Source organism: Shimia haliotis (assembly GCF_900114415.1).
Classification (GTDB): domain Bacteria; phylum Pseudomonadota; class Alphaproteobacteria; order Rhodobacterales; family Rhodobacteraceae; genus Shimia; species Shimia haliotis.
Window position 1 is genome coordinate 1 of record NZ_FOSZ01000006.1, and the last position, 57,255, is coordinate 57,255.

The 57,255-nt window shown below is 58.7% G+C and carries 56 protein-coding genes and 1 tRNA gene (1 of these 57 only partly in view); 36 read left to right on the top strand and 21 right to left on the bottom strand.

All coding sequences use genetic code 11. The features are described from left to right. From BM069_RS14050 to BM069_RS14075, 6 genes are all read right to left on the bottom strand, one after another. On the bottom strand, positions 1-1,223 hold a 1,223-nt coding region (locus BM069_RS14050), incomplete at its 3' end, for a VCBS domain-containing protein (RefSeq protein ID WP_212611546.1). Positions 1,224-1,234: 11 nt separating this feature from the next. Continuing rightward, complete coding sequence (locus BM069_RS14055) at positions 1,235-2,536, bottom strand: HlyD family type I secretion periplasmic adaptor subunit (RefSeq protein WP_170846751.1); 1,302 nt, start codon at positions 2,534-2,536, stop codon at positions 1,235-1,237. After that, positions 2,529-4,466 carry an ATP-binding cassette domain-containing protein gene (locus BM069_RS14060; protein ID WP_170846752.1) on the bottom strand — a complete coding sequence of 646 codons (1,938 nt, stop codon included), beginning with the start codon at positions 4,464-4,466 and terminating at the stop codon, positions 2,529-2,531. Before BM069_RS14060 ends, BM069_RS14055 begins: the two co-directional genes overlap by 8 nt. Next, positions 4,466-5,995, bottom strand: a complete 1,530-nt coding sequence (locus BM069_RS14065) for an ATP-binding cassette domain-containing protein (protein WP_093324642.1) — start codon at positions 5,993-5,995, stop codon at positions 4,466-4,468. The genes BM069_RS14060 and BM069_RS14065 overlap by 1 nt, the downstream gene beginning before the upstream one ends. Then, entirely contained in the window at positions 5,985-6,311 is a 327-nt protein-coding gene (locus tag BM069_RS14070; RefSeq protein WP_139216208.1) for a hypothetical protein, read from the bottom strand. Before BM069_RS14070 ends, BM069_RS14065 begins: the two co-directional genes overlap by 11 nt. A gap of 228 nt (positions 6,312-6,539) precedes the next feature. Then, on the bottom strand, positions 6,540-6,992 hold the full coding sequence (locus BM069_RS14075) for an Lrp/AsnC family transcriptional regulator (RefSeq protein WP_093324645.1): 453 nt from the start codon (positions 6,990-6,992) through the stop codon (positions 6,540-6,542). Positions 6,993-7,064: 72 nt separating this feature from the next. Between BM069_RS14075 and BM069_RS14080 the strand changes: the two genes are divergently transcribed. Then, a complete protein-coding gene (locus BM069_RS14080) occupies positions 7,065-7,664 on the top strand; it encodes a LysE family translocator (protein WP_093324646.1) in 600 nt (199 codons plus the stop codon). A 54-nt stretch (positions 7,665-7,718) separates the two neighbouring features. On the opposite strand, the gene BM069_RS14085 is transcribed toward BM069_RS14080, so the two are convergent. Continuing rightward, on the bottom strand, positions 7,719-8,348 hold the full coding sequence (locus tag BM069_RS14085; protein ID WP_093324648.1) for a GyrI-like domain-containing protein: 630 nt from the start codon (positions 8,346-8,348) through the stop codon (positions 7,719-7,721). A 282-nt stretch (positions 8,349-8,630) separates the two neighbouring features. Here BM069_RS14085 and BM069_RS14090 point away from each other — a divergent pair, with 282 nt between their 5' ends. From BM069_RS14090 to BM069_RS14100, 3 genes are all read left to right on the top strand, one after another. Continuing rightward, positions 8,631-9,593: an acetyl-CoA carboxylase carboxyltransferase subunit alpha gene (locus BM069_RS14090; RefSeq protein ID WP_093324650.1), complete on the top strand. Its 963-nt coding sequence runs from the start codon at positions 8,631-8,633 to the stop codon at positions 9,591-9,593. A gap of 194 nt (positions 9,594-9,787) precedes the next feature. Then, the gene (locus BM069_RS14095) at positions 9,788-10,279 is read left to right on the top strand and encodes a hypothetical protein (protein WP_139216209.1); all 492 of its coding nucleotides are present in this window, start codon (positions 9,788-9,790) and stop codon (positions 10,277-10,279) included. Positions 10,280-10,370: 91 nt separating this feature from the next. Next, positions 10,371-11,696, top strand: a complete 1,326-nt coding sequence (locus BM069_RS14100; RefSeq protein ID WP_093324653.1) for an MFS transporter — start codon at positions 10,371-10,373, stop codon at positions 11,694-11,696. Between the two features lie 119 nt (positions 11,697-11,815). On the opposite strand, the gene BM069_RS14105 is transcribed toward BM069_RS14100, so the two are convergent. Then, a complete protein-coding gene (locus BM069_RS14105) occupies positions 11,816-12,469 on the bottom strand; it encodes a GntR family transcriptional regulator (protein WP_093324655.1) in 654 nt (217 codons plus the stop codon). Between the two features lie 42 nt (positions 12,470-12,511). After that, entirely contained in the window at positions 12,512-13,201 is a 690-nt protein-coding gene (locus BM069_RS14110) for a M48 family metallopeptidase (RefSeq protein WP_093324656.1), read from the bottom strand. Positions 13,202-13,310: 109 nt separating this feature from the next. On the opposite strand from BM069_RS14110, the gene BM069_RS14115 reads away from it, so the two are divergent. Both BM069_RS14115 and BM069_RS14120 read left to right on the top strand, forming a co-directional pair. Next, positions 13,311-13,634 (top strand): TIGR02300 family protein, encoded by a 324-nt coding sequence (locus tag BM069_RS14115; protein ID WP_093324658.1) that lies wholly within the window; start codon positions 13,311-13,313, stop codon positions 13,632-13,634. 96 nt (positions 13,635-13,730) lie between these two features. Further along, positions 13,731-13,806, top strand: a tRNA-Ala gene (locus BM069_RS14120). 63 nt (positions 13,807-13,869) lie between these two features. Here the strand turns inward: BM069_RS14120 and BM069_RS14125 are convergent. Further along, positions 13,870-14,883 carry an AbrB family transcriptional regulator gene (locus tag BM069_RS14125; protein ID WP_093324957.1) on the bottom strand — a complete coding sequence of 338 codons (1,014 nt, stop codon included), beginning with the start codon at positions 14,881-14,883 and terminating at the stop codon, positions 13,870-13,872. A gap of 120 nt (positions 14,884-15,003) precedes the next feature. Here BM069_RS14125 and BM069_RS14130 point away from each other — a divergent pair, with 120 nt between their 5' ends. The 5 genes from BM069_RS14130 (at position 15,004) to BM069_RS14150 (ending at position 19,364) form a co-directional block, all read left to right on the top strand. Then, a complete protein-coding gene (locus BM069_RS14130; RefSeq protein WP_093324660.1) occupies positions 15,004-15,672 on the top strand; it encodes a GntR family transcriptional regulator in 669 nt (222 codons plus the stop codon). Positions 15,673-16,072: 400 nt separating this feature from the next. Next, positions 16,073-16,717: a phage tail protein gene (locus BM069_RS14135; RefSeq protein WP_093324662.1), complete on the top strand. Its 645-nt coding sequence runs from the start codon at positions 16,073-16,075 to the stop codon at positions 16,715-16,717. Positions 16,718-16,805: 88 nt separating this feature from the next. After that, complete coding sequence (locus tag BM069_RS14140; protein WP_093324663.1) at positions 16,806-17,444, top strand: phage tail protein; 639 nt, start codon at positions 16,806-16,808, stop codon at positions 17,442-17,444. 37 nt (positions 17,445-17,481) lie between these two features. Next, complete coding sequence (locus BM069_RS14145; protein WP_093324958.1) at positions 17,482-18,126, top strand: phage tail protein; 645 nt, start codon at positions 17,482-17,484, stop codon at positions 18,124-18,126. Between the two features lie 62 nt (positions 18,127-18,188). Next, positions 18,189-19,364: a DegT/DnrJ/EryC1/StrS family aminotransferase gene (locus BM069_RS14150; RefSeq protein WP_139216210.1), complete on the top strand. Its 1,176-nt coding sequence runs from the start codon at positions 18,189-18,191 to the stop codon at positions 19,362-19,364. Here the strand turns inward: BM069_RS14150 and BM069_RS14155 are convergent. Both BM069_RS14155 and BM069_RS14160 read right to left on the bottom strand, forming a co-directional pair. Further along, positions 19,324-19,995, bottom strand: coding sequence for an acetyltransferase (locus tag BM069_RS14155; protein WP_093324666.1), 672 nt, complete (start codon positions 19,993-19,995; stop codon positions 19,324-19,326). The genes BM069_RS14150 and BM069_RS14155 overlap by 41 nt on opposite strands. Then, positions 19,995-21,533, bottom strand: coding sequence for a B12-binding domain-containing radical SAM protein (locus BM069_RS14160; protein WP_093324960.1), 1,539 nt, complete (start codon positions 21,531-21,533; stop codon positions 19,995-19,997). Before BM069_RS14160 ends, BM069_RS14155 begins: the two co-directional genes overlap by 1 nt. Positions 21,534-21,822: 289 nt before the next feature. Here BM069_RS14160 and BM069_RS14165 point away from each other — a divergent pair, with 289 nt between their 5' ends. From BM069_RS14165 to BM069_RS14200, 8 genes are all read left to right on the top strand, one after another. After that, positions 21,823-22,743 carry a glycoside hydrolase family protein gene (locus BM069_RS14165; RefSeq protein WP_093324668.1) on the top strand — a complete coding sequence of 307 codons (921 nt, stop codon included), beginning with the start codon at positions 21,823-21,825 and terminating at the stop codon, positions 22,741-22,743. A 1-nt stretch (position 22,744) separates the two neighbouring features. Continuing rightward, positions 22,745-23,530: a glycosyltransferase family 2 protein gene (locus tag BM069_RS14170; RefSeq protein WP_093324669.1), complete on the top strand. Its 786-nt coding sequence runs from the start codon at positions 22,745-22,747 to the stop codon at positions 23,528-23,530. 209 nt (positions 23,531-23,739) lie between these two features. Then, complete coding sequence (locus BM069_RS14175; protein WP_170846753.1) at positions 23,740-24,642, top strand: hypothetical protein; 903 nt, start codon at positions 23,740-23,742, stop codon at positions 24,640-24,642. Beyond that, the gene (locus tag BM069_RS14180) at positions 24,639-25,016 is read left to right on the top strand and encodes a hypothetical protein (protein ID WP_093324672.1); all 378 of its coding nucleotides are present in this window, start codon (positions 24,639-24,641) and stop codon (positions 25,014-25,016) included. Before BM069_RS14175 ends, BM069_RS14180 begins: the two co-directional genes overlap by 4 nt. Further along, on the top strand, positions 25,013-25,456 hold the full coding sequence (locus tag BM069_RS14185; RefSeq protein WP_093324673.1) for a hypothetical protein: 444 nt from the start codon (positions 25,013-25,015) through the stop codon (positions 25,454-25,456). The genes BM069_RS14180 and BM069_RS14185 overlap by 4 nt, the downstream gene beginning before the upstream one ends. A 5-nt stretch (positions 25,457-25,461) precedes the next feature. Beyond that, the gene (locus tag BM069_RS14190; protein WP_139216212.1) at positions 25,462-28,866 is read left to right on the top strand and encodes a glycoside hydrolase family 99-like domain-containing protein; all 3,405 of its coding nucleotides are present in this window, start codon (positions 25,462-25,464) and stop codon (positions 28,864-28,866) included. Positions 28,867-28,874: 8 nt separating this feature from the next. Next, positions 28,875-29,867: a hypothetical protein gene (locus BM069_RS14195; protein ID WP_093324676.1), complete on the top strand. Its 993-nt coding sequence runs from the start codon at positions 28,875-28,877 to the stop codon at positions 29,865-29,867. 31 nt (positions 29,868-29,898) lie between these two features. Continuing rightward, a complete protein-coding gene (locus BM069_RS14200; RefSeq protein WP_093324678.1) occupies positions 29,899-30,168 on the top strand; it encodes a hypothetical protein in 270 nt (89 codons plus the stop codon). 235 nt (positions 30,169-30,403) lie between these two features. Here the strand turns inward: BM069_RS14200 and BM069_RS14205 are convergent, their stop codons facing one another. After that, complete coding sequence (locus BM069_RS14205) at positions 30,404-31,363, bottom strand: L-malyl-CoA/beta-methylmalyl-CoA lyase (protein WP_093324679.1); 960 nt, start codon at positions 31,361-31,363, stop codon at positions 30,404-30,406. A 296-nt stretch (positions 31,364-31,659) separates the two neighbouring features. Here BM069_RS14205 and dgcN point away from each other — a divergent pair, with 296 nt between their 5' ends. The 3 genes from dgcN to BM069_RS14220 all read left to right on the top strand — a co-directional run bounded on the left by dgcN (position 31,660) and on the right by BM069_RS14220 (position 34,683). After that, on the top strand, positions 31,660-32,661 hold the full coding sequence (gene dgcN / locus BM069_RS14210) for an N-acetyltransferase DgcN (RefSeq protein ID WP_093324681.1): 1,002 nt from the start codon (positions 31,660-31,662) through the stop codon (positions 32,659-32,661). A gap of 188 nt (positions 32,662-32,849) precedes the next feature. Then, on the top strand, positions 32,850-33,812 hold the full coding sequence (gene dgcA / locus BM069_RS14215) for an N-acetyl-D-Glu racemase DgcA (RefSeq protein ID WP_093324961.1): 963 nt from the start codon (positions 32,850-32,852) through the stop codon (positions 33,810-33,812). Positions 33,813-33,822: 10 nt separating this feature from the next. Beyond that, positions 33,823-34,683, top strand: a complete 861-nt coding sequence (locus BM069_RS14220; protein ID WP_093324682.1) for a D-amino-acid transaminase — start codon at positions 33,823-33,825, stop codon at positions 34,681-34,683. Positions 34,684-34,732: 49 nt separating this feature from the next. Here BM069_RS14220 and BM069_RS14225 read toward each other — a convergent pair whose 3' ends face one another. From BM069_RS14225 to leuS, 4 genes are all read right to left on the bottom strand, one after another. After that, entirely contained in the window at positions 34,733-35,326 is a 594-nt protein-coding gene (locus BM069_RS14225; protein ID WP_093324683.1) for a glutathione S-transferase family protein, read from the bottom strand. Between the two features lie 111 nt (positions 35,327-35,437). After that, positions 35,438-36,463 (bottom strand): DNA polymerase III subunit delta, encoded by a 1,026-nt coding sequence (gene holA / locus BM069_RS14230; RefSeq protein WP_093324685.1) that lies wholly within the window; start codon positions 36,461-36,463, stop codon positions 35,438-35,440. Further along, complete coding sequence (gene lptE / locus BM069_RS14235) at positions 36,460-36,957, bottom strand: LPS assembly lipoprotein LptE (protein WP_244503630.1); 498 nt, start codon at positions 36,955-36,957, stop codon at positions 36,460-36,462. The genes holA and lptE overlap by 4 nt, the downstream gene beginning before the upstream one ends. After that, the gene (gene leuS, locus BM069_RS14240) at positions 36,947-39,511 is read right to left on the bottom strand and encodes a leucine--tRNA ligase (RefSeq protein WP_093324964.1); all 2,565 of its coding nucleotides are present in this window, start codon (positions 39,509-39,511) and stop codon (positions 36,947-36,949) included. The genes lptE and leuS overlap by 11 nt, the downstream gene beginning before the upstream one ends. A 190-nt stretch (positions 39,512-39,701) precedes the next feature. Between leuS and BM069_RS14245 the strand changes: the two genes are divergently transcribed. Beyond that, on the top strand, positions 39,702-40,961 hold the full coding sequence (locus BM069_RS14245; RefSeq protein ID WP_093324686.1) for a glycosyltransferase family 4 protein: 1,260 nt from the start codon (positions 39,702-39,704) through the stop codon (positions 40,959-40,961). 60 nt (positions 40,962-41,021) lie between these two features. Here BM069_RS14245 and BM069_RS14250 read toward each other — a convergent pair whose 3' ends face one another. Then, positions 41,022-41,540: a DUF3576 domain-containing protein gene (locus BM069_RS14250; protein ID WP_093324688.1), complete on the bottom strand. Its 519-nt coding sequence runs from the start codon at positions 41,538-41,540 to the stop codon at positions 41,022-41,024. Positions 41,541-41,833: 293 nt separating this feature from the next. On the opposite strand from BM069_RS14250, the gene BM069_RS14255 reads away from it, so the two are divergent. The 5 genes from BM069_RS14255 to BM069_RS14275 all read left to right on the top strand — a co-directional run bounded on the left by BM069_RS14255 (position 41,834) and on the right by BM069_RS14275 (position 46,512). Next, the gene (locus tag BM069_RS14255) at positions 41,834-42,721 is read left to right on the top strand and encodes a porin (RefSeq protein ID WP_093324689.1); all 888 of its coding nucleotides are present in this window, start codon (positions 41,834-41,836) and stop codon (positions 42,719-42,721) included. A 372-nt stretch (positions 42,722-43,093) separates the two neighbouring features. Then, positions 43,094-43,972, top strand: coding sequence for a porin (locus BM069_RS14260; protein WP_093324691.1), 879 nt, complete (start codon positions 43,094-43,096; stop codon positions 43,970-43,972). A gap of 406 nt (positions 43,973-44,378) precedes the next feature. Beyond that, complete coding sequence (locus tag BM069_RS14265; protein WP_093324692.1) at positions 44,379-45,287, top strand: porin; 909 nt, start codon at positions 44,379-44,381, stop codon at positions 45,285-45,287. A 111-nt stretch (positions 45,288-45,398) separates the two neighbouring features. Further along, entirely contained in the window at positions 45,399-46,055 is a 657-nt protein-coding gene (locus BM069_RS14270; protein ID WP_093324694.1) for a YggS family pyridoxal phosphate-dependent enzyme, read from the top strand. Positions 46,056-46,119: 64 nt separating this feature from the next. After that, positions 46,120-46,512 carry a hypothetical protein gene (locus tag BM069_RS14275; protein ID WP_093324695.1) on the top strand — a complete coding sequence of 131 codons (393 nt, stop codon included), beginning with the start codon at positions 46,120-46,122 and terminating at the stop codon, positions 46,510-46,512. A gap of 3 nt (positions 46,513-46,515) precedes the next feature. Here BM069_RS14275 and BM069_RS14280 read toward each other — a convergent pair whose 3' ends face one another. Together BM069_RS14280 and ribA are read right to left on the bottom strand one after the other, a co-directional pair. Continuing rightward, on the bottom strand, positions 46,516-47,010 hold the full coding sequence (locus BM069_RS14280) for a L,D-transpeptidase family protein (RefSeq protein ID WP_093324697.1): 495 nt from the start codon (positions 47,008-47,010) through the stop codon (positions 46,516-46,518). Then, positions 47,007-48,098, bottom strand: a complete 1,092-nt coding sequence (ribA, locus tag BM069_RS14285) for a GTP cyclohydrolase II (protein ID WP_093324698.1) — start codon at positions 48,096-48,098, stop codon at positions 47,007-47,009. Before ribA ends, BM069_RS14280 begins: the two co-directional genes overlap by 4 nt. Before the next feature lie 172 nt (positions 48,099-48,270). Between ribA and BM069_RS14290 the strand changes: the two genes are divergently transcribed. The 5 genes from BM069_RS14290 (at position 48,271) to BM069_RS14310 (ending at position 51,992) form a co-directional block, all read left to right on the top strand. After that, positions 48,271-48,957, top strand: coding sequence for a response regulator transcription factor (locus tag BM069_RS14290; protein ID WP_093324699.1), 687 nt, complete (start codon positions 48,271-48,273; stop codon positions 48,955-48,957). A gap of 406 nt (positions 48,958-49,363) precedes the next feature. Beyond that, positions 49,364-50,152: an exodeoxyribonuclease III gene (locus tag BM069_RS14295; RefSeq protein WP_093324701.1), complete on the top strand. Its 789-nt coding sequence runs from the start codon at positions 49,364-49,366 to the stop codon at positions 50,150-50,152. A gap of 53 nt (positions 50,153-50,205) precedes the next feature. Then, on the top strand, positions 50,206-51,132 hold the full coding sequence (locus BM069_RS14300) for a thioredoxin family protein (RefSeq protein WP_093324702.1): 927 nt from the start codon (positions 50,206-50,208) through the stop codon (positions 51,130-51,132). Positions 51,133-51,159: 27 nt separating this feature from the next. Further along, positions 51,160-51,804, top strand: coding sequence for an LON peptidase substrate-binding domain-containing protein (locus tag BM069_RS14305; RefSeq protein WP_093324704.1), 645 nt, complete (start codon positions 51,160-51,162; stop codon positions 51,802-51,804). Next, positions 51,801-51,992, top strand: a complete 192-nt coding sequence (locus tag BM069_RS14310; protein WP_093324705.1) for a Trm112 family protein — start codon at positions 51,801-51,803, stop codon at positions 51,990-51,992. The genes BM069_RS14305 and BM069_RS14310 overlap by 4 nt, the downstream gene beginning before the upstream one ends. Positions 51,993-52,069: 77 nt before the next feature. On the opposite strand, the gene BM069_RS14315 is transcribed toward BM069_RS14310, so the two are convergent. Continuing rightward, positions 52,070-53,284 carry an FAD-dependent monooxygenase gene (locus BM069_RS14315; RefSeq protein ID WP_093324707.1) on the bottom strand — a complete coding sequence of 405 codons (1,215 nt, stop codon included), beginning with the start codon at positions 53,282-53,284 and terminating at the stop codon, positions 52,070-52,072. Between the two features lie 84 nt (positions 53,285-53,368). Here BM069_RS14315 and BM069_RS14320 point away from each other — a divergent pair, with 84 nt between their 5' ends. From BM069_RS14320 to BM069_RS14330, 3 genes are all read left to right on the top strand, one after another. Beyond that, on the top strand, positions 53,369-54,697 hold the full coding sequence (locus BM069_RS14320) for an amidase (RefSeq protein WP_093324708.1): 1,329 nt from the start codon (positions 53,369-53,371) through the stop codon (positions 54,695-54,697). Positions 54,698-54,880: 183 nt separating this feature from the next. Beyond that, on the top strand, positions 54,881-56,059 hold the full coding sequence (locus BM069_RS14325) for an aminotransferase class I/II-fold pyridoxal phosphate-dependent enzyme (RefSeq protein WP_093324966.1): 1,179 nt from the start codon (positions 54,881-54,883) through the stop codon (positions 56,057-56,059). Positions 56,060-56,078: 19 nt separating this feature from the next. Then, positions 56,079-57,255, top strand: the 5' portion of a protein-coding gene (locus BM069_RS14330) for a DNA translocase FtsK (RefSeq protein WP_093324710.1). It continues 1,769 nt past the right edge of the window; the window shows 1,177 of its 2,946 coding nt (coding positions 1-1,177); the start codon lies at positions 56,079-56,081; its stop codon lies off the right edge, out of view.

Sequence of the window (57,255 nt, forward strand, 5' to 3'; positions counted from 1 at the left end):
AAGCTGGCCTGGCCCGCATCTGGGTCTGTGACATCGAGCTTGCCGCCGGTCGAGGTCAGCTTGTCCTCGGTCACGGCGCCCTGAGCGGCTCCGGCAATGATCGCTCGATCATCCGTGCCCAGCACGTTCACGACCAGTTGGTGGCTCGTTCCATCCACGCTGTTGATCGTGAAGGTCTCGCGCTCGCTCTGCCCCGAGACCAGCGCCTGGACAGAGGGGGATCTATTGTCGAGTTCGTATGTCCAACGACCCGATTGATCGATCTGCAGACGACCGAAGCTTCCGGTCAAGGAAGTGGCCTGAAACTGCGCCTCGCCCGGATCCGGGTCGACGACCGTCAAAGCGCCTGACACCGTCAGGACATGGTCTTCGGATGTTGTCCCGGTATCCGTTCCCGAGATCCTGGCAGCGTCGGGTTGTGGCAACACATTGAAAGGCAACTGCACCTGTGCGGAGTGACCGTTTGGGTCAACGACCGTTGCCGTTAGGTGGCTGGATCCAAACCAGTCGGTCGGGGGGGTCATGATCAGGTTCTTCAGGTCGGTGCCGGGACTAAGGACCCACGTCCCTGCCGGACCTGCGTGCCCCTGGTTCATGATCGTTCCAGGGGGCAGGCCACCGATCGTCACGGTGGATCCACCCTGCGTGTTGTTGCCGTTCACCACCGAGATCAACACCGGCACAGGGTGGCCCTCCTTGCCACCGGGTATGAACCCAGCGATGGCAGGCCCGCTTGGTTGACCACCCGTCACGATGTGGCCCGGCGTCTGTCCCGTAGCGTGACCGCCACCGCCGGCTGACAGGTTCGGAATGATCGCGTGTCCGACATTCTGATCTGTGCCAATGCCAGGCAAGGCATGAGTGAAGTTGGGATGTCCTGCACCAGATGACTGGAGTCGAGTTGGGGGCAAAAGAGCCAGGCCGGACGAGGCCAACCAGTCGGAGCCGGACTCTGCGCCCGGACGACCCGGCTCGGAATGCAAATCGGAAAGGCCGGCGCCCATATGGCGTGCCAAGGCCGGCGCTGAGACCATCAACTGCCGGCTTCCGGAACCGCCGCCTTGCACGACGCTATCCGGCGCGGCATGTGCGTCTTCGCCTGGAACACTCGGAAGGTCGCTCGTGTCGGTCACAACCCAGGCAAAAACCTCTTCAGACAACTCGTCTCTGGGGTCCCCGGTCGAGTGGGAGGTTTGGCTTTTACTCGGGCTCTGATCGGACATCTCTTCTCTCCTCACCGTTCGGTCAACGCCAGGTCGAGATTGGTGTAAATGGGCTTCCATATATATTGAAACACCGTCTTGGCACCGGTTTTGATATCGGCCTCACCGGTCATTCCGGCGATCAATGTAAGTCCGTCCTCAGCATCACGGAAATGATCGCTGTCCAGTTGCACAAGGACTTCGTAGAACGCTGTTCCACGCTCATCGACTGCCGTTGTTGGCGAAACTTCCTCGACCGTGCCGGGCAAAGCGCCGAAGCGGCTATAATCGAAGCTGTCGATTTTCAAGCGCACAGGTTGTCCGACCGAGACGAAGCCGACATCACGCGGCGACAAGCGACCGCTGAAACGATAGCCCCCGTCTGCTGGAACGATGGTTACGACCATGCCGCCTGGATCGATGACATCGCCGATCGTGTCGTCTGGGATGGACTGGATAACGCCGGCAATGGGCGAGCGTATTTCAGTCTCCGCGACGTGGCTCTTTAAGCCAGCTGCTTCGGCCTGCAAGGCGCGCCTCTGGGAATCCGCCTCTGCAATCCGGCTTCGCGCCTTGGCAAACTCATCCAATTCGACCTGGGTTAGCGACGCCTGAAGCTCGGCCACCTCGGCCTCGGCGATGGTTCGACGGCCGGCGAGTTGGGCAAGGTCAAAACGATACTGCGCTTCCTGCTCTCGCAGTTCCGCGAGCTTCGCGCGTGCGCTCAGTCCGCGATCCAGCAGGTCCTGTTGAACGGCGCGCTCCTCCTCGGCAACGGCGATCTGTTGAATGAGTTGGGGGCGTTCCTCGTCGATGGCTGCAATCTCGGCCCGCTTCTCTTCGATCTGCGACCCGATCACGGAACGTTCGGCGCGAATGAAGGCACGCGTCGCCGCAAGCGCAGCCATCTCGCGTTCCACGAGATCATAGAAATCCTCGGCATGGGCCGAGAAATCCGGCTCCCGCCCATCTGCAAGCGCCAGGAGACGTTCGATCTCAAGGGACAGTCCCGTGATGCGCGCCTCGGCAGCCCGAAGCGCCGATTGCGCCTCCGTCTGATCCAAAAGCGCTACGATCTCGTCTGCTTCCACCATCTGACCACGCGTGACCCGCAGTTCGGCCAACTGACCACCATGCCGGCTTTCGACGCGCTTCACCTGGGCGATGGGTTCGATTTCCCCGCGCGCCTTGGAGATCTCGTCGACAGGTGTGTAGACCATCCAGATCACCAGCGCAGTCAGCCCAGCCAGAATGACGACGGCTGCCCGACGCATCCATACGAAGGTCGACGTATCGTCAAGGTCGAAAGATTGATCTCCGCGAGATTCACTCATCGCTCTTCTCCTTAGCCGAAGCTTCCACTTCTGGCGTTTCTGTCTGAACCGGCCCACAATAGACGACATTGCCTGCGTCGAGCACGATGGCGACATCGGCCAGCGCCGCGAGTTCCGTGTCATGGGTGGCGAGGAAAATCGTCGCCTTGCCACGCGTTTCGTTGATGAAATTCCCGATCTCGGTCACGGAGTCCTTACCAGTCGCAGCGAGCGGATCATCGAGAACGAAGAACCTGCTGTCATGCCCCGTAATCACGCTCCACGCGGCGCGTTCCACATGTGCTTCTGCGGAAAACCCGACACCGGGTTTGATACTGCTCAGCTCCAGCCAGACGCCTTTGTCGCCCCCCATGTAAGCGCATCGTGCGTCGATCTCGTCGGGATCGTACTGGGAAATCTGTCGACCATTCAGCGTCAAATGCCCAGATTGTGGCCGGAGATCCCCTGCGATGAGCTGGAGCAAGGTGGATTTGCCGGACCCGTTCGGCCCCATCACGACGACGATACTGCCGGGGGCCACATCGAATGAAACGCCGGTAACGGCAGGTGGCTGACCGGCTTCATAACGGTAGAACAGCCCTTGTGCGGCCACAGCGGGCGCCTCCGGTTCGAGCGCGATCTGAAGATGAGACTCCTTGCCCACCGTGGGTGCCCGGAGCTGGGCCTCAAGGGAGGTCCAGCCGCTGCGGATCGCCTTGAGGCGCGGTATGGCCAGGAACAGCGATTGCGCGGGGCCAGTGATGCGCCAGGTCAGCAACATGGTCCCGATCAGCGTACCGGCCGACAAATGACCATTCAGGGCCAGATCGATTCCGACTACCAATGTCACGAGCGCGGTGCCGGATCCGAGCGTAGTAGCGATTGCCGAATGGGAACCGGTCCTCGTCATGAAACGGTGCGTGTCCCGTGCGCCCGACCGCAGGATTGCATCGAATCTCTGAAGCCATTTCTCGCCCAGCCCGGCGCGTTGAATGGCGCCGTTGGCATCGACCAACTCCCCGATCATCTGCGTACGTCGTTGGGATTGGCGGACGGCAAACGGGTCCCTGCTGCCGGTTCCTGCGTTCATCAACAGGCCGAAGCCGAAAAACAGCACCAGGTAGATCGCGGGAATGATCGCCATGCCCCCGCCAACGATCACCAGGGCGGCAAAGGTCAGCAGGATAAAAGGCGCATCATAGATTGCGGCAATATTCGGGGAGGCGAACAGGTCGGCGGCGCGCTCGCCCTGCCGGATCCTTGCCACGATTGCACTGCCCGAGGTCCCTGCCGTGTTCGATATTGGCGAGCGGAGTGCCTTGCCGGCAAGCAATGTCGAGATCTTGCCCGAAAGCGAGGCGTACTCCGTGGCAGCAAGCCCAGACCGCACCCGCCGCATCGCCAGCATCGTGATCAGAACGATCACTGCACCTGACAACAGGGCCGGAAGTGAATGGGCAGCCCCCCCTCCCAGCACCCGGTCGTAGACGGCCATGGTGAAAAAGGGCACGGCAAGAGCGCAAAGGTTGATGACCAGGGATTGCCAGACCACATGGACGAAGGAGCCGCGCGCGCGAGATGAGATATTGGCAAATGTGACCTTGCTGGCGTCGGCTTCGGGAAGCATGCGAAGATAAAGGAGCGGACCTGCGGGGGGGCGGACCTGCCCCGTTTCGTCGTTCTCCGGGAACGAAACAAGATCACCATCCCGTCGCACGAGCGCGGTCCAGTTGGAGCCGTCTCTCGCGATCAGGGCGCCATCATGACCGTCGCTCCAGGATGCGGGAACGCCCTTGTGAATGGAAGCGTCCACCCCGATCAGGTTGCTGGCCCGTGCCATGTCAGAAAGCGATGACGAGAAACCACCGAATGCCGCTTCTATGGCCAGATCGGAATGGCGCCCGTCGAGATGCTTCAGGACGGATTGAAGGAAGCCGGTTGCATCAGACATCATTCGACCCCCTCGATCCAGTTTCTGGGGTTCTCGAGGCGCGTGACGTCCTTCAGGCCGTCGCGGAGATCCTCCGACGACGTCTGCAACAGGATCTTGACCGCGTCCGAGCGGGACAGGAGAAATTCCGACAGCTTCTTCACCGCATCGACATCGAGGGACGCTTCAGGCGCCTCTAGAATGACCAGCCCGGGGCTGCCCGCAAATGCCTGGACGATTGCGGCGCGCTTGGTGCCGCCATCCGGCAGTGGCCTGCCGGAAGACGCAAGTTCCGTGTCATACCCGTGGGGAAGCCGGCTAACGAGGCTGTCCAACCCGATGTCGCGCGACAGGTTCAGCGCTTCCGCCTCAAGATCCCTGTCAAGACGGGACAGGCTATCCATCAGGCGACCGGTTAACAGCCGCGGACGGGCTGCCACGATCCGGACGGTTTCCGGGTCTGTCAGGTTGCGCGGCATGTGATCGATGATGGCTTCCAGCTTTTCGGTCGCTGTCTGACGCGGCGAAGCGTCGAGCACCCAGACGCCACCGCCTGCCGTGTTCAGAATTTCTGCCGTGCCTTTTGATGGTTGACGTCCGATCTCTCCACTGGATTCAAGGATCGATTTCGATTTCTGTGCCGCGACAATCGCGGGCTGGGCGCGCAGGCCCGTCGCCGCTACGCCTACAAGCTGGGATGCCGCCCGGGAGCCCAGCAACGTGCAGGCCGCAAGGCCGCCGGTTGTCATTTGCCCGGCGAGCACCTCTGAGGCGCCCAACCAGACAACACCGACGGTCGATATCAGCGCTCCGCTCTGCAACAGGTCCAACTGAAAGCTGCTGATGTTCTGGGTCGTCCTGTTTGCTTTCGCCAGAACCGTGCGCGCATTAGCTAAACGGGAAAATGCTGAACCAAGGCTGGCTAGGGTCGTCGTGTTTGAGGACGTATTCGCAAGCGCCGTGACACCGGCCTCGAATTGCGCGCCCGCCAGCAGTTCCTGCTCCAGTGCCGATCTGTTCCGCGGCGCCACCACGAGGAACGCGATCACCGAAACCGCAGCGACCAGTAGGGGCGCGGCAACAACGAGTCCTCCGAGATACGCAATCAGAGCAAGGAAAACGATGGAGAAAGGCGCATCAAACCGCGCGAGCAGCGTTTGACCGACATTCACATCCCGCGCCTTGGCGGGCGCCGAGGCTAGGAGAAGAGCTTCCTCCCGGCTGTGATGACCCTGAATCAGTTGCCGGGCGGTTCGAGACCAGAGCCTGTGCTCTTCCAGCGCTGACCATCGCGCAAAGATGCCGGTCCGGACGTAACGGAGCGTTCCCGAAAGTAGCAAGGCCACGACAACCGCCGAGAAAATGACGGTCGCCGACCCGGCAGACTGGTTCGGAAGAATGCGGTCGTAGACCTGAAGGAGCGCCAGAGGAAGCGCCAATGCCAGCGCATTGATTCCCACGGAGATAAGGCCCACAAAAGCGCGCGAGCCTGGCTTCGCAGCCAGCGCGTGATCTGATCGCCCACTTTGTGGTGCCGCGTCAGTAACCATTCAATTCTTTCATCTGATCTGTACTAAAAAAGATGCTAGTTGGGAAAAGTGCTTCGAAACAAGAGAAAATCAATCCCAGAGCTCCGATTTCGAACTGAACACGGTCCGCCCCAGGGTCATCGTTTCTGAAGAAGGTTCTACCGCTCAACATCCAATGCGCCGTTCCAGAAAGGGCGAGCCCGTTGCTGACGATGTCCGGGCCGTCATGCTCCACCGGTCTGATATGGCCCGCTTCCCTTCCTGCCGGGGTCGCCACTGTCACTGCCTTTTGCCAAAAACGTCTGCGCAGCCATGGGTGAAAAAGTGTGTGGCTCACTCAGATCAGTGTTTGCTATTCTGCCTGCGCCGTTTTTGGCGTGCCTTGGCGCGTACTTGGGACCGGTTGCAAAATGCCGGGGCGCTGCCGGATTGAGGCCGTGAAGGATTTTGCGTTTACCTGCGCGCCTGCAAGGTCGGATCAGAGGCCAAGGCGGTGCTGGGCATCGGGTCGCGTTTTACAATCGCAAGCGCTGTGCCTTTTTTGGGGCTTGGTTTTGATGCCACCTTACCCCCGCTCATCCTTGGGCGAGCCCATCACCACATAGCTTGTGATGGAATGTACGTTCTCGACCGTGCCCAGAACATCCGTGTGAAATCGTTTGTAGGCGTCGATATCCGCCGCCTCGACCCGCAGCATGTATTCCACATTGCCCGTCGTGTTGTGGCATTCCGTCACTTCGGGGGCCGTTAGAACAGCCCTTTCGAACTCTTCGCGCGCGGCTTTGGTGTGGCGGCTCAGCCCCACCGTCAGATAAGCCACAAATCCCGTGCCCAGTGCTGCGCGGTTCAACACCGCGCGATAGCCGGAAATGACACCGGATTTCTCCAGAGTGGCCACCCGTCTCAAACAGGCCGACGGCGACAGCCCGACTTTTTCGGCCAGCGCGAGGTTGCTGATCCGCCCATCGCGAGAAAGCTCGCGCAATATATGTTCGTCAATTCGATCAAGGTCCGTCATTAGTTGCATTGCTTCGCATCAAACGCCGCAAAACGCAATTCCATAGCGTGCATTTTCACGCATCGTTGCGTCATGACTTACGATATTCTCCTTGCCCTCGCGCTCTTCGCTTTCGCCACGGTATTCTCTCCGGGGCCAAACAACTTGATGCTCATGACGTCAGGGGCCAACTTCGGCCTGCGCCGCACCGTGCCACACCTCTTGGGTGTGGCGACCGGCTTTCCTGCGATGATCGTGCTTGTGGGCCTTGGTGTGATGCAACTCTTTGACGCTTACCCCGTCAGCTATACCATCCTCAAAGTACTCTCAGTCACCTATATGCTATTTCTAGCGTGGAAAATCGCCCACGCGGCGCCTCCCAAAGATGCGGAAACAGACGCCCGCCCACTGACCTATTTGCAGGCCGCAGCCTTTCAGTGGGTCAACCCCAAAGCATGGTCCATGGCGCTTGGCGCGATCACGCTTTATGCCACCACCCGCGACCTGCTGGCGATAGTGGCGGTTGCCGCCACCTACATGGCGATCGGCTCTCTCTCCGCCACAAGCTGGACCGTTCTCGGCACCGGCATCCGCCGCCTGCTCGACAAACCGGGTCGCCTGACCGCGTTCAACTGGTCGATGGCTGCGCTGCTTTTGGCATCTCTCATTCCGGCTTTCCTCGCCTCCTTCTGAAACAGGGTGCGACGCAGGGAGCCGCCCTCAATAAATGCCTGAGACTTCGCATCCTCAGGCGGGCCTTACAGGCTGGCGCAAAATTGTGCGTAGCTTTTCCGGTGCCACCCGCCGCGGATCGCCCAGATAAATTTCGTGATGCTTGCCGTTGAACGTCAGACCGGCCTCCGGCATCACCCGATCATGCAGATCCGCCAGAACCGGTGCCTCGTCCGAATAAGGCCCCACATGCAGCGTCTGCAAACAGTCGCCCTCCTCTAGGGTCAGCAAACCAACCTCCGCCAGCGCCGCGATATCCACGCCCTTCTTGGCCAGCTTGACCGCCGCCGCAGCCCGCGCCGCGTCCAGATCATCCGCCGTCACACCATCCGGCATGCGGATCATCGCGCGCCACTGCCACTTGTCGCGCTCGGCGCGTACAAAACTGCCGGGATCATCCGCCCACCACAGGCTTTGCTGCGGCGGCACCACAAAATCCGCGCCCTGCGCCTTTTGGGCAAATTTGATGCCATAGGCCAACGGATACAGCGCCCCGAGCGCCCGTGCATAGACTGCCCCTCCCGGATCCCCTTGTCCTGTGATGGTCAGAAACTGCAATTTCGGGATCACGATCCGGTCCCATCGCCCCACCTTACCGGTGTAGTAAGGCTTGTCCGCTTTCTTGAAATCAAGCTTCTCGGTCATCACACGTTCTCCGCCCGCAAATCAGTCAGTGGCAAACAAATCTCGGTTGGCAAAACCTCGGGTTAAAAATCCCCCGCAGGGTTGTCGTGAACATAGCGTAGCACGCGCATCAACCGCTTCTCATTGGCCGCCATACCGGCTCCCTTCTTGTCGTGATATCACCTTGCCACAGACGCCCTGCACAAATCTTGCTCAATTGCGCGACCCGCCACAGCCGTTGCAATTCCGTCAGGTCAGCGTCATATAGCGAAGTCATAGGGCCAACCCGCCAAAGAGGATGCGATGACCAACTATCTCGACTTCGAAAAACCCCTCGCCGAAATCGAAGGCAAGGCAGAAGAGCTGCGCGCACTGGCGCGGACCAACGAAGAAATGGATGTTGCAGACGAGGCCGCCGCGCTCGACAAGAAAGCCGCCGACCTTTTGAAAGATCTCTACAAAGATCTGACCCCGTGGCGCAAATGCCAGGTCGCGCGCCACCCGGAACGCCCGCACACCAAAGATTACATCGAGGCGCTCTTTACCGAGTTCACGCCGCTCGCCGGTGATCGCAACTTTGCCGATGACCTTGCCGTGACCGGCGGCCTCGCGCGGTTCAACGATCAGCCGGTGATGGTGATCGGTCACGAAAAAGGCCACGACACCAAATCCCGCATCGCCCACAACTTCGGCATGGCCCGCCCCGAAGGCTACCGCAAGGCCGTGCGCCTGATGGAGATGGCCGACCGTTTCAATCTGCCCGTGATCGCGCTTGTCGACACCACCGGCGCTTATCCCGGCAAAGGGGCCGAAGAACGCGGCCAGTCCGAAGCGATTGCCCGCTCCACCGAGGCCTGCCTGAACATCGGCGTGCCGCTGGTGTCCGTGATCATCGGCGAAGGCGGCTCCGGCGGCGCTGTGGCCTTTGCCACCGCCAACCGCGTCGCGATGCTGGAACATTCGGTCTATTCCGTGATCTCGCCAGAAGGCTGCGCGTCGATCCTCTGGAAAGACGCCGAGAAAATGCGCGAAGCGGCCGAAGCCCTGCGCCTGACCGCGCAAGATCTGAAACAACTCGGTGTGGCGGATCGCATCATCGAAGAACCGCTGGGCGGCGCCCACCGCGACGCCAAGGCGACCATCGAGAGCGTGCAAAAAGCAATTGCTGCGATGCTTGAGGAGCTTGGCAAGAAAGATAGCAAAGCGCTGATCGCAGACCGCCGCAAGAAGTTCCTTGAGGTCGGGTCCAAGGGGCTGGCGGCGTAAACCGCCTCTCACCAGCAACACAAAACAGGCCGTCCCTCCGGGGCGGCTTTTTGTTTGTCAAACATACCGAGGCAAACAGCGGCCCTTTGACATGCCGCGACAAAACTCACTGCTGCAAACCAACTACCCTGCCATCCCATTTCGATGCTAAGCCTTCTGAAAAGATGTCGCGCACAGGCACGGAGCTCGCAAAGTTGATCAAAGGTGTTGACACTATAGATGAGAAAAGGATCGTCATCGCGCGACATCTCGGAAGTGCCCTCGGTCAAAGGCTACTTCGCATCGAGACTGCGTTTCTCAAGGATGAGGATGGCGGTTGGGGGGAATGGCCTGACCTGCCGATCAGGCTTTTCTTTGAGCCCGAAAGATGCGTGTCCGTCGCTTGGTCTTACTTTGACAAACTGTTCGTCACCGATGACCAAACGCTCCCCTTCGATCCGGAGGATTGCGAAGTCGAGTGGCGTGCAAACCGACTGACTTGCTTCGCGCCGTTGCTGGAACAACCGCTACGCAGCATTTGGTTGGGACAGGGCGACATGACGCTCGGCTCAGAACCGGTGGAGATTTGGACGCGACTGCTCCTCGAATTCGAAAAAGGTTGGATGGAGATCTACAATGGGCTGGATGAAAACGCCTACGCTTTCCACAAGAAGATGCCACAGGGCAAATTTGACAAGATAGGGTAAGCCTCCCCCTTCCTCGTGCCCCAAATACGCGCGCCGCAGGCAGCGCCCAAAGGCCGCTTGAACCCGCCACCCTGTCCGCTACTCTGCCCCCATGTTGACCATCCTAAAACACCCCACTTTTGCCCGCCTTTTCGGCGCACAGGTCGTGGCCCTCATCGGCACCGGTCTTCTAACCATCGCTCTGGGCCTACTGGCCTATGACCTTGCCGGACCAAAAGCCGGTGCTGTGTTGGGGATGGCCTATACCATCAAGATGGTCGCCTATGTCGGCCTGTCGCCGGTCATGGGCGCGCTGGTCGCTCGCATGCCGCGCCGCGCAGTGCTGATCACTGCCGACCTTATTCGGCTTGCGGTCGCGCTCTGCCTGCCGTTTGTGGAAACCGTCACACAGGTCTACGCGCTGATCTTCGTGCTTCAAGCCGCCTCCGCGACCTTCACCCCGACGTTTCAGGCCACAATCCCCGATGTTTTGCCGGACGAAGCCGACTACACCCGCGCCCTCTCGCTGTCCCGTCTTGCCTACGATCTGGAAAACCTGCTCTCGCCCGCGCTCGCCGGCCTCCTGCTTCTGTTTATGAGCTACAACAACCTGTTTCTGGGAACGGCTCTCGGGTTCTTGCTGTCAACGCTGTTGATTTGGCAAACCAGACTGCCCGCGCAATCTGACAGGACGCAACGCCCCTTTCTCCAGCGCGTCACGCGCGGCAGCTGGATTTACCTCGCCACCCCTCGCTTGCGCGGCCTGCTGGCCTACAACACCGCCGCAGCTGCCGCCGGAGCCTTTGTTCTCGTCAATACAGTGGTGGTGGTGCGTGACACCTACGGACAGGGCGACACGGGCCTTGCTCTGGCCATGGGCGCATTCGGCACCGGAAGCATGATGGCGGCGCTGTTGCTGCCGCGATTGCTTGATACCGTGCCCGACCGTCCGGTTATGAGCACAGCCGCCTTTGCGCTTTCGGCGCTCACTTTGATGCACGGCGCAATCTTCGCCTTCATTGGCCCACTTAGCTGGCCCGCCTTGTTGGTGGTCTGGCTCTTGGCGGGCGCTTTGTACTCCGCCGTCCTAACCCCCTCCGGACGCCTTCTGCGTCGCTCTGCACACGCAGAGGACCGCCCTGCCGTCTTCACAGCGCATTTCGCACTCAGCCACGGCAGCTGGCTCATCGCATACCCTCTCGCAGGCTGGAGCGGCGTCACCTTCGGCCTCTCGGGGTCTCTGCTAATCATGGGAGCGCTCGCCCTCGTGGCCACTCTGATCGGCCGCCTCCTCTGGCACGCGGCCCCTGCCGAAATCGAACACGAACACACCGACCTGCCTGAGGATCATCCGCATCTTCAGAAGTACGGCGGGCGGCGGCACAGCCATGCATTTGTGATCGACGACGAACACCACGTCTGGCCAACCAACGGTTAAGCCACCGCGCGTTGCGGTCACAAATTGACGAGCTCGAAACCGCACCGTCGCAATACCGACGGAATACAGACGCGGTGCAGACAGCCGCTCAAAATAAATTTCACAAAAGTGAATACGCCTCAGCGGGCCAGCAAACGCAGGCCCTGTGTCACGTCAGAGCGCACCGCAAGACGCAATCCAGGCTCGTCTCCGGCCTTCAATGCCGCGATGATTAACCTATGCTGTGTCGGCGGCTCAGTCCGTCGCAACCGCCCATAGAGCGATCGCATCGTCGGCCCCAGCTGCAGCCAGACCGTTTCCGTCATCGCCAGCATCGCCGGCGCCTGCGCCCGCAAATAAAGCGTGCGGTGAAATTCCAGATTGGCGCGGATATAGGCCACAGCATCCCGACGCGCGACCGCTTCGCTGACCGTGTTGTTGATGCTGACCAGCCGCTCGATCAACGCCATATGCGCCCGTGGCAAAGCCCGACTCGCCAACTCTACCTCTATCAGTGCCCGCAGCGCCGCCAGCTCCTCCAGACGTTCACTCGACAGTTCCGGTGTCGACACGCGTCCGGAGTTCGACAGGAACAGCGCCCCCTCTGCCACCAACCGTCGCACGGCCTCCCGCGCGGGCGTCATCGACACCTCATAGGTTTTGCCAATCCCGCGCAGGGTCAGTGCGGCACCGGGTGCAAGTTCGCCATACATGATTCGAGCCCGCAGAGCGCGGTACACACGGTCATGTGCTGAGGTGGACAGGTCTTGTTGCGGCTTGCTGGTCGGGATCATGCCGCAACTGTGATCACAAATTCTGAGAAGGTCAATGCGCCCTCAGGCAAAGCGGTAGCGATGCAATTCCTGTCCCTGCACCCGCAGCCATTTGCGCTGTGTGCGATAGTCGCCGTGAATGCGCTCCACCTGATCCCAAAAGGCTTGGGAATGGTTCATTTCCTGAAGATGGGCCACCTCATGTGCCGCCACATAGTCAAGGATTTCCGACGGTGCCATGACAAGGCGCCACGAAAACATCAAGGCGCCCGCAGAACTGCACGACCCCCAGCGCGATCGCGTGTCTCTGAGGGTGATTTTGCTCGGGCTGCGCCCAAGTTGGCCCGCGTAATGATCCACCGCTTCCGCAAGCCGGTTCCGCGCCAACTCCCGCAAGAACCCCTGCACCCGTGCCGCCGCACGCGCCGGATCTCCGGGCACGGCAATCTCGTCCTGCCCCAGAAGGACAGACCGACCTGCACCGGCCACAACTTCACGCAGACGCCCGCCCACGGGCACCTTGGTGCCATGCTCGACCTGAACCAGGTCCGGCTGCTTCGCCAATTGCGCCAGTATCCAGCCGGATTTCTCTTCCGCGAATCCCAGAGCCTCGCGGTCGCGCACGCCCTTCGGCACGGTCAGAGACACGGTTCCGTCCAGCCGCGACACCCGCAGGCTGATCCGGCGCGCCCGACCGGAATGGCGCAAAATCACCGTCACAGGCGGGTTTGTGGGCAAGATATGTTGCGACATGGGCCCTCCAAGGCCGAGTTCGGGAGAAACCCCTTTGACACGCGGCCATTCATATGGCAGTTGCCGCAAACCGTCGAGAGAGACTCAAACGATTCAAAGGGGATTTCCCATGCCCAAAGAAGAATGGGGCGTCAAGCGTGTGTGCCCGACAACCGGCAAGCGTTTTTATGACCTGAACAAGAACCCAATCGTCAGCCCCTACACAGGCGACGTGGTGGAAGTAGAAGCCGGCAAAAGCCGGATGATTGCAGCTGACGCCGAAGATGCGGCCACGCTGAAAGCAAAGAACCTCGAGACCGCGGATGACGTGCTTGAGGATGATGACACTGTTGATCTGGAACTCGAAGATGATGTTCTGGATGACGACGACGAGGACGACAACGTTTCGCTGGACGAGATTGCGGACGTGGCGTCTGAGGACGACGACAGCTGATTGTCGCACAAAATTCTCAGAGGCGGTTTTTTTGACTTGAACCCGCCTCTGAATACGCCTAATCAGGCGCGCACAGGCTGAGAGGCCTGACATGATGGGGCCTTAGCTCAGCTGGGAGAGCGCTACAATGGCATTGTAGAGGTCAGGAGTTCGATCCTCCTAGGCTCCACCATTATCCCACTATCACAATCACTTACCGACTTCGGGTCAAAACGTTTTTGGGCCGTTGGCACGGCTATTTTTTGCGATCCCACGGAACGCTCCCCGACTCAGGCAGCCAACGCGCCACGATCGGCGCGCCCACAATCACCACCACAATCCGCGTCAGGTGGTGTGCGATCACAAATCCCAAATCGGCCCCTACAATGATTGACAGCACGGTCATTTCGGCCTGTCCGCCAGGTGCAAACGCCAGGAACGCTTCCATCGGCGGCGCTAGCCCGAAAAGTGTGACCACTTCCGCAAAAGCTGCCGCCAAAATCGCCAGCACCACCATGAACGCCAAGCCTGCCGCGACCACTTGGCGAAGTTCCCGAAACGTAACGCCCACATAGTGAACGCCGATCCCCGCACCGATAAAAAACTGGGCTGTCAGAATGGCCTCGGCAGGCGGGCGGGAATGCAAAAAGCCTCCCATGGTCAAAGCGGCGGATACGATCATCGGACCCAAAATTGACGCGCCAAATAGACCGATGCGCTCTCCACCTTTCCATCCCAGCAGAGCCGCAGCCACCATCAAGGCCATCTCGCCGATCGGCAATTCCGACGCGGGATGACCGTTCGGGTTGTTCAGACTCGCTCCATACACACCGGTCAGAATCAGAGGCGCCAATATGACAATCACCAGAACACGAGTGGCATGGATCAGCGACAACACTCGCGCATTGCCGCCGGCCTCCTGCCCAAAAAGGATCATGTCCTGCAATCCTCCCGGCATCGCAGCATAGTACGACGTCACCGGATCAAAACCACCGACCCGTTGGAAAAACGGCACGCCAATCGCCGCAATCAAAGCCACATAAATTGGCACCAGAGCAATCGAGCCCGCCATTTGCGGAATGGTTGCCACAACGTCCGGCGTCAGCGACGTCCCGACTGCTACGCCCAATATCGTGCGGGCCGCGACGGAGATCTGACCAAAGCCCGCAAGGTTTTGGCCAAAGAGGGCCAAAAGAAGACAAAAGCTCATCGGCCCGAACAAAAAAGGCAAAGGGAAGTCAAAAAACCAGAAAACCAATGCACCAGTCATGGCAGCGGCAAATGTCTTGGCACTGAGGATTGGGGTTTTCACGTTTCCTACCTTCCTGACGTGCTTGACTGCATTGTATCCGTCTGTATACAGAAGGATACAAAAACGCAAGGACACGGGATGCAAGACGACAGCACTCAAAATGACGGCCTGCATGGAAACGTTGCCTACGCTGCCCTTCTTGCGGAAATTCGTGAGGGAAAATTGAACCCGGGCGACCGGCTTCGGGAAACAGATCTCGCCGATCGCTTGGGTGTTAGTCGCACTCCGGTGCGCGAAGCTATCCGCCAGCTGGAGGCCGACGGTCTGGTGACGCACTTGCCACGCCAAGGGGCCTCTGTGCGCCGACTCGACTATGCAGAAGTCATGGAATTATACGATATGCGCGCCGTTCTCGAAGGCACCGCGGCGCGGTTGGCAGTGCGATCCGCCTCTGATGTGGAACTCGCCGAATTGCGCAGCCTCAACGACGAAATCCGCGCCGCCGGTGAGGGCACCAGCGCCTCGCAGTTAAACCGCCACTTCCATACGCTCCTGCTCAACTCCGCCAAAAACCGGTTTCTGGCAAAATCAGTTCACGCCATGCAAAAAGCGATGATGATCCTTGGCCCCACGACCCTTGCCCAGACGGAAAGGTTCGAAAGCGCAATCCAGGAGCACACCGCAATTCTTGACGCACTAGACGCCCGCGACGCGGGTGCAGCGGAAACCGCCATGCGTCGCCACATCGAGGCCTCTCAGCGAACCCGCATTAAGGCATTTCGGGAAGCCGATACGATGGGTCAGTAATGCAGCAGGCGGCTAAGCCACCTCGCTCTCCACTGGCATTTCGCAAGTCCAAGTACATTGCCCCGAGAAAGGTCCGCGCGAGAACAGGCAGATAGTCGCGAAAAGTGCTCAGTTACGAATTGGGCGTTGCCGTTCCGCGTGGGGCGGAGCTCTCCCTAAGCGTGTGCATCAAAAACTTGTTTTGGCCACCAGAGAACTGAATTTCGCACATATCATTTGCCTCGAGGGCAACGGGAAATCTCCTTCGTTTGGGTCAACTTGACATCACGTTCTCAGATTTTTGGACCAATTTTTTGGAGAGGAAAACCCGCGGGAAAATACTTCAACCTTTGAGGGATTAACTTGTTGTGTTAACCTCAGGTCACTTCAAAAGAAAACAATCGACCAACAGGATTTTAAGATGAAAAAATTTCTCACGGCCGCTGTGGCGGTCGGCGTTTCGATTAGCGCGCACTCCGCGCCAGTCCAAGCAGGAAGTGAACCCCTTTTGGGTGATGTCATAATGGTTGGCTTCAACTTCTGCCCCCGAGGGTTTGCAGAAGCGAACGGCCAACTGCTTCCGATAAACCAAAACCAGTCTCTGTTTTCGCTGCTGGGCACACAATTTGGCGGCGACGGCAGAACATCCTTTGCCCTACCAGACTTGCGTGGCCGTGCTCCGATCGGAGCAGGAACCGGAGCAGGCCTTCCGACCTACGCGATTGGTCAGAAGGGGGGTGTTGAAACCACCACGATGACGACTGCCAACATGCCGGCCCACAATCACCCTGTGATCGGCGATCCAGACGCCACTCTTCTGGCAACCTCTTCCGCGCCTTCTACCAACATGCCGGGTGGAAATCTGCTGGCCACTTTCCCTGCCAGCGTTGACGCCTACACGACCGCACAAGGCACACCGCAACCCATGCACAACAATACCGTGGATCTGACGATACGCGTCAAATTCAGCAACACCGGCGGCGGTCAGTCGCAAAACAACATGCAACCCTTTCAAGTGATCAGGTTCTGCATGGCAACACAGGGGTATTTCCCGTCGCGCAACTGACCCGCAGGGCTTGGTTTACCGTTTCAGACGCGCGTTGCGGCCAACATTCTGCTGCAATGGAAACGTCATTGAATTTAAGGAAAGTATCATGAAGAAACTCATTTCCCATGTGTTCGCGGCAACACTCTCACTTGCCGGAACATCCCAAATCGCCCAAGCAGACGAACCGTTTGTCGGCGAAATCCGCCAGTTCGGCTTTAACTTTTGCCCAAGAGGCTGGGCTCCGCTAGACGGTCAACTTCTTGCAGTTAGTGGAAACGATGCGCTGTTTTCGCTTCTGGGCACCATTTACGGCGGTGATGGCCGTACGACCTTCGGCCTCCCAAGCCTACGAGGCCGCATCCCCCTCCACACTGGCACTGGCCCCGGACTGACACCTCGTCCGCAGGGACAAAAAACCGGAACTGAATGGGAAACTGCGACCATCGCAAATTTGCCAAGTCACACCCACGGCGCGGCCGGCGGTTTGGCGGCGCAACTGGTCGGCAGCAGCGAAAACCCGAACACCAATGATCCTAGCGGCAACTATCTGCCAACTGGCACGTCGGCATTTTACTCCTCAGCGCCCGGCACTCTGGTCGACATGCAGGCAGGATCTGTGACTGTCGATCTCTCCGGCGAAATAATCGGTAACAATGGAGGTGGCCAACCTGTCACCAACATGGCCCCGACGATCGTCAACAACTATTGCATAGCGCTCTTTGGCATTTACCCGTCACGCAGCTGACGCCGCGACTGGTTTTAACAAATCAATGGATACAACAATGAAACATTTCACAAAAACAATCGCTGCAACGCTTTGTGTAATTGGCACCACCGCGCCGATTGCCAAAGCCGAACTCGACCCCTTTATCGGAACCATCATCCAAGTTGGAGAGAATTTTTGCCCGCGTGGCTGGGTCGAGGCCAACGGCCAGTTGCTACCGATCTCATCATATACTGCGGCATTTTCGCTTTTGGGCACCATGTATGGAGGTGATGGCCGTACGACGTTTGGCGTCCCGGATATGCGCGGACGTTTCGGGATGCACGTCGGTCGCGGCCCGGGCCTGACAGCAAATAGGCAGGGTGAAAAGCTTGGCGTCGATCAAGTAACTCACAATGTGAACAATATGCCGTCTCACAATCATACAATTGAAGGCACGATCACCGCGACCGTTTCTGCAAGCTCGAACCGACCCAATGTTCCGAGCCCGGCAAACGCCTACAAATCGGCTTTCCCCCGCCAATCCGCGGTTTATGCCATCGGCGCTACGGCGGATGTCGCTATGGGGGACGGCTCGGTAAACTTCACCAACAACGTGGCCCTTGCGAACTCCGGTGGGCAACAGCCCATCACCAACCGGCAGCCTTTCCTCGCGATGAAAACCTGCATCGCGATTCAGGGGATCTACCCGTCCAGAAGCTAATCCATCGGGTTGCCTGCCGCCAAGACGGGCAACCCAATTCCATTTTCAGGAACTAATACTCTGTGAAGCCTGCTTTCCCGACTCTACCGGCCCCGCACATTCCGGTGGCAAAACCGCGGCTGCCTGAAGCGCACAGGCTGATGCCTTATCTGGAGCGTCTGGACCAAAGTCGCATTTATGCAAACATCGGTCCTGTCTGTCAGGAACTCAAGGAACGATTGGGCAAACATTTTGACATCACCGAGGGCGGTCTTGCATTGACGGCGTCGGGATCTGCGGCGCTTGTTGGTGCGATATTGGCTGCTGCGGGTCGCCGCACAAATCGCCCGATTGCCCTCTGCGCCTCCTACACATTTGTTGCCACTCTGTCTGCCATACAGTGTTGCGGATACGACCCACACCTCGCGGACATCGACCCAAACACATGGGCTCTCGACCCTGACGCCCTGCGACGCCATCCCCGTTTGCACGAGGTCGGCCTAGTAGCCGTGACAGCCCCCTACGGTCGGCTCCCTGATCTCGATGCCTGGGCCCGATTTCGACGCGACACCGGCATCCCGGTGGTGATCGATGCCGCGGCGAGTTTCGACGTGCTTGAACGCTTGCCTCGCGCCATCCCGCCCGACCTGCCGGTCGTGCTTAGCTTCCATGCCACAAAGGCCTTCGGGTGCGGCGAAGGGGGCGCTGTGATTTGCACTGACCCCGATCTTTTCCTTCGCGTGATACGTGCCACCAACAACGGATTTTTCGGCGCACGGCACGTGATTGGAGACAACATCAATGGCAAAATGAGCGAATATCACGGCTGCGTTGCCATGGCTGCACTCGATTATTGGGGCGCCACTTTGTGGGACTACAAACAGACCGCAAAAGCCTACCATCACGCGGCCAACGCCAATGGCATCGATGCGATGCTGCGGGTAGGAGGCGACACGTCCTATGCTTATGCGCTTTTGCACACTTCCACCGAGGAGCAGGCGATTTTTGTGCGCGATCAACTGGCTGCCAAGGGCATCGACAGCCGTTTCTGGTACGGGCGCGGCCTTCACCGAGAAACCGGATTTGGCCCGTTTGACTGCGATCCCATGCCGGTAACAGACAGCCTTTCGCACCGCCTTCTCGGACTTCCTTTTTACGCGGATCTGGCAATCAGCGCGATCGAAGAAATCTGCAAAACAGTGGCTCAGGCGATGGAGATCATCCCAATAGAAGGCGTGCAAAACGTTGGGCGGCCTTAGGCACCACCTTGACTGTCGGACCTTTGGCAAAAGATCCTGGCGCGAGATCTCTCAGGATCACGGCTCCGGCCCCCACCAAACAGCCGTCGCCCACTGTTACCCCGTCAATCACGCCGCTCTTGCCGGCAAAAAAGCACTCCTTGCCGATCCGGCAGTCTCCGGCCAGCCCTACCTGAGATGCCAGAAAGCAATGGTCGCCAACCTGGGCATGATGCCCGATGTGGTTGCCGCTCCAAATCAGCACATTGTTTCCGATTTTTGCAAAGGGCTGCACCACATTACCTTCTAGAATAAGACAATTCTCTCCGATCTCATCCGAATAGATGTGGCTCGACGGGTGTACAAAAGTCAGAAAGTCATACCCTCTGGCCTTGCCTTCTTCGTACCGTTCCTTCCGGAAACGGTTCATATTATGATAACTCAGCGGTCCAAAGATCAGCCCGTCAGCGGGCGCAAAACTCTGCTCCAGCGTTTCCCAGTCAAAGACCGGTTTGCCCATGAACTCCGTCACCTCACCTCGAAACGCCGCATCCACGGTATAGCCAACAATCTCATGGTCGCTCTCGCGCTCAAGATACACTGTGACAGCCTCTGCCACTTGTCCCGCGCCAAACAATACAACCTTCGCCATCAAGCGTCCGCCATGTGATCAGCGGCCTTCGTCGCATCGACGCTGGCCGCGCTAAAGATATTTAAACCCTGTTCTCCACTACCTGGTGCGGCCAATTGGGTCAGGCAGTAGTGGTGCCAGTGCATTGCGCAGAGCCCGATGAAGGCGGACACAGACAACCCGCCCGCCGCGCGATTGCGCCGGTACGCGCGCCAATACATGCGCAGCCCTTTGCGAAATACCTTTCTGCGTGCCATTTCACGACCCAACCGCCACGCGATGACACCGCTGGTTGCCACACCGCCGAGCCACCTGGGCTTGTGTGTCTCACGCGACTGCATTTCGCGGCGTTTGGCTATGTACTTATCGGACGTTGTCACATTCCGCACGACCCGCCCGATAAAGGCCTCAGCCGTATAAAGTCGCCGCAATGCCTTCTCATAACCGGCAACCAGCTGATCCCGCGTCATCTGCTTCGGTATGAAGTTGCATATGTCATTGTCATCCGTCAGCCGCCCTTCGGCTTCCAGCCGCTCATAAAGCGGCGTCTTGGGCAGAGCCACAAGCACACCAAAAGACACCCGACCGATATTGTTGCTCTCGATAAATTGGACCTGTTCTTCAAAAATACGGTCGTCATCTTCGTCAAAGCCGACAATAAAGCCCGCAGAGACCACAAGGCCCGCGTCGCGAATGCGATCCAACTTGGTGCTCATGGATTCACCACGAATATTTTGCAGCTTCTTGGTCTCGATCAGGGATTCCTCACGCGTGCTTTCGATCCCGATAAACACCTCGCGGAAATTGGCGCGGATCATCAGTTCCATCAACTCGGCGTCATCCGCCAGATTGAGCGTAGCCTCGGTCGAAAGCACCAGTGGATAGCCGTTTTCTTCCTGCCAGCGGATCAACTCTGGCAGCATTTTCTTCACGGCAACCTTGTTGCCGATAAAGTTGTCATCCACCACAAAACAGACCCCAAAACCCGCCTTCCAAACGCCCTCCAGTTCGGCAATGACCTGCTTTGCCGATTTCACCCTTGGACGGCGCCCGAAGATCACGATGATGTCGCAGAATTCACAGGTGAATGGGCAGCCGCGCGAGTACTGGATGGACGCGGACATGTAATGTTCGGCTTTCATCAAATCCATGCGCGCGGGCGGCAACGTCGCCATGTCGGTCTTTTCAGTCTGCTCGTAACGCGACTGAACCGAGTCTCCGTTCGCCATCGCTTCAACGAACTCAGGCCAGGTCTGGTCGGCCTCACCGACAAAAATCGTGTCGCACAGACCGTCAAAAAACTGCTCGTCAATGGCCGCATAGGGTCCGCCAACGACAACGGTGCCCGGCAGTGTCTTTACCCGCTCAAGGATTTCTATCATGCGATCGCGCTGTGCGATCTGGCCCGTGATCCCGATCACATCAAAGCGCCGCAAAGCTTCAAAATCGATGTCTTCAACGGCCTCGTCAATCAACACAATCTCGTGGTGATCAGGGATCAGGGCCGCCAACAGCGTCAACACGCCCGGCATCATCCATGCGCGCTTTTCTCCGGGCATCAATGGCAATGTATACTCCCGCCCCCAAAAGGAGGGTTTGAAGCGTGGCGAAATCAGGCAAATGGAGAGCTTTTTCAATGTTGGGCCTGCCAAAGGAGTTTGATGAGATGGCGTATTACGCCTTGAAAACTAACTTATTTCTGGACAATGTCTTAACATATGAATTGATTGACGCATAGCATTTACAAGGCACGCAACCGGCGTGATTGACCCCCTTCAGATGGCTTGCAAACGGTCCGGAGTGCAAAGCATGCGATCAAGTTGGATTCGAAAAGGGAAACTCCTTTCGGTGCCGAAGACGCACCGATGGTGGGACTCCCATATTCAGGTTCCGGTCGTTCTCCCTGTCTCCGACACTCTCTGGCGGGTTTATGTGGCCGCGCGCGACGTAAACAATCGCGGTTCAACGATCATGGCCGAACTTGACCCCTCTCGCGACTTTGAGGTCTTGTCGATTTCGCAAGGTCATATGCTCCTGCCTGGTCCCCCGGGGAGTTTTGATAGCCAAAGCGTAGGCATCACAAGCGCCCAATCTGATGGCGATCACGTGGTTTTTGCGGGCGGGGGAATGCGGCTTCTGAACGACAGGCCCTACGAAATATCGACCAGCATCGTGGAAAGTCATGACGGTGGCGCAACCCTTCAGAAGGTCGGCACCACACCGATTGTGACCGGTGGAAAGGACAATCCATTCGGCGCAGGTATGGCGCAGCTCATACGCACCGATGGAAGATGGCACCTCTGGTTCACAAGCTTCCGCTCCTGGTTTCGCAAAGACGGCATCGATGCAGAACCCCGAACAGATATCCGGCATGCAGTTTCCGACGATTTGCGAACTTGGACACAGGATGAAATCCCCGCTATTGCGCTGGCAGGAGAGCACGAAGGCGCGCTGACACGGGCCAGTGTCCTTCCTTGTCCGGAGGGGTATGAAATGTGGTATTGCTCCCGTGGGCGTTTTGATCCCGTTGATGACACGCTGCGCCGATATAAAATCGGCTATGCGACTTCCGTTGACGGCACACACTGGACGCGGCGCGATAGCGAACACGCTTTTCTCAACCCACCACAGTCAGGGGATTGGGATCACGAGATGCAGTGCTATGCGACGGTCGTATCGTTTCAGGGAAAAACCTATATGATCTATTGTGGCAACACCTATGGTCTCACGACGATCGGCTATGCCATCCGAGCCAACGACGGGGCCTGAAATGACCGCACCTGAGCCAATCACAGTCGTCATTTTGTCCCGCAACCGCCCGCTCTATCTTTGGGCCTGTCTGGACAGCCTCTATCGCTATACCCGCCACCCTGCGCGCTTCGTGCTGACGGACAATGCGTCCGACGATCCCATGGTGCGCGACGTGGTGCGCGGCTTTGAACGTCGCGGCATGTTTCATGCGGTAGAATGGCACGATGAAAACGACCCCCAGCGCATTTTGAAAACCGTTCGGGATTACGTCAACGGCCCCGCTGACAAGGTTGTCGCGATCGAAAGCGATGTCACTGTTTTTGACACTGATCCCTGCTGGCTTGGTCGCATGAACGCGTTGATGGATGATCATCCGGAGCTGGGTCTTTTGGGCTCTTATGTGGACAAGCGAGACTTTATCCCGGTGGAAGACACTGAAGCTCTGGTGCCTGATTTGCCCCCCAACCAAGCGGTGATGATGATCAAAACCCGCAGCCCGGAACGGACTCTGCCGGACACGCCTCCGGATGAGGCGCTGATTGATCCGTTCAACCCACCGGGGCGGTTGATCATGGCCCGCAAGAGCATGATGTCCAAAATAGTCTATGCGCTCGATACTCGCATGTATAAACACGCCAAAGAAGCCGGCATAGGCTGCGCGATCGCCCCCTCGGTGCGCCACCGGCATCTCTCCCTTTTGAACGCCTACGACTACCCCGAATTTGATGTAAAAAAACGACGGGAACACTTCGTCAACAATCGCGACCCTGTATACGTTTTGCCGGATACCTCCAACGACGACTAACCCGACGCCCTCAGGGTATTTTCTGCCAGCCCCCATCGCCTGCCCAGCATCATTAACTGAAAATTAACCCTACCTAAGATTGTATGAACGAGAAGCGCTCTCCGCGTTGGATGTGCGCGTTGGCATATTGGTTAGTTCGTTTTCTTGTGATTGGTTTTGGTTCAGAACTCACAGTCGTTGCCCCCTTTTTTACAAAGGGCAACGCCTCCTTGATCTCACGGCATCTCTTTGTTGCCCTGTCCCACGCATTTGCCACAACGACCGCACTGGACATAACGTGCGCGCCCAAGCGACTGCATGTGCCTCATGCCGAAACAATCCGCAAATCCGAGGTCTGGAAGCCTTCAGAGATCGCAAATGTCATCGTCTATTGCCGCCGGCACCACGAGGCCCTTTGCAGTCTTCTGAACGGCCTCAACAGCAGCGCTACCAATATCCTCTTTGTCCCTAAAGACGCTCTCGACACCACGCATGCACGCGACCTCCCAATACAGCGGGTATCGGGGTGCCTGCTCCAATCCGGCAAAGACCTGCGCAGACTGAAGCCACAGTTGCCAAATGCAGCGACTGCTGGATTTGTGTTTGAACCTCCCGCGCTGGCAAACCCCATGTGCGATACGTCAGAAGACATCAGGCACACGCTGAACGCGCTGATCTTTGAGAGCAAGGATGGCCGACCTCCGCTGCAGCCCTCCTCACAGCCGCTCAACGCCGGATATTTCCCTTGGACGACGATCTCCGGTTCCTTCCTGTCTGCTGCAACGGACGAGCTCGGCACACTTGATGCAATAGGCCGCTCTCGCTGCCTCATTCTCGCGTCAGAAACCGAAGCGCAGGATTGGCAGATCGCAGCGGCCACCATTCTCGGGAAACCCATTTTTGACGTGCGGCCCCGCAAGCCCGCGCCGGACGACATCTCGGCCGCCAGCATTTTGGCACCGGCCGATCTCGACCTGCGCTCGATTCTGATCTGGATCGAAAACTTCGCCAGAAAGGAGGGAACATGGTCACTGGCAAAACTCAAGTCGAGGCACTTCGCAATGAAACGCTTTTCTCGGAGTGCTTTCTTGCAAAATCTGATCAGGTCCGGCCATTTCTCGACCACCGCTTGATTGCGATCCATCCGTCAGACGACGGATGGGAGGAAAAGAGCGGCGGCTTTTGGGGGGACGGGTGGTCCTCCCCATACTTCAGAGTGTCCTATGCCGCGAATGCGCCGGCGCTTGGCTATGCCCTCAAAATGTTCCGCCCCGAAGTCGCAGGTGACACCGCGCTTGTTATTCGTTTCGGAGAGCACCAGTTTGCCACGCTTGAGCTAAAAGCCGGAGAGCCGGTTTGGCTTGTGATCCCCAAACCTGCGGATCGAACCGCCCCTAAAGACATTTTTTCGCTGGCTGTCACCCGCGCCTTTCACCCGAAAACCACCGACACGCGCGATCTCGGGATTTGTATTCTCACCCATTTGAAACCGGAGGAGGGCAGTTGAACTATTTTCCGCACCCGAAAACCTTCGAAAGACGCCCCGACCTCGACGCTCTTTTTCAGGCCTTTGCAACCCCCACGGATCTAGGCGCCAGAATCGTCAAGGGTCTCATCGCCTCCTCGATCCGTACAACCGGCATCAACGATACCCACTATCGGGATGACAACGAGGACATCGCGCGGGCTCTGGATGGCGGAGCGCCGACAACTCCGACCGAGCACTACGCCGAATACGGCTATTTCGAGAAACGCTCCGCCCTGCCTGCCAATTTTGACAGCGACTGGTATGTCCGAACCTATCCGGACGTCGCTGAAGAACTGAGGGCGGGGCGACTGGACACAGCCGAGCGGCATTTCATCGGGCGCGGACATCTGGAGTGGAGACTGCCCTGCGCGGCGGCCGAGGCGGATCACAAGTTCTGGATCTCTATGTTGGGAGGCTGAGGCGCTTGAGATCACTTTTTGCAGACACAACACTTAGGTTTGTCGACAGCTACATGTCCAGCCCGCTGTTTCCTTCAGAAACACTGAAGAAACATTGGGGCATGGCGCCCCTGTACGCCGTTGAATTCCTTGATTTGTTTCACGAAGCCTCCCCAGCAATACAGTCAGAGGTTTTGCCAATCTTTGACGCAGTCTTTTATGCGGAAAGAACCCATATCGACGTCGCAGCCGCGCTGGTGGATTTTTGCGAAATCGGATTGGCAGAGCTTTCTGATCCGCACCCGTTGGTTGACTTTGACTACATGAGTTATTGCCGGCCCGACCTCATTTCCAAGGGTCTGACACCCGAGGGTTTCTGGCACATCTTTAGCGAAAACCTCGTGTCTCCCTCACCTTATTTTGACATCAAACATTACCGAAGCGTCGCGTCCCTTACGGCAAACCAACCAGCTTTTTTCCATTTCGCGCATGTCGGATCCGCCCGCCACCTCCCCCCCAACGCATACGTTGATCTCCGAAAGATTGCGACAGAGACCACACAGGCGCGGGGGTCGTCGTTTCAAAAGTTCGCCGCATTTGCCAGCCACGGGGATTCCGATCTGGCGGCGCCATGGGCGCACTTCAATTTCCAGTGGTACAGCAATCGCTATTCGGATCGCGAACACCGGATCATACGCCCGCTGTATCATTTCCTCAGGTGGGGCAAGCTATCCAAGAACCTAACAACACCGGAAAAAGAGAAACTCTGTCGCCTGCGCAGGCCGCCCCACCTCCACGACGTGGAGGCCAAGGACATTCAACAAGAGACCTTCCTGCTCAGGCGTCGCGACATTGCCCGAGCACGCCGTAGATTGCGCAGATTGGCCAAACCTGTTGGTATCGCCTCTCCGGCGGGTCCAATGCGCCAAGACAGACCTGACCCAAGGCAGGAGTTTGATGCCGCGATATTCGTTCTTTTTTCCACGAATGTAGGTGAATGGACGCAGGACATGGTGCTCAAATTGATGAACGCCGGAGTGGCCCCGTCAGACATTCACGTGGCCTGTACCGCACGGCGCTCCGAAGCGTTGGCTCAAAAACTCCGCGCATTTGGCCTTCCCCGCGATAATTTCATTGGCCGCGCTCGCAGCAGTTGGAGCGCACTGATCGCTGCACTTCTGGGCGCGACGGCACCCCGGGTCGTCGCTATGCGCGACACCACGCGAAGCGATCTTGCAGCAATAGCCAGATTGCTAGAAACGTTGACCACGACACCATCCTGCGCTGCGGTCGCACCGGTCCTGCACCACACTGCTCAGGATATCTTTGTGTCTGGTGGGTCTCTTGGCGCGGATCTGGTGGCCAGAGACATCCTGCACGGCCCAACACCCCAAACACGCCCGCTGTCAGGGGTGGATTGGCTGCGGCCGGATCTGTTCGCAGCGAATGCAGAGGTGCTGCGCCACCACTTCTGTTGCGATGTTGGCAAGGATGACCTCTCCAACGCCATCGCCACATTTACGGGGCTCACGCTGAGCGGTCACGACCTGTGTGTGCTCGACTGCGAGGTGGAAGTCGACGGTGATTTTGTGCCCTGTCAATGCGAGACCGGCCCGCTTTTCTTCAAGTCGTTTCACTGGGGTGGTGCCTCTACCAACCCACGCGCCGCAGCTGCCTTGATCCAACGCCAAGCGATCCCGCGATACGCGCTGTATGATCCCGATTTCGCCGCCAATTTTCCGCTGGATGCCGACCCCGCCCTCGGATGGGCGCAGATAAGCCAAGCCACCCCCCTGTTTTCGTCCCACAAACAGCCCAAAATGCCCACGGTTCTCGGTCAATATGACCTCACCAATACCACCCAGATCACGCGGCAAATTCTGCTGGCCAAGCTTTTTGGCATCAGTGGCTTTGTTGTCTGTCTGACAGTGTCTGACCTCGCGCAACCTTTGCCCAAGGCCCTCACACCTCTGTTCAGACAATCCTCATCAGACTTCCGGATTTCGATCCGCCTCTCTTGGCAAGGCACAGACAAGTCAAAGGACCGTTTTGCGGACGTCGTCGATGCCGTGATCCGACTGTATCAGGCAGGGCACCCGATCAAGGTTGGTGACAAACCCTTGCTCGTCTTGCGCTGTGAGCAACCCTGTCACGACGCAACGCCTTTGATCGACACCATCCGAAAACGGTTTCACGCCGCAGGCCTGGGAGCGATCCATCTCTGCGGAGAAGGTCTGGCCATCGACGGAAATTCACCCACCGGATTTGACGATCTGTTTTGTGTCTTTCCGTCCGATACTGACCTTTCCAAGGCAAAGGGGTTCACCCGCCTGCGCGATCAGACCAATATTGAGGTTCATGATTATCTCGAGGCTATGTCCCGCTATTTTGGCGGCTCACCAAGCCCGAGCAATGCTAGACGCATTCTGCCTGTTTCCTTTGACAACAGCCCCCGGAACGGTCGCGACGGTCTTATTCTCCTCAATGGCGCGCCCTATATGTTTCAGGCCGTCCTTGAAGCAGGTCTGGACGCGGAAGAGATGCGCGCACCGTCCCAAAGGTTCGTTTTGCTGGACGGGTGGAACAACTGGCACCACGGCGCCATGTTGGAGCCGGACAAGAACAACGGATTTGACCGACTGATAGCGTTGGACTCGCCCCGCCTTGCCCAAGACCGGAACGTCGCCCAAACCCACCCCTCCGTGACGGGCATCGTTATTCACGCTTACTATATTGATATTCTTGAGGAAATTTTGGAGGAAGTCGCTACGCGCGCGATTGGCTTTGAAATCTTCATCACCACGCAAGCCGGCAAAGACACCGAATGCAAGGGGCTTCTGGATCGGTACGGACTACGTGGGCAGGTCTTTGTCTTTGAGAACCGTGGTCGCGATGTTCTGCCTTTTTTGACCCTTTTGCCCCACCTTCGAAGCGCCAACCTCGACTTCGTCATCAAACTTCATACCAAAAAATCCCCACATCGCACCGACGGAGACTCTTGGCGCAAGAAACTCTATCGGCCCTTTCTGGACCAAAAGGTCATCCACCGGATTATCACCAGCTTTGACTGCGATCCCGATCTCGGCGTCGCCGGACCGGCGTCCCAACTCTTGCCTTTGTCCGATCATTTTCAGGAAAACAGCGTTCACCTCGGCACTCTCGCAGAGGGCATGGGACTTTCTTTATCTGGCGACACCCTCGCGCAACCGTTTGTGGCCGGCACCATGTTCTTCTGTCGCCTGACCTGCTTTGTCGCTTTGCAGAAACTGGGTCTTTGCAGGGACGATTTCGAAGAGGAAGCCGGACAAGTCGATGGCACCCTTGCGCACGCAATTGAACGGGCTATCGCGCTGTCCTCTCAGGTCGGCGGGTATTCCGTCCAATCCATAGAAACGCTGGCCGGACTTACCCAGCCGACGTCATCAAGCTGAGGACCCCAATGGCGAAACTGATGCTACATGTCGGCACACATAAAACCGCAACCAGCTGGGTGCAGAACGCGTTCATGGTGAACCGTGACCTGCTGCATCAGCACGGTGTTTATTATCCGGATCGCGTCGTGGGCTATGCGCACCACGGCTACATCGCCCAATGGGTTCATCTGCCGGATATCTATCACGTCTTTCCGGACACACTCGCGGCGTGGCATGACTTGGCGGATCGATACGCGTCGCGCCACGGCGTGGTGGTGATGAGCAGCGAAGAGTTTTCCCGGTCGGACCACCGCGTGGATTTCGCCGCCCTGAAACCGGTTTTCAACCGGTTTGAGGAGGTACGGGTCGTCGGTTTGTTGCGAGATCAGCTCAGCTACATCCAATCGATCTATCTGCAAATCTCCAAAACCCAGCAACCCCCAGGCTGGATGGATTTTCTGGCAAGCAGTCTGCGTACCAACACCTGCTCGGGCCTGTTCCTGAACTACCACGAACTTCTCGATTTTTTTGCCAACCACTTCGGCACAGAGGCCATTGGCTTTGCCTCCTACTCAGAGGCTTCCAAAAGCGAAGGCGGCGTGCTCGGCCACTTTCTGCGCGAGACGGGCCTGTCGCCCGCGGATCTGCCTTTGGCCCCTGTCGCGCCGGAGAATGCCAACGTTTCCCAAAACCCGCTGGCAGTCTGGATGGCCAATGTGGTCGCAAGGCCGGACATTTCGACCCAGCCACTCATTCGCGCCGCCTCTGACGTATTGCAAAAGATCGCGCCTGACAGGTCCCGCTCGACAATCTACACAGAACAGGAAATCGCGACTGCGACCCGTCACTTCGCAAGGACAAACGAGGGGCTGGCAAAGCGCACAAATGGCCGGATCGACTTCACCGACGCCACGGCGTTTCCCGCACAAACCTGTGTCCACCGCAATGCCATCACCTCCGAAGCATGGGTCGAAATGTGCCGCCTCTTGTTCCTTCAGCAACACTCACCATCACTTTAACAGCAACTTCAATTGTCAAAGGACTTTTCTCATGACCAAAACAGCACTCAAGGCCGCAGACACCCCTTCAGATACCGTGAACGGGCCAAACTCTCCAAGACGCAAATTGGCCAACGTTCTCTGGGCCATGGATCAGCTCGAAAAGGGCCACACACCGCACAAAGGCGCCTTGTCGGATCAGGATCGCGAAAGCTGGGCCCTCGACATGCCGGAGTACCTAAAGAAAGCCGCCGCGATCGAGGCCGGTCTTCAGGCGCGCGGCCTCGTTTTATGCCCCTCGAAAGCCGCGCCTTCATCCTGACGCCTTATGCATTGTCCGCGGCCGACCGATACCGGACGATGCGCAAAAAATTTCTTTCTGCAAGGCGCTCACAACAGGAACCAAGCGTTCTCTGTGATGTGGAGGAAACTTAGGGGGCAGGTCTCACCTTTGCCGCTCGGAAAAGCGGAGGGATAGCGTGCAACTTTTCCGATTGTGATCTCTGCAATGGAAAGGGGCCATGACGGCCCCTCTGGGGGTGTAACGCGGAAGGCGATTAGCCGGCGGCGATCAACTCGGCTTGGGCCACGATCACTTCGGCCTGTTTGATGGACGCGATGTCGACCAGACGGCCTTTGTAAACCGTGGCGCCTTCGCCGTTCGCCTTGGCCTGTTCCATCGCGGCCAAAATCTCGCGGGCTTCGGTGACCGCTTCCTCGGACGGGGTGAATACCTCGTTGGCCAGCGCGATCTGTTTGGGGTGGATGGCCCATTTACCAACCATGCCCAAGGTCGCGGAGCGTTTGGCCTGTGCGATGTAGCCTTCGTCATCAGAGAAGTCGCCGAACGGGCCGTCAACCGGCAAGACGCCGTGGGTGCGGCAGGCGGCGACGATGGCGGCTTGCGCCCAGTGCCACGGATCGGACCAGTGCTTTTCGCCTTCGCGCACCATGTAATAGTTTTCCTGCGTGCCGCCAATGCCGGTGGTCTGCATGCCCATGGAGGCGGCGAAGTCGGCCGCGCCGAGGCTCATGGCCTCAAGGCGGGGGGAGGCTGCGGCGATGGCTTCGACGTGGGCGATGCCGGCGGCGGATTCGATGATGACCTCGAACGCGATGCGCTTGGAGCGGCCTTTGGCGGCCTCGATGGCGGTGACGAGGGCGTCCACGGCGTAGATGTCTTCGGCGCAGCCCACTTTGGGGATCATGATCTGGTCAAGGCGCTCGCCGGCCTGTTCAAGCAGATCCACCACGTCGCGGTACCAGTATGGCGTGTCCAGACCGTTGATGCGTACGGAGAGGGTTTTTTTGCCCCAGTCGATGGTGTTGATCGCCTCGATTGCGTTGGCGCGGGCCATGTCTTTGTCAGACGGGGCCACGGAATCTTCGAGATCGATGTTTATCACATCCGCCGCAGAGGCCGCCATTTTGGCGAACAGTTTGGTGTTGGAGGCAGGACCAAAGAGTTGGCAGCGGTTCGGGCGGGCCGGGGCGGCGGGTTGGATGCGGAAGCTCATGTCAGGTCTCTCGGTAAGGAAATTACGTCTGGCTTGCGTGAAGTGTTAGGAAGTTGCGCCATTCTTCGCAAGGCAAATTTCGCGCCTGCGGCATAATACGCTGCGTTGCGGCAGGGTTGCGGGAGATTCGAGGGGAATTGCCGTAGAATCGGAGAATGTTTCTCGAACGTCGCGTGATTTTCGAAGAATCTTCGAACTGTTTGGGAAATGTCGGGAGGTTCGAAAGGAATTTGCGCGATGCGTGGGCAAATATAGGTCAACAAGATTGACTTGGGGAAGTTCGAAAGGGTCGCGCGATGATCAAGACACCGTATCTTTTGTTTCTGGGCGATGCGCCGGATCAGTTGGCCGCGAAAGTGGCGCAGGGCATCAAGGACTGGCGTCCGGAGAATGCTGTGGGGCAGTTCCGGATGGAGGGCTGTAAGGCCGATATGGGGCTGACGGACATGACGTTGGTTGAGGCGCGCGAAGCGGGAGCCAAGACGCTGGTGATTGGCGTGGCAAACCGAGGTGGCGTGATTTCGCAGGCGTGGAAGAAGGTGCTGGTGATGGCGCTGGAGGAAGGATTTGATCTGGCCTCTGGCCTGCACAACCTGCTGCGCGACGAGCCGGATCTGGTCGCGGTGGCCGAGGCGACGGGGCGCGAGTTGCATGACGTGCGCGTGCCGGAGGTCGAGTATCCCATTGCGAATGGGAAAGTGCGCAGCGGCAAGCGCGTGCTGGCCGTGGGCACCGACTGTTCGGTTGGCAAAATGTACACGGCGCTGTGCATGGATGCAGAAATGCGCAAGCGAGGGATGAAATCGACATTCCGCGCGACGGGCCAGACTGGCATTCTGATCACCGGCGACGGCGTGCCGTTGGATGCGGTTGTGGCGGATTTCATGGCTGGATCGGTGGAATATCTGACACCGGACAATGACGAAGATCACTGGGATCACATCGAGGGTCAGGGGTCGCTGTTTCACGTGTCCTATTCCGGTGTGACCATGGCGCTGATCCATGGCGGCCAGCCAGATGCATTAATTTTGGCGCATGAGCCGACACGCGAGCATATGCGTGGCTTGCCTGAGTACACTTTGCCGTCCTTGCAGGCGTTGCGGGACACCGCTTTGCCGTTGGCCAAAGTGGCCAATCCGGCCTGTGAAATTGTCGGGGTGTCGGTGAACACGCAGCACATGGGCGAGGATGAGGCAAAGGCCTATCTGGCTGAGGTGGAGGCTGAGATGGGGCTGCCGACAATCGATCCGTTCCGCTTTGGTGCGGGCAAGCTGGTGGATGCGCTGGCGGCGATCTGATGCGCGAAGGTTGCGCCTGCCTAGGTAGGCGCTTGTGTTCGGTGAGTGTTTCTCACTAGCATCGCAAAAAGCGTGGCGTCTCGTCAGTGTGGGGCGTTGCAAATGCGCCTGCCGAGGGGCAGGCAGGCGCAGCCCGCCCTGACGGTCGGGCGGAAGTTTTCAGGCTGTCCCGAAAAGAAAGCAGGCTCATGCAAATCACCGTCACTCCTGATGTGTTCAAACTGGCGCAGGTGTTCACCATTTCGCGTGGATCGCGGACCGAGGCGAAGGTTCTGACTGTGAAGGTCGAGGATGACGGGCATGTGGGCTGGGGCGAATGTGTGCCCTATGCGCGCTATGGCGAAACGCTGGAGAGCGTGACGGCGGAAATCGAAAGCGTCACAGGGCCGGTGTCGCGGCAAGGTCTCTATACGCTCCCCGCAGGGGCCGCGCGCAACGCTTTGGATTGTGCGCTTTGGGATCTGGAGTGCAAGAAGGCCGGAAAACGGGCGTGGGAGTTGGCGGGTTTGCCAGCGCCAAAGCCGGAAATCACGGCCTATACCTTGTCGCTGGCGGAACCTGCGGAGATGCAGGCGCAGGCGGCGAAGAATGCGCATCGGCCGCTTCTCAAGATCAAGCTGGGCACACCGGATGACATGGCGCGGCTTGAGGCTGTGCGGGCGGGCGCGCCGAAATCGACGATTATTGTGGACGCAAATGAAGGCTGGTCGGCGGAGGTCTATGCCGATCTTGCGCCGCATCTGGTGCGGCTTGGTGTGGCGTTGGTGGAGCAGCCTTTGCCGACGGGTGAAGATGAGGCGCTGATCGGGATGGAACGGCCGGTGCCAGTCTGTGCTGATGAGAGCGCACATGACTGTTCCACATTGGCCAACTTGAAGGGTAAATATGATGTTGTGAACATCAAGCTCGACAAAACCGGCGGGCTGACCGAAGCGCTGAAACTGCGCGAGGCGGCGTTGGCCGAGGGCTACAAGGTGATGGTGGGCTGCATGGTTGGCAGCTCGCTTGCGATGGCCCCTGCGACACTGGTTGCGCAGGGGGCAATGGTGACAGACCTTGACGGACCGCTTCTGTTGGCCGAAGACCGTGACCAACCACTGATTTTTGACACTGCCGGAGTGCATCCGCCTAGCGCGGCGCTCTGGGGCTGAGGAGTAAGACATGAGCCGCACCGTTTACGTCAATGGCGAATACCTGCCGGAAGAAGACGCCAAGATTTCCATTTTTGACCGCGGGTTCCTGATGGCGGATGCGGTATATGAGGTGACATCCGTTCTGGACGGCAAGCTGATCGATTTTGAAGGCCACGCGGTGCGTTTGAAGCGCTCGCTGGATGAGCTCGACATGGCTGAGCCTTGCAGCAAAGACGAGTTGCTGGAAATTCACCGCAAGTTGGTGGAGGAGAACGGCATCGTTGAAGGGCTTGTGTATTTGCAGGTCACACGTGGATCCGACGGCGACCGAGATTTTGTTTTCCCGTCTGACGACACACCGCCGTCGATCGTGCTGTTCACTCAGAACAAGCCGGGTTTGGCGGATAGCCCTGCGGCCAAGAAGGGCGCCAAGATCATCTCGATCGAGGACATCCGCTGGGGCCGTCGCGACATCAAGACAGTGCAGCTTTTGTATCCGTCGATGGGCAAGATGATGGCCAAGAAGGCCGGTTGCGACGATGCATGGCTGGTGGAAGATGGTCATGTGACCGAGGGCACATCCAACAATGCGTATTTCGTGAAAGACGGCGTGATCGTTACGCGCCCGCTGAGCAACGACATTCTGCACGGGATCACCCGCAAGGCGGTGCTGCGGATGGCGGCGGAGGCACAGCTGAAAATTGAAGAACGCCTGTTCACCATTGAAGAAGCGCAGGGCGCGGATGAGGCGTTTACCACCTCTGCCAGTGCCTTTGTGATGCCTGTTGTGGAGATCGACGGCGTGGCGCTGGGCGATGGCACACCGGGGCCAATTGCAACCCGCTTGCGCGAGATTTATCTGGATGAGAGCCTGAAGGCTGCGATCTGATTTCAGGTTGTAGCGGAGTTAAGACGGCGGGGTTTTGGCCCCGCCTCTTTTATTTGCGGGTCTTTTCCACCAGCGCGCCAAAGGCGGGGCGAGCGCGGGTGGTTTTGATATAGGCGAAGAGATCCGCGTTGTCCGTCGGGAAACCCGCGGCCTTGGCCCATGTCGCACAATGGGTGAGGATGATGTCGGGGATCGTGAACATCTCGCCCATCAGATAGGGGCCTTTGCAGCGGTTCATCATGAGAGCCATGTTGCGCTCATATTCCCACATCAGGGTCGGCTTGATTTCCGGCACGCGTTTTTCTTTGGGCAGGATAAAGCTGTGGCGGCTGGCGACCCAAAGCTGGGACTCAATTTCGTCAAGAAGCGTTTGGGTGACGCTGTCTTGTTGCGCGCGTTCCGGTGAGCCGGCGGGATAGGTCAGCGCGCCGTGCTTGTCCGCGAGATAAGTGAGGATCGCCGTGCTGTCGGTGATCACTGTGTTGCCGTCGCGCAGGATGGGGATTTTGCCCGACGGATTGAGCGCGCGAACGGCGTCGCTTTGCGGCAGTTCCGGAATGTAGGTATAGGGCTGGCCCAATTCTTCGAGCAGCCACATGACGCGGAATGCGCGGCTGGTGGAACTTCCGATAACGTCATACATGCTGTGTCTCCCTTTGAGTCACAGAGTGCCAAGAGGCGGTTGGTGGCACAAGCCGTGAGTGTGGCGGATGACGCGGGGTTTGTTCGGTGAGTATTTCGGCCGAGGTTGCGCTTATCTGCGCGCTAGCATGGCCAGACGCAGGAAGAGGCGTTCGACAAGCGCCATATCAGGGGCACGTTGACCGGCGGAGCGCAGTTGCAGATCGGTGTCAGTGAGGCCGGTGAGGGCCTGTTCCAGTTTTGGTGCCCCCCAGCCCGACGCCTGACGCAACATGCGGTCGCGGCGGGGGCCGAAGATGGGCGGGCGCATGCGGGAAATGCCTTGTGCAGCGCCGCCAGGATCGGAAGCGGCAGTGTAAAGCGCGCGGAAGTGGCGGGTGGCGGCGATCAACAGAGAGACCGGGTTGGTGCCTTGGGCCTCGAGTTTGCGCAGCACGGGGCCAAGTTCCTGAGCGCGGCCTTCGGCGACGATATTGAGAATGTCGTCGAGCGCGGCTTCGGTTGAGACCGGCGCGCAGGCGGCGACGTCCTCGGAGGTCACAGGCAGGTCATCGTTGAGTTTATAGAGGGCCAGTTTCTCGAGCGTTTGCCGGAAATCGCCGGGATCCAGTTCCCGCGAGAGGTTGAAGAGGTCGGTCATCGCCTCGTGGTCGATGTTTTTCAGACCTGCGGCGGTGAGATCGCTTTCGATTTCTTCGCGCGAGGGTGGGTCGTTGTAAATGCCCACGGCATAGGTGCGGGCGTGGTTTTCAAAGGCTTTGCGGATTTTCGAGCTGGCCTTGAGTTGGCCTGCGGTGACAACGATTTGCGCGTCGCCATGGGTCCAATCTTCGAGCGCGGCGAGAATGGCGGGCGCGGCGGTGTCGTTGGCGTCTTCGACAAAGGCAACGCGCGGTCCGGGAAAGAAGCTGACTTCCTTGATCGCGTCGTGCAGTTTCGCCTTGTCTTTACGCAGTTCGGCGCCCGGAATGCGGGTGAGGCGCATTTCTTCTTCGCCCTGCGGGCCGATCAGTGCGGCGATGAGTTCTTGTCGTTTGAGCGCCACGCGCATCGCGTCGGGTCCGTAAATCAGGACGCCGGTGCGGTCTGGATCGGGTTTGCCGAAGTAGCGGTTTGCGTCGCGGGCGGAGAGCTTCATAGCGCGTTGGTGGTGGCGTATGCCTGCAATTCGGCGACGATGCGGTCGGCGAAAATCACCATCAGGCGCTCGTATGCGTCTTCTCGGGCGGCCACTTCGGAGACCGTGGAACCGCTGGCTGAGTAGCCGGTGAAGCTGTTGACTGTGTTGCTTGTGACAACTTCCCTGGTTTCCAGATCGCGCAGCGCGTAAGTGACTTCGCCAACAATATCAAAGCGCGAGGTGACTTGCGCCACGGTTTTCCCGACGGCTTTTTCTTCGGTTTTGATGGCGTGGCTCAGACCGTATTTGCCGCCCGATGTGCGGCCCAGACGGTCTTCGAGCTCGCGCACCAGAAGGTAACCTTCGTTTGTGTTGGGCTCGTCCATGACGACTTGACCCAAAAGGCCCTGAGCCGCACCGGAGGTGCCATAGACGGGTTCAAAGCCGCAGCCAGCCAGCGCGGGGGCGGTGGCTGCGGTGAGCAGAAGAAAGTTGCGACGGTTATATAACAACGTTCACGATCCGGCCGGGGACAACGATGAGTTTCTTGGGCTGGGCCCCTTCCAGCCGGCTGGTGACAGCTTCGTGCGCGAGAACGAGTTTTTCAACCTCTTCCTTCGGCATGTCCTTGGGAACGGTCAGTTCGCCGCGGCGTTTGCCGTTGACCTGAATGGGCATGGTCACGTTGGCCTCAACCAGCATTGCCTCATCCGCAACGGGCCACGGGGCGTTGATCACCAGACCTTCGCCGCCAAGCATCTGCCAGATGTCCTCAGCCAGGTGGGGTGTCATCGGGGCCATAAGTTGGGCGAGCGCTTTGGTGGCTTCGCGTTTGGCGTCGCCGCCCGCCTTGGACTTCGCCAAGGTGTTGGTGAAGCCGTAAAGCTTGGCGATGGACGCGTTGAAGCCGAAGCTTTCGACGCCAAGTGTCACGTCGCGGATCGCCTTGTGCATTTCACGCAGGAGGTCTTCGTCACCTTGGCCTGTACCGGCGGGCATCTCGGCCACGTCGGTGGCGATGCGGTGCACGCGGGAGAGGTGTTTGTAGGCCGCTTCGGCACCTGACGCGGTCCATTCCACGTCACGTTCGGGCGGACTGTCAGACAGCACGAACCAGCGGGCGGTGTCGGCACCGAAGGACGTGATGATGTCTACGGGGTCCACCACGTTGTTTTTGGATTTTGACATTTTGGCGGAAGGCACGATGTCGACCTCGGAGCCATCTTCCTTGAGGAAGGCTTTGCCGTCGCGCAGGTCGACCTGCTCGGGGTAGAAATAGGTCGGGCGGCCGCTTTGGTTTTCGCGTTTGTAGATCGCGTGGGTCACCATGCCTTGGGTGAAGAGCGCGTCAAACGGCTCTTTAGCCGATTCCGGCAGGTGGCCGCAGATGTGCATCGCGCGGGCGAAGAAACGCGAATACAGCAGGTGCAGGATCGCGTGCTCGATGCCGCCGATGTATTGGTCGACGTTCATCCAGTAGGCAGCGTCTTCCATGTTGGTCGGGGTGTCTGCCTTTGGTGCGGTGAATCGGGCGAAATACCACGAGCTATCGACAAAGGTGTCCATGGTGTCGGTTTCACGTTTGGCGGCTGCACCACAGGTCGGGCAGGCGCAGTCGCGCCACGTTGGGTGGCGGTCCAGCGGGTTGCCGGGCACGGAGAAGTCGATCGGCTTGCCGCCTTCGTCATAGGGCAATTCGATCGGCAGGTTTTCTTTCTTCTCGGGCACCACGCCACAGCTGTCGCAGTGGACAACCGGGATCGGGCAGCCCCAGTAGCGCTGGCGGGAGAGTCCCCAGTCGCGCAGGCGGAAGTTGGTGACGCCTTTGCCCCAGCCGGTCTTTTCAGCGAAGTCGATTGTGGTGTCGATGGCTTCCTGGCCTGTGGCCTCGTCCAATCCGGCGAAGTGGTTGACCCATTTCACCTTTTCTTCCTTGCCCGGAACAAATGCGGTGGTGTCCACGGGTGTCTGGTCGTCGAGCGCAAAGAAGGTGTCGACAACCGGCAGGTCATACTTGCGGCAGAAGTCGAGGTCGCGCTGGTCATGGGCTGGGCAGGCGAAGATTGCGCCGGTGCCGTAGTCCATCAGGATGAAGTTGGCGATCCAGACCGGCAGTTCCCAATCGGGTTTCAGCGGGTGTTTCACGCGGATGCCGGTGTCGTAGCCGAGTTTGGGCGCCGTTTCGATGGCTTCCTCGGTGGTGCCGCCCTTGCGGCATTCGGCAAGGAAGGCGGCCAGTTCTGGATTGTCGGCTTCCAGTTCTTTGGAAATCGGGTGATCAGGCGAGATGCCAACAAAAGACGCGCCCATAAGAGTGTCTGGGCGTGTTGTATAAACGGTGATCGGCTCGCCTGCGTCGGTGCGTTCAAAGCCGAATTCCAGACCGCGCGATTTGCCGATCCAGTTTTCCTGCATAAGGCGGACCTTGGCGGGCCAGTTGTCCAGACTTTCGAGCGCGGTCAGCAGTTCGTCAGAATGTTCAGAGATTTTGAAGAACCATTGTGTCAGCTCGCGGCGTTCCACCAGCGCACCAGAGCGCCAGCCGCGGCCGCCTTCGACCTGTTCGTTGGCAAGCACGGTCATGTCGACCGGATCCCAGTTCACCACTGCGTTCTTGCGGTAGACGAGGCCTTTATCGAGGAAGTCGAGGAACAGCGACTGTTGCTGGCCGTAGTAATCGACGTCGCAGGTGGCAAACATCCGCGACCAGTCAAGCGAGAGGCCCAGCGGCTTCATCTGCTCAACCATCGTGTCGATGTTGGAGTAGGTCCAGTCCTTGGGGTGGCCGCCGGAGGCCATCGCGGCGTTTTCGGCCGGCATGCCAAAGGCGTCAAAACCCATCGGGTGCAGCACGTTGTGGCCGGTGGAAATTTTGTAGCGCGCGATCACGTCGCCCATGGTGTAGTTGCGCACGTGGCCCATGTGCAGTTTGCCCGAGGGATAGGGGAACATCTCAAGCACATAATACTTGGGTTTTTGTTCATCCCGAACGGCCTTGAAGGTCTCGTTCTTGGTCCAGGCGTCCTGCCAGCGGGCTTCGATTTCGGCGGGTGTGTAGCGCGACATGGGGGCGTTACCTTTGTTTGCAAATTGCGGCGGTCGCGGCGGATGCGCGACAATTGTTCCGGCAATCTGATAGGCGGGCTTGGCGTCGCGGTCCAGTGCCGAGCCATGAAAATGCACCGGTTGCAGGCTTACGGAGGCCAGATTCTGCGATATACATTCGCTAAACAGCGCTATTTCGCGGGCAGGCAGCATGAAAATCCTCTTTATCCACCAGAACTTTCCCGGTCAGTTCAAACATCTGGCTCCGGCGCTTGTGGAGCGCGGACATGACGTTGTGAGTCTGACGCTGCGGGTGAAGGAGGCCGGTTCGTGGAAGGGCGTGCGGCTGGTGCCATATGATATCAAGCGCGCGCCTTCCAAGGGGTTGCATCCGTGGCTGGTGGATTTTGAAACCAAAATGCTGCGGGCTGAAAGCTGTTTTGTGGCTGCGCGCAAGCTGCGGGACGAAGGATTCACCCCTGATGTGATTGTGGCCCATCCGGGTTGGGGCGAGCCGATGTTCCTGCGGGATCTGTGGCCGACGGCACGGATCGGCCTGTATTGCGAATTGTATTATTCCAACCGAGACAATGATGTTGGGTTTGATCCGGAATTCCCCAAGACGGATCAGGAAACTGATACCATCCGGCTCCGGTTGAAGAACATGAACAACATGATGCACCGCGGGGTCGCGGATCTTGGCATCAGCCCGACGAAATTTCAGGCAGGAACCTATCCTGAGGATTGGCAAAAAGTGATCTCGGTTATTCACGACGGGATCGACACAAATGTGGTGAAGCCCAACGCGGATGCGTCTTTTGAGCTTGAAGGCGGTCGCGTTCTGACGCGCGAAGATGAGGTGATCACCTTTGTGAACCGCAATCTGGAACCGTATCGTGGCTATCACGTGTTTATGCGGGCGTTGCCGAAGTTGCTCAGGGAGCGTCCGAATGCGCAGGTTCTCATCGTTGGCGGTGATGAGGTGAGCTATGGCGCGGCGCCGCCAAAAGGGCGGACGTGGAAACAGATCTATATAGACGAGGTGCGCGGCAAGATCGCGACGCCGGATTGGGAGCGGGTGCATTTCCTTGGGAAGGTGCCTTATGATCGGTTCCTTTCCATGCTTCAGATCACCCGGGCGCATGTCTATTTGACGTATCCCTTTGTGCTGAGCTGGTCGTTGATCGAATCCATGGCCATTGGCGCGCCGATTGTGGCCAGCGACACCGCGCCGTTGCAGGAAGTGATCACCCACGGGGAAACCGGACGCTTGTTCCCGTTTTTTGATGGGGACCGAATGGTCGATGAGATCAGTCTTGTGTTGGATGATGCGCAGATGCGGGCGGGTATGGGCAAGGCTGCGCGCGCCTTTGCCGTAGAGGGCTATGATCTGGAGAGCCGGTGTCTGCCGCGACAATTGGCGTGGATTGATCAGCTCTTTGACATGCCCGCTGGTGATGTCACCGTTTAGATGGTCACAAAAAAAGGCCGCACGGAACGGCGGCCTTTGTCTTAAATGCTTTGCCTGCGATTAGAAGCGGCTGTCATCAATCCGAATTTGACGGGCGCGGGTGAGGATCGCATCCTCGACTGCGCGTGTGGTGCCTTCGGAGACCGCGCGTCCGTTGCGCGTCTGCATCGCCACGGACAAAGAGCGCGCATCCAGTGCTGCGTCACGGATATAAACAGTGGCGCGATAGCTCTGACCGCCGCCCGGCGGGGTACCGTACCCTGTGGAGATGACGCCGGAGAACGGATCAACGGTCTGTATGGGCAAGAAGTTCAGAACATCCAGAGAGGCTGCCCAGAGGTATTTGTTGACGCTCAGCGTTACATCACTGTTGTCGGGACCGAAAATCGTCCAGATCGACTCTGTTTTGTTGCTGTCTGACGAGTTGTATCCATCAAGCGGGTTGCCCGTGACGTCGCGGTCGCCGGATCCAGATCCGATCGCGGTGCTTTGAGGCGCGGCCGACCTGTTTCCGCAAGCGGTGGTCAGCGCCAGTGCGCTCAGGATAAAAATCATTGCCGTGCGGCGGAATAGGTCCATGGTACAGCCTTTAGAAATGTCCCGTTACTGTCCTAGCCAAGCCAATCGCATTCGGCAAGGTGAATAGTCGAATTGCCTCGCGCGCGTGCGCGCGGAAACAGCATGCAATCAGACTGGGCGGGTTTGATGTGTCTGGAACGAGTGTGACATGTCTGCACCATTTCTATTCACAATGAGAAACGCGTCATCGGATTTCTTGCAAACGGACCCTCAAAAGAGCGAAACCCTTGCTCATACCCAGCGCGGGATTCTCCGTGTTGGGCTCATGAATTGGAAAACTCGAGGGAAAACTCATGAAAAAAGTTCTCTTCGCAACCACCGCGCTGATCGCGACCGCGGGCATGGCTGCAGCAGAAATCAACTTTGGCGGTTCCGCACGTTTCGGTGTTGTATACGACGACTCGCTGACAACTGACGAACTCCAGATCCACAACCGCTTCACCCTGAACATCGACGGTTCGGTTGAAACCGACTCCGGCATCGAGTTCTTCGCACGCGTTCGCGTTCGTGGCGGCAACACCGGCGTTGCCGGCCTGACCAACTCTGGTGTTTCCGCACCGCGCGTTGGTATGTCCGTAGCGGGCTTCACCCTGGCAACCGGCAACATCCTGGGCGCGTACGAATCCGCACCTGGCATCTATGACGGCGCAGTTGGTCTGACCGGTCTGGGCTGGGGCAACTTGGTAGGTAACACCACCGTTGCAGCATTCGACTGGGACTCCTTCTCCTCCGCGGGCGCTGGCTCCAACGGTGTTGAAGTGATCTACTCCAACGCTGGCTTCGGTGCACACCTGTCGCACAGCCCGTCCAACGATCGCACCGCGCTCAACGCGTCCTACAACTTCGGTGACTGGACTGTTGCTGGTGCATACCAGGACGGCACAACCACAGCGAACGACAAGTGGGCTCTGACCGCTGGCGGTTCCTTCGGTAACTTCGGTGTTGGCGTTGCGTTCGGTGACAACGACGGTCTGCAGAAATGGCGCCTGAACGGCTCCGCTTCCTTCGGCGCGGGCACAACTGTAACCGCATACGTTGCAGAAGAAGACACCGCTGGTGTTGACATGAACTACGGCCTCGGCTTCACCCACTCCCTGGGTGGCGCGGTTCTGGCAGGTGGTGTTGCAGGCACCGCCGGCGGCACAACCCTGGCCGACCTGGGTGTTCGTTTCTCCTTCTAATTCAGAAGAAGAAATACATCATAGAGAGGGGCGGAACTTCGGTTCCGTCCCTTTTCTTTTGCGCTGTCAAGATCGAGCGAATTCGGGTGTCGGAGAACGTGTCGAAATCACCGAAAATTCGGGTCGTGGCGTGCCGCGTGATGTGGCAATCTGGCAAAATCATTCCTTTGTAAATAATTGAAATTTATCGAGTAAATAGAATTTGAGCAATAAATTGCCGACCGTTGAGGGGATTTCCGCCGCCGGTTCCGGGGTGTGAAAAATCAAGGGTAACTAGGCGCTTGTGAGCAAAAAAAAATCAGGTGATAGGAGAGTTGCGCGCGCCCAAATTCACGGGCTCCTCAGTGCGCTAAAACAACAATAGGAAGTGTCATGAAAAACGTTCTCCTCGCCTCTACGGCGCTTGTTCTGACTGCTGGTGTCGCAGCGGCAGATATTACCTTCTCCGGTGGTGCACGCTTTGGTGTTCTCTACGACTCCACAACCGGCGCAGCTGACGAGCTGGCGCTGCACAACCGTTTCACCCTGAACATTGACGCAGCAACCGAGACCGATTCCGGTATCGAGTTCTTCGCCCGCGTTCGCGTTCGTGGCGGCAATTCCGGCACAGCGGGCATCACTAACTCCGGTGTTTCCGCACCGCGTGTAGGTATGTCGGTCGGTGGCGTTGAAGTTGCGGTCGGCAACATCAAAGGCGCACTTGAAGAAACCCCGGGTCTCTATGATGGCGCGGTTGGTCTGACCGGTCTGGGTGACCTCAACGTTGTTGCAACCGGCAACTGGGATTCCTTCAGCTCTGCTGGCGCAGGCGTCAACGGTGTTGAAGTTCTCTATTCTGCGGGCGCATTTGGCGCGCACCTGTCGCACAGCCCCGTGAGCGACCTTACCGCGTTGAACGCATCCTACGCGTTTGGCGACTGGACCGTTGCAGCGGCCTATCAAGATGACGCGGCGGCAGGCTCTGCGAACGACACTTGGCTTGTGACTGCCGGCGGTTCGCTTGGCAACTTTGGTCTGGGTGCCGCTTACGGTGACACAGATGGCAACGCAAAGTTCCGTGTAAACGGTTCTGCTGCACTTGGAGCGGGCACCAAAGTAACAGCGTTTGTGGCTGACGACGAGAGCGCGGCAGAAACCATCTGGGGTCTGGGTTTCACTCACTCCCTGGGCGGCGCGGTTCTGGCTGGTGGCGTTGTTGCAGACGGCACCGGCGAAAACCAGGCCGATCTGGGTGTGCGTTTCTCTTTCTAAGAGAGGCCTACAGCCATCAGGTTGGAAGGGCGGGTCTTCGGACCCGCCCTTTTGTGTGCGCAACTTCTTGTGATCAGCCATTGTGATCACCGCGCAGGCTCTTGGAGCTCTGTAAGTGCAAGAAGCGTTGATTCGAACACAGGGCGCAGGAAACGCGCGCGGCGGGAGCGTGTCTAATCTGCATTAAATTTTAGATATTTGATTAACCAAGATTCGGGCCATTTGACCCGAAAAGCGCCTTTTGTGGCGGGAGCTTGCCGACGCAATTGTCGGAAATTTGCCGATAATTGAGGCCACCGCGGCGCGGCGCGAGTTGGGTGTTGTGTGCGCTGCATTGCCCGTCGAAAGAGGCGACGAGAACCCGAAAACGGGTCACTCGACCCACAACCCAACTCTAGGAAGTGTTATGAAAAACGTTCTCCTTGCCTCCTCGGCACTTATTCTGACTGCTGGCGCAGCCGCCGCAGACATCACCTTCTCCGGTGACGCACGCTTCGGTATCGTACACGACAGCTCCGTTTCCGCGGACAACACAGGTATCCACAACCGCTTTACTCTCAACATTGATGCGGCGACTGAAACCGACTCCGGTCTGGAGTTCTTTGCCCGCGTTCGTGTTCGTGGCGAGAACACCGGCGTTGATGGCGACCCTGTCACTCCCGGCAACCAAGCAAATGCATCAGGCGTTTCCGCACCTCGCGTTGGTGTTCGGGCCGGCGGTGTTGAAGTTGCCGTAGGCAACATCAAAGGCGCCATCGAAGAAATGCCTGGCCTCTATGGCGGTGAAGTTGGTCTGACCGCACTGGGCGACCTCAACGCTGTTGCTAAAACAACTCGTACCAGCGACAACTGGGATATGTTCAGCTCCGCTGGTGGCGGCGCTAACGGCGCGGAAGTTCTGTACTCCGGCAACGGCATTTCCGGCCACCTGTCCCACAGCCCCGTCAGCGACCGTACCGCCCTGTTCGCAGCGTATGAGCAGGACACATGGTTTGTTGCTGGTGGTTATCAGACCGGTGATCTGTCGATCGACGACAAAGTGATCCTGACCGCAGGTGCAACATTTGGTAACTTTGGCGTTGGCGCAGGCTATGCCGACAACGACGGCACCGAAAAATGGCGTTTGAGCGGCACCGCACGTGTTGGCGCGGCGACTGTTCTGACCGCATTCGTTGCAGACGATGAATCGGCAACGGAAACTCTCTGGGGTGTGGGCTTCAATCACGACCTCGGCGGTGCGGAATTCGTTGGTGGTGTTGTTTCCGACGAAGACGGCGAAAACCAAGCTGACCTGGGTCTGCGGTTCAACTTCTGATCCTCGACACTGGCTTTAGGCTACGAGAGAGGCGGCGCTGTTGCGCTGCCTCTTTTCTTTTGCGCGATGTTGGTGTTCTTTGCGCCAACGCCAGCCGAAACGGAGACAGCTATGTCGCTGACTGAGATCACTGCCAAGATACATAAGGCCGAAGAGGCCGCGGACCGACCTGTGGGCGCGACCGATCTGATTGCGGTGAGCAAACGACAGCCAGACGCGCGGGTCGCGGATGTTCTGGCCGAGGGGCACCGAGTTTTCGGAGAAAATCAGGTGCAGGAAGCCGCCGGCAAGTGGCCCGGCTTCAAGGAACAGTTCGACGGCGTGTCCGTGCATCTTTTGGGACCGTTGCAGACCAACAAGGCGCGGCAGGCGATGGAGTTGTTTGACGTCATTCATTCTCTGGATCGCCCGAAGTTGGCAAAGACGCTGTCGCGACTGGCACAGGAGACCGGTAGCTGTCCTGATCTTTTCATTCAGGTGAACACCGGTGAGGAGCCGCAGAAAGCGGGCGTTTTGCTTGCGGATGTCGATGGATTCGTCGCGGACTGCCGCGCGTTGGAACTGCCGGTTGTCGGATTGATGTGTATCCCGCCGGTCGATGAAGAGCCGTCGCTGCATTTCGCATTGCTTGCCAAACTGGCGACGCGCAACGGGCTTGCGGGTTTGAGCATGGGCATGAGCGGTGATTTTGAGCGGGCGGTGGCGCTTGGGGCGACCTGTGTGCGGGTTGGCTCTGCGATTTTTGGCGAGCGCCCGACGCAAACGTGATTGTGCGCTCTGCCGCTGAATGTGCGATTGTGAGGCGGACAGATTTTGTTTCAGAGGTTTTACCATGCGCATTTTTACCGGAATTTTCCTGCTTTGCCTGAGCGCCGGCACGGCGTCTGCGGAGTTTTCCCTGCGATTTGACAGTTGGGGCGATATCCCGTTTTGCAACAATGGCAACCCGAAGTCGGTGAACAGTCCGGCGTTTGTCCTGACAGATATTCCGGCGGGTACAACGACCGTGCAGTTCTATTTCCGCAATCTGAACACGCCCGCAGCCAACCGCGGTGGCAGCAAGCGACTTGCGGTGCCGGCGGATGGACGGTTTCCGGCGGGCACATTCAAGTATCGCGGGCCCTGTCCGATTAATGGCGTGAACACCTATGAATGGAAGGTCACGGCGCGGAATGGCAATCGGGTTAGCGGCAATGCAAAGGCGCGGCGCGACTACCCTGAATAAGCTCTAGAGCACGATCACGCTGGTTCCGGGAGCGGCGTGGCGGGCCATGAATGCCATGTGATCGCGGCGGAAGGCGATGCAGCCTTCTGTTGGGTAGCACCGCCGTCTCCAGCTGTGCAGGAAGATCGCGGAACCTTTGCCGGATTGCGCAACAGGCCAGTTCCAATCTGTCAGCAGGATCATGTCATATAGTGGATCGGCGCGGCGCAAGCGCTCGTGGCTGAGCGCATAAGGCGCGCGGACAAGTTGATTGTAGTGCGCATCTCCGCTGGCGTCGGACCAGAGGTCGTCTTTGCCGATGGGTTGCGCCCATGGCGCGGGCGCAGGCAGGCGGTCGGCGCGGTAGAGCAGGCCGGTGATTTTGTGATGCCCGCGCGGCGTGGCTCCGTCGCCTTCCCGCTTGTCGGTCAGGATACCGCCCTTGCCTATGGTGCAGGGGAAGTATTGCCCCATGAAACGCACCCCGCGTTTGGTCAGTACAAGATCGAAGGGGGTCACAGCATGTGGCCCGATTTGCTGGCTTTGGTGGCGAGGTAAGCCGTGTTGTGGGCGTTTTCGCCAACTTTCAGCGCCACACGCTCGGCGACCGAAATGCCTGTGGCCTCCATCATTTCAATCTTGCGCGGGTTGTTGGTCAAAAGACGGACCGAGGAAAACCCCAATTCTTTGAGGATCTTGGCGCCGATGCGGAAATCACGTTCGTCATCTTCAAAGCCAAGGCGGTGGTTGGCCTCGACTGTATCAAAACCCTGATCCTGAAGAGAATAGGCGCGCATTTTGTTGGCAAGGCCGATGCCGCGACCCTCTTGGTTGAGATAGAGCAGAACGCCAGCGCCTTCGCCGCCCATTTGCATCAGCGCTGCGTTGAGCTGAGGGCCGCAGTCGCATTTCAGAGAGCCCAAAACATCGCCGGTAAAGCAGGCGGAATGCAGGCGCGCGAGGACGGGTTTGTCGCGCGCCGGGCGGCCAATTTCGATGGCATAGTGTTCTTCGCCGCCGTCTTCGGGACGGAATATATGCAGTCGGCCGGCGTCTGCGGCGCGGATTGGCAGGCGGGCGTGCACAACAGGGTGCAGAGGGCTCGATGCTGCAAGATGAGGCGCGGCGAGGTCGGCGGGAATCACGGTGAGGCCGTGTTCCAGCGCAAAGGTGGCGGCGTTCTTGAGCGTGAGGGCCAGAGCCGCAGGCAGGAGCTGCGCGGATTTCACCAGTTTGATCGCGGCGCGGTGCAGGTCAGGCGCACCATCACGTTCAGTGGCGAGCGGGCCTTTCATCGGGGTGCGGAGGTCGTCAGCGGGATCAGCAATAGCGCGCAGCCATGTGAGGTCGGCATCCGAAGGCAGGCGCACGCGGGCAATGTCGCCGTCATAAGCGCGAGCCTTGAGCGTTTCGGCGCGGCGGCCGGTGATGACGAGATGAGGCACGCCGCCTAGGTCACGCAGGTCAGCGAGGCGATCACGGTCCAGTGTTTCCGCGCTCATCACCAGAACAGCCTGACCGCCGCCGGTCATGACGATGGGCACCCCCATGCGCAGGTCTGCACGGGCGCGGGCAATGCGTTCGACGATGTCTGGTGAAAAACTCATCTGGTCCTCGCGACTTAGCGCATCACATGTAGCCCCCTTTGCAGCAATATGAAACATTTGACCTCACAGAAACACGAGGGCGTGAAGCGATTGCAGTAAATCTTGTTGTGGCTTTCCTACGTATCCATGTCGTGAACAGAAATTGATACGAAGTGAAACGTGGAGGACACGGATGGCACAGTTGAAGAAAATCCTGCTGGTGGATGATGATGAGGATCTGCGCGAGGCTCTGTCGGAGCAGCTGATTATGACTGAGGATTTTGACGTCTTCGAAGCTGGCAACGGGTCCGAAGCGATGAGCCGCGTCAAGGAAGGTCTTTATGACATCATCATTCTGGATGTGGGACTGCCGGACACCGACGGGCGCGAGCTTTGCCGCTTGATGCGCAAGCAGGGGGTCAAGAGCCCTGTGTTGATGTTGACTGGGCATGACAGCGATGCGGACACCATTCTTGGTCTGGATTCCGGCGCGAATGACTATGTGACCAAGCCGTTCAAGTTTCCTGTGCTTTTGGCGCGTATCCGGGCGCAGTTGCGCCAGCATGAACAAAGCGAAGATGCTGTGTTTGTGCTTGGGCCGTATACGTTCAAGCCTGCGATGAAGATGTTGATCACTGAGGATGAGCGCAAGATTCGCCTCACCGAGAAAGAGACCAATATCTTGAAGTATCTCTATCGCTCGACAGATGGCGTGGTGGCACGGGATGTGCTGTTGCACGAGGTTTGGGGGTATAACGCGGGTGTGACGACACACACGCTGGAGACCCACATTTACCGTTTGCGCCAGAAAATCGAACCGGATCCCAGCAATGCGCGGTTGTTGGTTACGGAAAGCGGGGGTTACCGCTTGGTGGCATGAGTTTTGGCGGAAATTCGCCGCTTTGATGCGAATTCTAATTATTCGACATCGAAGTAGAAGGAATTCTGCAACACTCTACCTATATGAATGTTGTGAGAACACCCGCTCATGTCCGGGCAATGACATGACCTCCCTGTTGGACTGACCCGGGCTTCGGCTCGGGTCCTTTTTTTGGGTCAGGTTTTGTTGACCTCGATCAAAGACGCATTTGAACTACATCTTTAGAGTGGGTGTTGAAAATGTTCCCGCCTATGTCCGGGTTATGACATAGACCTCCCTGTTGGACTGGCCCGGGCTTTGGCTCGGGCCCTTTTTTGTTCACGCTGCAAATACGCAGGAAATCGCATTGGCAATGCCGGTGGGCCGAAGGTAGGGTGCGGGCAGATTTGATCCGGAGACCCTGCATATGTCCTTTACTCTTGCCACTTGGAACATCAATTCGGTGCGGCTGCGGGAGCCGATTGTACTGAAGCTTTTGCAGGAAGAAGCGCCGGATGTGCTTTGTTTGCAGGAGTGCAAAAGTCCGGTGGACAAGATCCCCACTGAGGGCTTTGCGGCATTGGGATATACCCACATGGTCGCGCGTGGGCAGAAGGGGTACAACGGTGTCGCTATCCTGTCGAAGATTCCGATGGTCGAAGCGGGCAGCGAAGATTTTGCCGATCTCGATCATGCGCGTCACATCGCGGGCAAGCTTGAGAACGGCGTGACCATCCATAATTTCTATGTGCCCGCGGGCGGCGACATTCCGGATCGGGAAAAGAACGAAAAGTTCGGACAGAAGCTGGATTACCTGACGGACATGCGGGACTGGTTCCACAAAGAAAAGCCGCAGAAATCGGTTCTGGTGGGAGACCTGAACATCGCGCCCCGCGAGGACGATGTCTGGGACCACAAGAAGCTTTTGAAAATCGTGAGCCACACGCCAACCGAGGTGGAGCATCTGGCACAAACCCAAGAGGCGGGCGATTGGGTGGATGTGACGCGACAGGACATCCCTGAGGGGCGTCTGTATAGTTGGTGGAGCTACCGCGCGCGCGATTGGGATGCGGCGGACAAAGGGCGGCGGCTGGATCACGTTTGGGCGACAGGCGACATTTCAAACGCCGCGCATGGCAGCCGGGTTTTGCGGGCGGCGCGAGGCTGGGAAAAGCCAAGCGATCACGCTCCGGTGTTTGCCACCTTTGACCTTTGAATTTGTCGCGCTTGGCCTCATATAGAGGCCAACGCATATAAAGGACGACCCCAATGCTTGAACTTGGACAAGGCAACGGTGCAACGGCGCCGGCCGACAGCGATCTGATCAAAGACGTCTCTGAGGCAACTTTCATGGCTGACGTGGTGGACGCGTCGATGACTGTGCCGGTGATCGTGGATTTCTGGGCGCCATGGTGTGGCCCATGTAAAACCCTCGGCCCCGCGCTTGAGGCGGCGGTCACAGCGGCTGGCGGCGCCGTGAAGATGGCGAAAATCAACGTCGATGAAAACCAAGGCATTGCCGGGCAGATGCGCGTGCAGTCGATCCCAACGGTCTATGCCTTTTTCCAAGGTCAGCCGATTGATGGTTTCCAAGGAGCCCTGCCGCAGAGCGAGATCGAGGCCTTTGTGGCCAAGGTCGTAGAAGCCGGTGGCGGTGCGATGCCTGACGATGGTTTGGAAGGTGCGTTGGCCGCGGCGGAAGAGATGCTTGAGGCCGGTGACGCACAGGATGCTGCGGAAACCTTTGCCGCCATTCTGGAGCAGGACACCGAAAGCGTTGCGGCCTTTGCTGGTTTGGCACGTGCAAACATTGCGTTGGGCGCGCTGGATCAGGCGGAAGCTGTGCTGAACGGAGCGCCGGCAGCCTTTGCCGATGCGCCCGAAGTTGAAGCCGCGCATGCGCAGCTGGCACTGGCGCGGCAGGCAGAAAATGCCGGCCCTGTCGCCGAGCTGCGGGCAGCGGTTGAGGCGGACCCGAGCGATCATCAAGCGCGACTTGATCTCGCACAGGCTTTGCATGGCGCGGGTGAGGTCGAAGCGGCGGTGGATGAATTGCTGGAACTGTTCCGGCGCGACCGCGAGTGGAACGATGGTGCCGCGAAGGCGCAGCTTTTCACGATTTTTGAGGCTCTGCCAGCCAATGATGCGGTGGTTCTGAACGGTCGGCGCAAGTTGAGTTCGTTGATCTTTGCCTGATTGGCAAAAGCGGAGTAGGCTGGCGCCATGATCAAGGCGGCGGATCTTCCAAACACGATCGCGGTTTTCCCTCTTCCGGGGGCGTTGTTGCTGCCGCGATCGCGTTTGCCCCTACATATTTTCGAGCCGCGTTATCTTGCGATGCTGGATGATGTGTTAAAAACGCCGGAGCGGATGATCGGCATGGTGCAGCCCAATGAGGTGCCGGGCCGCGAAGGGCCGGGGCTTCAGGTGATTGGTTGTGCCGGGCGGATCACGCAATTTACGGAAACCGAGGACAATCGTTATTTGATCACGCTTACCGGCGTGTCGCGGTACCGGATTTTGGCGGAGGTGGATGGTTTCACGCCTTATCGGCGGTGCAACGTTGATTGGACGGGGTTTGACCGCGATCTGGGGCAGACGGAACATGACGAAGCCTTTGCGCGGCCGGCATTTCTGGCGCTTTTGCAACGATATTTCGAGCAGTTGCAGTTGCAGACCGACTGGGAAACCCTCAAGGATGCGGATGATGAGTTGCTGATCAATTCCTTGTCGATGCTTTTGGATTTTGGCGCTGAGGACAAGCAGGCCTTGCTTGAGGCGCCAAGTTTGAGCACGCGGCGGGAAACCTTGGTGACTCTGTTGGAATTTGCGCTGCGCGGCGGTGGTTCAGAGGATTTGATACAATGATGGAAAACGTGATCGAGCCGGGGTTTGACCGACGCATGCTGGAAGCTCTGGTGTGCCCCGAAACGCGGGCGACGTTGGAATATGACGCCGAGAAACAGGAATTGGTTTCGCGCGGCGCGGGGCTGGCTTTTCCGATCCGCAATGGCATTCCGGTGATGCTTGTGGATGAGGCGCGTACGCTGGATTGATGAGGGAAGGGGGCCAGCCATCCTTGGCCTGCGGCCAATTCACCCCGAGGTATTTTTGGCAATAGGAAGATGCGGGATCAGCGCATCAGCTCAGGCAGCTCGCCAGTCAGGCCTGCGGCCTCGCGCATAAAAGTGCGGCGCAGGGCGGGGACTTTGCCGACAAGCCCCATTCCGATGTCGCGTCCCATGCGGAGAAGCGGGTTGTCGTTTGAAAACAACTTGTTGGTGAGGTCGGTGGCGGCCACCAGCGCATGCGTGTCAAAGCGCCGCCATTCCTGATAGCGCTCCAGAACCTGAATGGCGGCGATGTCTTCACCGCGCGCCTTGGCCTCGGTCAGGATTTGAGCGAGGGCGGCCACGTCGCGCAGACCGGCGTTGAGGCCCTGGCCCGCAATCGGGTGCATTCCGTGCGCCGCATCACCGACAAGCGCCACGCGGTTGGTCACGAAGTGGTTCGCTACGGTCAGATTCAACGGATAGGTGAAGCGAGCGCCGGCGAGGGTGATTTCCCCTAGGAAATCACCAAAGCGCGGGCGCAGGACGGCGAGATAGTCCTCGTCTGGGAGGGCATTGATGCGCGCGGCGTTTTCATCGGTCTCGGACCAGACAATCGAGGACATGTTGCCCGGTAAGGGCAGGATCGCCAGCGGGCCCGGGGGCATGAAGAATTGATGGGCGACACCGTTGTGCGGTTTTTCGTGGGCAATGGCGCAGACAAGCGCTGTTTGACCATAGGCCCAGCCGGTGCGTTTGATGCCGGCCCGTTGGGCAACACCGGATTGGCGGCCGTCGCAGCCCACAAGAAGGCGGGCGCGTCGGGTGGTGCCATCCGAGAGCGTGACAGTGACGCCGGATGCGTCAATGGCCTGGTCGGTGACGCCGGTTTCGGGGATCAGGGTGATGGCTTCGTCGGCTTCCATCGCGGCGAGGAAGGCTCGGAAGAGGAAGCGGTCTTCGAGCATGTATCCCATGGGGCCTTCCTCGAGATCGCTGTGATCAAAGTGCAGAAAAAATGGCGATGGACCTTCGCCTGCGCGGCCATCGGAAACTTTGACATCCAGCATAGGCTGGGCATTGGTCGCAACAGATTGCCAGATGCCGATCTTGTCCAGAAGGCGTTTTGAGGCCAAGGCCAGTGCATAGCCGCGGCCGTCGAAATTGTCGCCTGCACGGATCGTGGCGGGGCGGGCGTCTACCACGGTCACGGAGAAGCCTGCGCGGCTAAGGGCGAGGGCGAGGGCGGGGCCGTTGAGGCCGCCACCGGCGATGAGGATATCGGTGTCAAAGCTCATGAGGCCAATATGGGGGACGGTTCGGGATTGTCCATGTGCGATTGCGCCGCTACCGTCTGCTGAGCGGAAATACGGGGACGCAACATGTTGCATTGGCTGGAAATGAGCGCGGCGGATTTGGGGCGCGGGATTGGCGACGGATCGATTGATCCTGTGGCGCTGACGCAGGCGTTTTTGGGAGCGATTGACAGCAGCGATCACAAGGACCGGATTTATGCGCGTGTGACGCGGGAGCGTGCCATGGCTGAGGCTGAGGCCGCGGCCGAGCGCGCGCGTGCCGGCGAGCGATTGTCGGTGCTGGATGGGGTACCGGTCAGTTGGAAAGACCTGTTTGACACTGCCGGAGTTGCGACCGAGGCAGGGTCTCTGTTGCTGAAGGACAGGGTGCCCGGGCGCGATGCGGAGGTGTTGCGCAATGCGACCGCTGCGGGGCTTGTGTGCCTTGGCAAGACGCATATGAGCGAGCTGGCGTTTTCAGGGCTGGGACTTAACCCAATGACGGCAACGCCGCCTTGCGTGAACGATCCCAAGGCAGTGCCCGGCGGGTCGTCCTCTGGCGCGGGGGCGTCTGTGGCCTTTGGTTTGGCGGCGGCTGGGATCGGGTCGGACACTGGAGGGTCGGTGCGCATACCGTCCGCATGGAATGATCTGGTGGGGCTGAAGACCACGTCGGGGCGTCTGTCAAACGACGGAGTGGTGCCGCTGTGCCGGACCTTTGACACGGTGGGGCCATTGTGCCGAACGGTGGAAGACGCGGCGTTGTTGCTTGCCATTCTTGAAGGCGGCACGCCCGCGGACCTGCAAGGGGCGACGCTAGAAGGTAAGCGGTTTGCGGTGCTTGAGACCGTGGCACTGGACGGGGTGCGCGAAGCCCCGATGGCGGGGTTTGAAAAGGCGTTGCACCGGATGCAGCAAGCGGGCGCCACTCTGGAATTCTTGAAAGCGGGCGAAGTGGCACGCGCGATGGAGCTGACGGGGCCGCTTTTCACGTCTGAGGCTTACGGCGAGTGGCGTGACGAGATCGAGGCCGCGCCTGATTTGATGTTTGACCAGATTCTGGAACGGTTCCGTGCAGGGCAGTCGTTCTCGGGGCCGGATTATGTGGATGCGTGGCAGGCTCTGGAGGAGCATCGGGTGCGCTGGACGGCGCGGATTGCAGGATTTGACGCGGTGTTGTTGCCGACCTCGCCGATTTTACCGCCGGACGCGGTGCGGTTGATGTCGGATCAGGAATATTATGTCACAGAAAACCTGATGGCTTTGCGCAACACGCGGATCGGGAACCTGATGGGGAGCGCATGTGTGAGCTTGCCGACCGGTATTCCCAGTTGTGGCATCATGTTGTTGGGCGCGCCTATGTCCGAAGAGCGATTGCTGCGTTTGGCGGCAGCGACAGAGGCGGTGTTGCAATAAAAGCCCCCTCAGGGGGCATTTTTGCCGGAAAGAAGAAGTTTAGTCAGTTTTCCGCAAGAAAGACGGGTGGCGCGGAGGCCACAAGTGGCGGAAGTCGCGGCATTTTAGTGGACTGGCGGATTTGCATTGGGTAACTTGGGTGCAAACGGGGCGCAATGATCCCGAACCTGAGGCAGTATGAATATGATGTTTCCCGAGCGGTTTTCGAACCTACCGGCCTATGCGTTTCCGCGCCTGCGGGCGTTGTTGGATCACCTGGAACCAGGTGGTCCCGTTGTGCATATGACCATCGGTGAACCCAAACATGCCTTTCCAAGCTGGGTTATGGACGAGATTGCCGCGAATGCTGCGGAGTTTAACAAATATCCGACCAACGAAGGTACGCCGGAGCTGTTGCAGGCGATTTCGGAATGGATCGCGCGTCGGTACGGCGTCGGTGTTCCGTCGGCGCAGATTATGGCTCTGAACGGCACGCGTGAGGGGCTTTATAATGCGGCGATGGCGCTGTGCCCTGAGACAAAAAATGGCGCGCAGCCGATCATTCTGACGCCGAACCCGTTTTATCAGGTCTATGCGGTGGCGGCGGCATCAGTCGGCGCTGAGGCGCGGTTTGTGCCTGCGACCGAGGCCAGCGGGCATTTGCCCGATTTTGCAGCTTTGGATAAAGACGTGTTGGATCGCGTGGCGATTGCCTATGTTTGTTCTCCTGCAAATCCGCAAGGCGCGGTTGCGGATGAGGCATATTGGCGGGATCTGATTGCGCTGGCCGAAGTCCATGATTTCAAAATTTTCGCGGATGAATGTTACAGTGAGATTTACCGTGACACGCCGCCAACGGGGGCCTTGCAGGTTGCGGACAAGATGGGCGCGGATCCGGAACGGGTTCTGATATTCCATTCGCTGTCGAAACGATCAAACTTGCCGGGATTGCGGTCAGGTTTTGTCGCGGGCGGGCCGGAGAGCATCCGCCGCATTCGTCAGCTGCGTAACTATTCCGGTGCGCCGTTGCCGCTGCCATTGCAGCGCGCGGCGGCGAAGGTCTGGGCCGATGAGGCGCATGTGGAAGAGAACCGCCGCCTTTATGCCGAGAAGTTCGATGTGGCAGATGAGGTTCTGAGCGATGTGCCGGGGTATACGAGCCCGCAGGCCGGATTTTTTCTGTGGCTGCCGGTGGACGACGGCGAAGAGGCCGCGGTGAAGCTGTGGACAGAGACCGGTGTTCGGGTGTTGCCCGGCGCCTATCTGAGCCGCGATGCTGAAGGGTATAACCCCGGCAAAAAATTTATTCGGGTCGCCTTGGTGGCCCCAAAAGACGAGGTACGGGATGCGCTGATGAAACTGCGCGCCTGTATCTACGGATAAAAACGAGGACGGTAACGAGATGGCATATCAGGCGCGTGGACGAGGCCCGCTTTTGGACAGTGCAACACAGGCCGCGGTGGAAAAACGAGGCAAAGAGCTGATTGGTTTTGTGCTGATCGCGCTTGGACTGATGGCGGGGGCGATGATCGTGTCCTACACGCCGACGGACCCGAGTTTCCTGTCGGTGACTGATGCGCCTGTACAGAACTGGATGGGCTGGATCGGGGCGTCGATTGCCGCCGGTTTGTTTGTGATCATCGGGTTTGCCAGCTGGGGCGTCGCCGCGGTTTTGACCGTTTGGGGTGTCCGTTTGGCACTGCATATCGGCGAGGAGCGCTTGCAGAGCCGGATTATTTTCGCACCGATCATGTTGGCCTTAGGCGCGATTTACGGATCGACCATGGCACCGGCCGACAGTTGGGCGCATGACTTTGGTCTGGGCGGATTGTTTGGCGATACAGTGACCGGATTTCTTCTGACCGTTCTGCCGATCGGAGCCCAGACAGGCGTCAAGGTGCTGTCTTTGATCACGGGTGTCGCATTTGTGGCGATGGCTCTGTTTACGCTCGGATTTACCAAGAGCGAGCTTCAGGGGTTTGCCCGTCGTGTCGCCGTTGGGCTTGTGCTGACCTATGACAAGCTGATGACCTTGTTGGGACGTGGTGCCAGCGGTGCCGTTGCCGGCGCGTCGCAGGCGGCAAAAACCATGCAGGTCAAGCGGCAGGAACGGCGCGAGGCGGCCGAGGCGCGCGTCGTGCAGGCGGCCGCAGACGGATGGAACGATGCGGTGATCGAAGAGGACGACGAGGCGACCATCGAAGAGGTTGCGCCGTTCTCCAAGCCGCGTCTGCGGATGCCTTCTCTGATCAAACGTGCCGATGCGGCGCCGGCTCCGATGCCGGAGCCTGAACTGGTTGAAAACATCTTTTCGCAGGACATCGAAGATGCGCCGGGCGGAGAGGAACGGATCAAATCCAAGATTGCCGACGTGATGCGCAACCGCGCCCGTCGTGGTGAGGCGGTGTCTCCGCCTGATTTGCATCCCGAATTGCATCCCGATCTGTACACCGACAAGCCTCTCACCAAGGGGCGCGGGCGTGGACCGGATCCGTTGGTTCTGGACACAGATCCGCAGCCGCAAGCGATGCCGCAAGCCGCGCATCCGATGGAGCCGCCGTTGACCGGTGGGCTTGGCG

Bases quoted from the DNA above. Each gene is read 5' to 3' on its own strand.
- BM069_RS14305 (WP_093324704.1), top strand. From the start codon at position 51,160: ATGATCAAGGCGGCGGATCTTCCAAACACGATCGCGGTTTTCCCTCTT.
- BM069_RS14130 (WP_093324660.1), top strand. From the start codon at position 15,004: ATGCAAGACGACAGCACTCAAAATGACGGCCTGCATGGAAACGTTGCC.
- BM069_RS14090 (WP_093324650.1), top strand. From the start codon at position 8,631: ATGACCAACTATCTCGACTTCGAAAAACCCCTCGCCGAAATCGAAGGC.
- BM069_RS14245 (WP_093324686.1), top strand. From the start codon at position 39,702: ATGAAAATCCTCTTTATCCACCAGAACTTTCCCGGTCAGTTCAAACAT.
- BM069_RS14275 (WP_093324695.1), top strand. From the start codon at position 46,120: ATGCGCATTTTTACCGGAATTTTCCTGCTTTGCCTGAGCGCCGGCACG.
- BM069_RS14170 (WP_093324669.1), top strand. From the start codon at position 22,745: ATGACCGCACCTGAGCCAATCACAGTCGTCATTTTGTCCCGCAACCGC.
- BM069_RS14060 (WP_170846752.1), bottom strand. From the start codon at position 4,466: ATGTCTGATGCAACCGGCTTCCTTCAATCCGTCCTGAAGCATCTCGAC.
- BM069_RS14220 (WP_093324682.1), top strand. From the start codon at position 33,823: ATGAGCCGCACCGTTTACGTCAATGGCGAATACCTGCCGGAAGAAGAC.
- BM069_RS14325 (WP_093324966.1), top strand. From the start codon at position 54,881: ATGATGTTTCCCGAGCGGTTTTCGAACCTACCGGCCTATGCGTTTCCG.
- BM069_RS14100 (WP_093324653.1), top strand. From the start codon at position 10,371: ATGTTGACCATCCTAAAACACCCCACTTTTGCCCGCCTTTTCGGCGCA.
- BM069_RS14250 (WP_093324688.1), bottom strand. From the start codon at position 41,540: ATGGACCTATTCCGCCGCACGGCAATGATTTTTATCCTGAGCGCACTG.
- BM069_RS14105 (WP_093324655.1), bottom strand. From the start codon at position 12,469: ATGATCCCGACCAGCAAGCCGCAACAAGACCTGTCCACCTCAGCACAT.
- BM069_RS14300 (WP_093324702.1), top strand. From the start codon at position 50,206: ATGCTTGAACTTGGACAAGGCAACGGTGCAACGGCGCCGGCCGACAGC.
- BM069_RS14225 (WP_093324683.1), bottom strand. From the start codon at position 35,326: ATGTATGACGTTATCGGAAGTTCCACCAGCCGCGCATTCCGCGTCATG.
- dgcA (WP_093324961.1), top strand. From the start codon at position 32,850: ATGCAAATCACCGTCACTCCTGATGTGTTCAAACTGGCGCAGGTGTTC.
- BM069_RS14200 (WP_093324678.1), top strand. From the start codon at position 29,899: ATGACCAAAACAGCACTCAAGGCCGCAGACACCCCTTCAGATACCGTG.
- BM069_RS14155 (WP_093324666.1), bottom strand. From the start codon at position 19,995: ATGGCGAAGGTTGTATTGTTTGGCGCGGGACAAGTGGCAGAGGCTGTC.
- leuS (WP_093324964.1), bottom strand. From the start codon at position 39,511: ATGTCGCGCTACACACCCGCCGAAATCGAAGCCCGCTGGCAGGACGCC.
- BM069_RS14085 (WP_093324648.1), bottom strand. From the start codon at position 8,348: ATGACCGAGAAGCTTGATTTCAAGAAAGCGGACAAGCCTTACTACACC.
- BM069_RS14140 (WP_093324663.1), top strand. From the start codon at position 16,806: ATGAAGAAACTCATTTCCCATGTGTTCGCGGCAACACTCTCACTTGCC.
- BM069_RS14125 (WP_093324957.1), bottom strand. From the start codon at position 14,883: ATGACTGGTGCATTGGTTTTCTGGTTTTTTGACTTCCCTTTGCCTTTT.
- BM069_RS14260 (WP_093324691.1), top strand. From the start codon at position 43,094: ATGAAAAACGTTCTCCTCGCCTCTACGGCGCTTGTTCTGACTGCTGGT.
- BM069_RS14195 (WP_093324676.1), top strand. From the start codon at position 28,875: ATGGCGAAACTGATGCTACATGTCGGCACACATAAAACCGCAACCAGC.
- BM069_RS14115 (WP_093324658.1), top strand. From the start codon at position 13,311: ATGCCCAAAGAAGAATGGGGCGTCAAGCGTGTGTGCCCGACAACCGGC.
- BM069_RS14315 (WP_093324707.1), bottom strand. From the start codon at position 53,284: ATGAGCTTTGACACCGATATCCTCATCGCCGGTGGCGGCCTCAACGGC.
- BM069_RS14310 (WP_093324705.1), top strand. From the start codon at position 51,801: ATGATGGAAAACGTGATCGAGCCGGGGTTTGACCGACGCATGCTGGAA.
- BM069_RS14075 (WP_093324645.1), bottom strand. From the start codon at position 6,992: ATGACGGACCTTGATCGAATTGACGAACATATATTGCGCGAGCTTTCT.
- BM069_RS14160 (WP_093324960.1), bottom strand. From the start codon at position 21,533: ATGCCCGGAGAAAAGCGCGCATGGATGATGCCGGGCGTGTTGACGCTG.
- BM069_RS14295 (WP_093324701.1), top strand. From the start codon at position 49,364: ATGTCCTTTACTCTTGCCACTTGGAACATCAATTCGGTGCGGCTGCGG.
- BM069_RS14055 (WP_170846751.1), bottom strand. From the start codon at position 2,536: ATGAGTGAATCTCGCGGAGATCAATCTTTCGACCTTGACGATACGTCG.
- BM069_RS14290 (WP_093324699.1), top strand. From the start codon at position 48,271: ATGGCACAGTTGAAGAAAATCCTGCTGGTGGATGATGATGAGGATCTG.
- BM069_RS14255 (WP_093324689.1), top strand. From the start codon at position 41,834: ATGAAAAAAGTTCTCTTCGCAACCACCGCGCTGATCGCGACCGCGGGC.
- BM069_RS14265 (WP_093324692.1), top strand. From the start codon at position 44,379: ATGAAAAACGTTCTCCTTGCCTCCTCGGCACTTATTCTGACTGCTGGC.
- BM069_RS14080 (WP_093324646.1), top strand. From the start codon at position 7,065: ATGACTTACGATATTCTCCTTGCCCTCGCGCTCTTCGCTTTCGCCACG.
- BM069_RS14135 (WP_093324662.1), top strand. From the start codon at position 16,073: ATGAAAAAATTTCTCACGGCCGCTGTGGCGGTCGGCGTTTCGATTAGC.
- BM069_RS14110 (WP_093324656.1), bottom strand. From the start codon at position 13,201: ATGTCGCAACATATCTTGCCCACAAACCCGCCTGTGACGGTGATTTTG.
- BM069_RS14320 (WP_093324708.1), top strand. From the start codon at position 53,369: ATGTTGCATTGGCTGGAAATGAGCGCGGCGGATTTGGGGCGCGGGATT.
- BM069_RS14270 (WP_093324694.1), top strand. From the start codon at position 45,399: ATGTCGCTGACTGAGATCACTGCCAAGATACATAAGGCCGAAGAGGCC.
- BM069_RS14145 (WP_093324958.1), top strand. From the start codon at position 17,482: ATGAAACATTTCACAAAAACAATCGCTGCAACGCTTTGTGTAATTGGC.
- dgcN (WP_093324681.1), top strand. From the start codon at position 31,660: ATGATCAAGACACCGTATCTTTTGTTTCTGGGCGATGCGCCGGATCAG.
- BM069_RS14205 (WP_093324679.1), bottom strand. From the start codon at position 31,363: ATGAGCTTCCGCATCCAACCCGCCGCCCCGGCCCGCCCGAACCGCTGC.
- holA (WP_093324685.1), bottom strand. From the start codon at position 36,463: ATGAAGCTCTCCGCCCGCGACGCAAACCGCTACTTCGGCAAACCCGAT.
- BM069_RS14065 (WP_093324642.1), bottom strand. From the start codon at position 5,995: ATGGTTACTGACGCGGCACCACAAAGTGGGCGATCAGATCACGCGCTG.
- ribA (WP_093324698.1), bottom strand. From the start codon at position 48,098: ATGAGTTTTTCACCAGACATCGTCGAACGCATTGCCCGCGCCCGTGCA.